The 54,789-nt window shown below is 65.0% G+C and carries 60 protein-coding genes and 3 pseudogenes (2 of these 63 running past the window's edge); 29 read left to right on the top strand and 34 right to left on the bottom strand.

What is annotated here, in order from left to right; translation table 11 throughout:
* On the top strand, window positions 1–829 hold the 3' portion of the coding sequence (locus AC5FRW_RS05040; RefSeq protein WP_493567333.1) for a potassium channel family protein. It extends 806 nt beyond the left edge of the window; the window shows 829 of its 1,635 coding nt (coding positions 807–1,635); its start codon lies off the left edge, out of view; it ends in the stop codon at window positions 827–829.
* 20 nt (window positions 830–849) lie between these two features.
* Here AC5FRW_RS05040 and AC5FRW_RS05035 read toward each other — a convergent pair whose 3' ends face one another.
* Window positions 850–2,586 (bottom strand): hypothetical protein, encoded by a 1,737-nt coding sequence (locus AC5FRW_RS05035; RefSeq protein ID WP_493567332.1) that lies wholly within the window; start codon window positions 2,584–2,586, stop codon window positions 850–852.
* 695 nt (window positions 2,587–3,281) lie between these two features.
* Entirely contained in the window at window positions 3,282–4,418 is a 1,137-nt protein-coding gene (citZ, locus tag AC5FRW_RS05030) for a citrate synthase (protein ID WP_493567331.1), read from the bottom strand.
* 251 nt (window positions 4,419–4,669) lie between these two features.
* Between citZ and AC5FRW_RS05025 the strand changes: the two genes are divergently transcribed.
* Window positions 4,670–5,890, top strand: coding sequence for a potassium channel family protein (locus AC5FRW_RS05025; RefSeq protein ID WP_493567330.1), 1,221 nt, complete (start codon window positions 4,670–4,672; stop codon window positions 5,888–5,890).
* Here the strand turns inward: AC5FRW_RS05025 and AC5FRW_RS05020 are convergent.
* Complete coding sequence (locus AC5FRW_RS05020) at window positions 5,881–6,138, bottom strand: DUF7536 family protein (RefSeq protein ID WP_493567329.1); 258 nt, start codon at window positions 6,136–6,138, stop codon at window positions 5,881–5,883. The two genes, AC5FRW_RS05025 and AC5FRW_RS05020, sit on opposite strands and share 10 nt — an antisense overlap.
* Before the next feature lie 135 nt (window positions 6,139–6,273).
* Between AC5FRW_RS05020 and AC5FRW_RS05015 the strand changes: the two genes are divergently transcribed.
* The gene (locus AC5FRW_RS05015) at window positions 6,274–7,230 is read left to right on the top strand and encodes a succinylglutamate desuccinylase/aspartoacylase family protein (RefSeq protein ID WP_493567328.1); all 957 of its coding nucleotides are present in this window, start codon (window positions 6,274–6,276) and stop codon (window positions 7,228–7,230) included.
* A gap of 126 nt (window positions 7,231–7,356) precedes the next feature.
* Window positions 7,357–8,433 carry a threonine synthase gene (locus AC5FRW_RS05010; protein WP_493567327.1) on the top strand — a complete coding sequence of 359 codons (1,077 nt, stop codon included), beginning with the start codon at window positions 7,357–7,359 and terminating at the stop codon, window positions 8,431–8,433.
* 17 nt (window positions 8,434–8,450) lie between these two features.
* Here the strand turns inward: AC5FRW_RS05010 and AC5FRW_RS05005 are convergent, their stop codons facing one another.
* Window positions 8,451–8,666 carry a DUF7511 domain-containing protein gene (locus tag AC5FRW_RS05005; RefSeq protein ID WP_493567326.1) on the bottom strand — a complete coding sequence of 72 codons (216 nt, stop codon included), beginning with the start codon at window positions 8,664–8,666 and terminating at the stop codon, window positions 8,451–8,453.
* 140 nt (window positions 8,667–8,806) lie between these two features.
* Between AC5FRW_RS05005 and AC5FRW_RS05000 the strand changes: the two genes are divergently transcribed.
* Window positions 8,807–10,492, top strand: coding sequence for a glycoside hydrolase family 9 protein (locus AC5FRW_RS05000; protein WP_493567325.1), 1,686 nt, complete (start codon window positions 8,807–8,809; stop codon window positions 10,490–10,492).
* A gap of 128 nt (window positions 10,493–10,620) precedes the next feature.
* Window positions 10,621–11,388 (top strand): DUF7260 family protein, encoded by a 768-nt coding sequence (locus AC5FRW_RS04995; RefSeq protein ID WP_493567324.1) that lies wholly within the window; start codon window positions 10,621–10,623, stop codon window positions 11,386–11,388.
* A gap of 75 nt (window positions 11,389–11,463) precedes the next feature.
* Here the strand turns inward: AC5FRW_RS04995 and AC5FRW_RS04990 are convergent, their stop codons facing one another.
* A complete protein-coding gene (locus AC5FRW_RS04990; protein WP_493567323.1) occupies window positions 11,464–12,729 on the bottom strand; it encodes a TiaS agmantine-binding domain-containing protein in 1,266 nt (421 codons plus the stop codon).
* Window positions 12,730–12,913: 184 nt separating this feature from the next.
* Between AC5FRW_RS04990 and AC5FRW_RS04985 the strand changes: the two genes are divergently transcribed.
* Window positions 12,914–13,882 carry a transcriptional regulator gene (locus tag AC5FRW_RS04985; RefSeq protein WP_493567322.1) on the top strand — a complete coding sequence of 323 codons (969 nt, stop codon included), beginning with the start codon at window positions 12,914–12,916 and terminating at the stop codon, window positions 13,880–13,882.
* A 366-nt stretch (window positions 13,883–14,248) separates the two neighbouring features.
* Here the strand turns inward: AC5FRW_RS04985 and AC5FRW_RS04980 are convergent, their stop codons facing one another.
* The 8 genes from AC5FRW_RS04980 to AC5FRW_RS04945 form a co-directional block, all read right to left on the bottom strand.
* Complete coding sequence (locus AC5FRW_RS04980; RefSeq protein ID WP_493567321.1) at window positions 14,249–14,497, bottom strand: glutathione S-transferase N-terminal domain-containing protein; 249 nt, start codon at window positions 14,495–14,497, stop codon at window positions 14,249–14,251.
* A 70-nt stretch (window positions 14,498–14,567) separates the two neighbouring features.
* On the bottom strand, window positions 14,568–15,938 hold the full coding sequence (locus tag AC5FRW_RS04975) for an aryl-sulfate sulfotransferase (protein WP_493567320.1): 1,371 nt from the start codon (window positions 15,936–15,938) through the stop codon (window positions 14,568–14,570).
* A gap of 92 nt (window positions 15,939–16,030) precedes the next feature.
* Entirely contained in the window at window positions 16,031–17,467 is a 1,437-nt protein-coding gene (locus tag AC5FRW_RS04970) for an NCS2 family permease (protein ID WP_493567319.1), read from the bottom strand.
* 105 nt (window positions 17,468–17,572) lie between these two features.
* Window positions 17,573–18,115: an orotate phosphoribosyltransferase gene (gene pyrE, locus AC5FRW_RS04965; protein WP_493567318.1), complete on the bottom strand. Its 543-nt coding sequence runs from the start codon at window positions 18,113–18,115 to the stop codon at window positions 17,573–17,575.
* A gap of 96 nt (window positions 18,116–18,211) precedes the next feature.
* Window positions 18,212–18,385: a hypothetical protein gene (locus AC5FRW_RS04960; RefSeq protein ID WP_493567317.1), complete on the bottom strand. Its 174-nt coding sequence runs from the start codon at window positions 18,383–18,385 to the stop codon at window positions 18,212–18,214.
* 28 nt (window positions 18,386–18,413) lie between these two features.
* Window positions 18,414–19,448, bottom strand: a complete 1,035-nt coding sequence (locus AC5FRW_RS04955; RefSeq protein ID WP_493567316.1) for a hypothetical protein — start codon at window positions 19,446–19,448, stop codon at window positions 18,414–18,416.
* 205 nt (window positions 19,449–19,653) lie between these two features.
* Window positions 19,654–20,346, bottom strand: coding sequence for a phosphoribosyltransferase (locus AC5FRW_RS04950; RefSeq protein ID WP_493567315.1), 693 nt, complete (start codon window positions 20,344–20,346; stop codon window positions 19,654–19,656).
* Window positions 20,347–20,378: 32 nt separating this feature from the next.
* Entirely contained in the window at window positions 20,379–21,788 is a 1,410-nt protein-coding gene (locus AC5FRW_RS04945; protein ID WP_493567314.1) for a PAS domain-containing sensor histidine kinase, read from the bottom strand.
* A 210-nt stretch (window positions 21,789–21,998) separates the two neighbouring features.
* Here AC5FRW_RS04945 and glmM point away from each other — a divergent pair, with 210 nt between their 5' ends.
* Window positions 21,999–23,360, top strand: a complete 1,362-nt coding sequence (gene glmM / locus AC5FRW_RS04940) for a phosphoglucosamine mutase (RefSeq protein ID WP_493567313.1) — start codon at window positions 21,999–22,001, stop codon at window positions 23,358–23,360.
* 9 nt (window positions 23,361–23,369) lie between these two features.
* Here glmM and AC5FRW_RS04935 read toward each other — a convergent pair whose 3' ends face one another.
* The 3 genes and pseudogenes from AC5FRW_RS04935 to AC5FRW_RS04925 all read right to left on the bottom strand — a co-directional run.
* Complete coding sequence (locus AC5FRW_RS04935; RefSeq protein WP_493567312.1) at window positions 23,370–24,524, bottom strand: DUF7118 family protein; 1,155 nt, start codon at window positions 24,522–24,524, stop codon at window positions 23,370–23,372.
* Between the two features lies 1 nt (window position 24,525).
* A complete protein-coding gene (hisI, locus tag AC5FRW_RS04930; RefSeq protein ID WP_493567311.1) occupies window positions 24,526–24,891 on the bottom strand; it encodes a phosphoribosyl-AMP cyclohydrolase in 366 nt (121 codons plus the stop codon).
* A 37-nt stretch (window positions 24,892–24,928) separates the two neighbouring features.
* A pseudogene (locus AC5FRW_RS04925) lies at window positions 24,929–25,063 on the bottom strand (A24 family peptidase C-terminal domain-containing protein); the annotation flags it as partial.
* 46 nt (window positions 25,064–25,109) lie between these two features.
* On the opposite strand from AC5FRW_RS04925, the gene AC5FRW_RS04920 reads away from it, so the two are divergent.
* A complete protein-coding gene (locus AC5FRW_RS04920) occupies window positions 25,110–25,937 on the top strand; it encodes a hypothetical protein (RefSeq protein ID WP_493567310.1) in 828 nt (275 codons plus the stop codon).
* Between the two features lie 319 nt (window positions 25,938–26,256).
* Here the strand turns inward: AC5FRW_RS04920 and AC5FRW_RS04915 are convergent, their stop codons facing one another.
* From AC5FRW_RS04915 to AC5FRW_RS04900, 4 genes are all read right to left on the bottom strand, one after another.
* Complete coding sequence (locus tag AC5FRW_RS04915; RefSeq protein ID WP_493567383.1) at window positions 26,257–27,213, bottom strand: prepilin peptidase; 957 nt, start codon at window positions 27,211–27,213, stop codon at window positions 26,257–26,259.
* Between the two features lie 142 nt (window positions 27,214–27,355).
* Window positions 27,356–27,745 (bottom strand): ferredoxin Fer, encoded by a 390-nt coding sequence (fer, locus tag AC5FRW_RS04910; RefSeq protein ID WP_493567309.1) that lies wholly within the window; start codon window positions 27,743–27,745, stop codon window positions 27,356–27,358.
* A gap of 68 nt (window positions 27,746–27,813) precedes the next feature.
* Window positions 27,814–28,974, bottom strand: coding sequence for an inorganic phosphate transporter (locus tag AC5FRW_RS04905; protein WP_493567308.1), 1,161 nt, complete (start codon window positions 28,972–28,974; stop codon window positions 27,814–27,816).
* Window positions 28,975–29,114: 140 nt separating this feature from the next.
* The gene (locus tag AC5FRW_RS04900) at window positions 29,115–29,852 is read right to left on the bottom strand and encodes an alanine-zipper protein (protein WP_493567307.1); all 738 of its coding nucleotides are present in this window, start codon (window positions 29,850–29,852) and stop codon (window positions 29,115–29,117) included.
* 166 nt (window positions 29,853–30,018) lie between these two features.
* Between AC5FRW_RS04900 and hisA the strand changes: the two genes are divergently transcribed.
* A complete protein-coding gene (hisA, locus tag AC5FRW_RS04895; RefSeq protein ID WP_493567306.1) occupies window positions 30,019–30,747 on the top strand; it encodes a 1-(5-phosphoribosyl)-5-[(5-phosphoribosylamino)methylideneamino]imidazole-4-carboxamide isomerase in 729 nt (242 codons plus the stop codon).
* A 37-nt stretch (window positions 30,748–30,784) separates the two neighbouring features.
* Here the strand turns inward: hisA and AC5FRW_RS04890 are convergent, their stop codons facing one another.
* On the bottom strand, window positions 30,785–31,858 hold the full coding sequence (locus AC5FRW_RS04890; RefSeq protein WP_493567305.1) for a TrmB family transcriptional regulator: 1,074 nt from the start codon (window positions 31,856–31,858) through the stop codon (window positions 30,785–30,787).
* A 119-nt stretch (window positions 31,859–31,977) separates the two neighbouring features.
* Between AC5FRW_RS04890 and AC5FRW_RS04885 the strand changes: the two genes are divergently transcribed.
* Window positions 31,978–33,189, top strand: a complete 1,212-nt coding sequence (locus AC5FRW_RS04885) for an MFS transporter (RefSeq protein WP_493567304.1) — start codon at window positions 31,978–31,980, stop codon at window positions 33,187–33,189.
* A pseudogene (locus AC5FRW_RS04880) lies at window positions 33,146–33,517 on the top strand (restriction endonuclease); the annotation flags it as partial. The gene AC5FRW_RS04885 and the pseudogene AC5FRW_RS04880, both read left to right, overlap by 44 nt.
* Before the next feature lie 58 nt (window positions 33,518–33,575).
* Here AC5FRW_RS04880 and AC5FRW_RS04875 read toward each other — a convergent pair.
* The 4 genes and pseudogenes from AC5FRW_RS04875 to AC5FRW_RS04860 form a co-directional block, all read right to left on the bottom strand.
* Window positions 33,576–34,967 carry an ATP-binding protein gene (locus AC5FRW_RS04875; protein WP_493567303.1) on the bottom strand — a complete coding sequence of 464 codons (1,392 nt, stop codon included), beginning with the start codon at window positions 34,965–34,967 and terminating at the stop codon, window positions 33,576–33,578.
* Between the two features lie 300 nt (window positions 34,968–35,267).
* Window positions 35,268–35,453 (bottom strand): annotated as a pseudogene (locus AC5FRW_RS04870) (IS1595 family transposase); the annotation flags it as partial.
* Between the two features lie 122 nt (window positions 35,454–35,575).
* Complete coding sequence (locus AC5FRW_RS04865; RefSeq protein WP_493567302.1) at window positions 35,576–36,037, bottom strand: hypothetical protein; 462 nt, start codon at window positions 36,035–36,037, stop codon at window positions 35,576–35,578.
* A 139-nt stretch (window positions 36,038–36,176) separates the two neighbouring features.
* Window positions 36,177–36,353, bottom strand: a complete 177-nt coding sequence (locus tag AC5FRW_RS04860; protein WP_493567301.1) for a hypothetical protein — start codon at window positions 36,351–36,353, stop codon at window positions 36,177–36,179.
* A 188-nt stretch (window positions 36,354–36,541) separates the two neighbouring features.
* On the opposite strand from AC5FRW_RS04860, the gene hisB reads away from it, so the two are divergent.
* The 3 genes from hisB to AC5FRW_RS04845 all read left to right on the top strand — a co-directional run bounded on the left by hisB (window position 36,542) and on the right by AC5FRW_RS04845 (window position 39,215).
* Window positions 36,542–37,129 carry an imidazoleglycerol-phosphate dehydratase HisB gene (gene hisB, locus AC5FRW_RS04855; RefSeq protein WP_493567300.1) on the top strand — a complete coding sequence of 196 codons (588 nt, stop codon included), beginning with the start codon at window positions 36,542–36,544 and terminating at the stop codon, window positions 37,127–37,129.
* Between the two features lie 63 nt (window positions 37,130–37,192).
* A complete protein-coding gene (locus AC5FRW_RS04850; RefSeq protein ID WP_493567299.1) occupies window positions 37,193–38,533 on the top strand; it encodes an MFS transporter in 1,341 nt (446 codons plus the stop codon).
* A 163-nt stretch (window positions 38,534–38,696) separates the two neighbouring features.
* Complete coding sequence (locus tag AC5FRW_RS04845; RefSeq protein ID WP_493567298.1) at window positions 38,697–39,215, top strand: CNNM domain-containing protein; 519 nt, start codon at window positions 38,697–38,699, stop codon at window positions 39,213–39,215.
* A gap of 51 nt (window positions 39,216–39,266) precedes the next feature.
* Here the strand turns inward: AC5FRW_RS04845 and AC5FRW_RS04840 are convergent, their stop codons facing one another.
* On the bottom strand, window positions 39,267–39,392 hold the full coding sequence (locus AC5FRW_RS04840) for a hypothetical protein (RefSeq protein ID WP_493567297.1): 126 nt from the start codon (window positions 39,390–39,392) through the stop codon (window positions 39,267–39,269).
* 89 nt (window positions 39,393–39,481) lie between these two features.
* Between AC5FRW_RS04840 and trpY the strand changes: the two genes are divergently transcribed.
* Genes trpY through AC5FRW_RS04815 form a run of 5 tightly spaced genes read left to right on the top strand, consistent with a single transcriptional unit; the run spans window position 39,482 to window position 41,557 of the window.
* Window positions 39,482–39,985, top strand: a complete 504-nt coding sequence (gene trpY, locus AC5FRW_RS04835) for a TrpY family transcription regulator (protein WP_493567296.1) — start codon at window positions 39,482–39,484, stop codon at window positions 39,983–39,985.
* A 42-nt stretch (window positions 39,986–40,027) separates the two neighbouring features.
* Window positions 40,028–40,381, top strand: coding sequence for a DUF4260 family protein (locus tag AC5FRW_RS04830; RefSeq protein WP_493567295.1), 354 nt, complete (start codon window positions 40,028–40,030; stop codon window positions 40,379–40,381).
* 31 nt (window positions 40,382–40,412) lie between these two features.
* Window positions 40,413–40,574: a hypothetical protein gene (locus tag AC5FRW_RS04825; protein WP_493567294.1), complete on the top strand. Its 162-nt coding sequence runs from the start codon at window positions 40,413–40,415 to the stop codon at window positions 40,572–40,574.
* Window positions 40,571–40,885 (top strand): 2Fe-2S iron-sulfur cluster-binding protein, encoded by a 315-nt coding sequence (locus tag AC5FRW_RS04820; protein ID WP_493567293.1) that lies wholly within the window; start codon window positions 40,571–40,573, stop codon window positions 40,883–40,885. Before AC5FRW_RS04825 ends, AC5FRW_RS04820 begins: the two co-directional genes overlap by 4 nt.
* 57 nt (window positions 40,886–40,942) lie before the next feature.
* Window positions 40,943–41,557 carry an IMPACT family protein gene (locus tag AC5FRW_RS04815; protein ID WP_493567292.1) on the top strand — a complete coding sequence of 205 codons (615 nt, stop codon included), beginning with the start codon at window positions 40,943–40,945 and terminating at the stop codon, window positions 41,555–41,557.
* Window positions 41,558–41,737: 180 nt separating this feature from the next.
* On the opposite strand, the gene AC5FRW_RS04810 is transcribed toward AC5FRW_RS04815, so the two are convergent.
* The 5 genes from AC5FRW_RS04810 to AC5FRW_RS04790 all read right to left on the bottom strand — a co-directional run bounded on the left by AC5FRW_RS04810 (window position 41,738) and on the right by AC5FRW_RS04790 (window position 43,921).
* A complete protein-coding gene (locus tag AC5FRW_RS04810) occupies window positions 41,738–42,160 on the bottom strand; it encodes a hypothetical protein (RefSeq protein ID WP_493567291.1) in 423 nt (140 codons plus the stop codon).
* Window positions 42,157–42,555: a hypothetical protein gene (locus AC5FRW_RS04805; protein ID WP_493567290.1), complete on the bottom strand. Its 399-nt coding sequence runs from the start codon at window positions 42,553–42,555 to the stop codon at window positions 42,157–42,159. Before AC5FRW_RS04805 ends, AC5FRW_RS04810 begins: the two co-directional genes overlap by 4 nt.
* Window positions 42,552–42,950 (bottom strand): hypothetical protein, encoded by a 399-nt coding sequence (locus AC5FRW_RS04800; protein ID WP_493567289.1) that lies wholly within the window; start codon window positions 42,948–42,950, stop codon window positions 42,552–42,554. Before AC5FRW_RS04800 ends, AC5FRW_RS04805 begins: the two co-directional genes overlap by 4 nt.
* Entirely contained in the window at window positions 42,947–43,630 is a 684-nt protein-coding gene (gene upp, locus AC5FRW_RS04795) for a uracil phosphoribosyltransferase (protein ID WP_493567288.1), read from the bottom strand. The genes AC5FRW_RS04800 and upp overlap by 4 nt, the downstream gene beginning before the upstream one ends.
* Window positions 43,631–43,723: 93 nt before the next feature.
* Entirely contained in the window at window positions 43,724–43,921 is a 198-nt protein-coding gene (locus AC5FRW_RS04790) for a copper-binding protein (protein WP_493567287.1), read from the bottom strand.
* Between the two features lie 203 nt (window positions 43,922–44,124).
* On the opposite strand from AC5FRW_RS04790, the gene AC5FRW_RS04785 reads away from it, so the two are divergent.
* The 4 genes from AC5FRW_RS04785 (at window position 44,125) to AC5FRW_RS04770 (ending at window position 50,174) form a co-directional block, all read left to right on the top strand.
* Complete coding sequence (locus AC5FRW_RS04785; RefSeq protein ID WP_493567286.1) at window positions 44,125–45,609, top strand: aldehyde dehydrogenase family protein; 1,485 nt, start codon at window positions 44,125–44,127, stop codon at window positions 45,607–45,609.
* A gap of 214 nt (window positions 45,610–45,823) precedes the next feature.
* Entirely contained in the window at window positions 45,824–46,543 is a 720-nt protein-coding gene (locus tag AC5FRW_RS04780) for a DUF5828 family protein (protein WP_493567285.1), read from the top strand.
* Window positions 46,544–47,153: 610 nt separating this feature from the next.
* Window positions 47,154–48,938: a glycosyl hydrolase family 18 protein gene (locus AC5FRW_RS04775; protein ID WP_493567284.1), complete on the top strand. Its 1,785-nt coding sequence runs from the start codon at window positions 47,154–47,156 to the stop codon at window positions 48,936–48,938.
* A 51-nt stretch (window positions 48,939–48,989) separates the two neighbouring features.
* Entirely contained in the window at window positions 48,990–50,174 is a 1,185-nt protein-coding gene (locus AC5FRW_RS04770; protein ID WP_493567283.1) for an inorganic phosphate transporter, read from the top strand.
* A 24-nt stretch (window positions 50,175–50,198) separates the two neighbouring features.
* Here AC5FRW_RS04770 and AC5FRW_RS04765 read toward each other — a convergent pair whose 3' ends face one another.
* Both AC5FRW_RS04765 and AC5FRW_RS04760 read right to left on the bottom strand, forming a co-directional pair.
* Window positions 50,199–50,342, bottom strand: a complete 144-nt coding sequence (locus tag AC5FRW_RS04765) for a hypothetical protein (RefSeq protein ID WP_493567282.1) — start codon at window positions 50,340–50,342, stop codon at window positions 50,199–50,201.
* Window positions 50,343–50,498: 156 nt separating this feature from the next.
* On the bottom strand, window positions 50,499–51,893 hold the full coding sequence (locus tag AC5FRW_RS04760; RefSeq protein WP_493567281.1) for a hemolysin family protein: 1,395 nt from the start codon (window positions 51,891–51,893) through the stop codon (window positions 50,499–50,501).
* A gap of 114 nt (window positions 51,894–52,007) precedes the next feature.
* On the opposite strand from AC5FRW_RS04760, the gene AC5FRW_RS04755 reads away from it, so the two are divergent.
* Genes AC5FRW_RS04755 through AC5FRW_RS04745 form a run of 3 tightly spaced genes read left to right on the top strand, consistent with a single transcriptional unit; the run spans window position 52,008 to window position 53,413 of the window.
* A complete protein-coding gene (locus AC5FRW_RS04755; RefSeq protein WP_493567280.1) occupies window positions 52,008–52,277 on the top strand; it encodes a glutathione S-transferase N-terminal domain-containing protein in 270 nt (89 codons plus the stop codon).
* Window positions 52,277–52,792 (top strand): redoxin domain-containing protein, encoded by a 516-nt coding sequence (locus AC5FRW_RS04750; protein ID WP_493567279.1) that lies wholly within the window; start codon window positions 52,277–52,279, stop codon window positions 52,790–52,792. Before AC5FRW_RS04755 ends, AC5FRW_RS04750 begins: the two co-directional genes overlap by 1 nt.
* Before the next feature lie 39 nt (window positions 52,793–52,831).
* Window positions 52,832–53,413 (top strand): L-threonylcarbamoyladenylate synthase, encoded by a 582-nt coding sequence (locus tag AC5FRW_RS04745; RefSeq protein ID WP_493567278.1) that lies wholly within the window; start codon window positions 52,832–52,834, stop codon window positions 53,411–53,413.
* Between the two features lie 15 nt (window positions 53,414–53,428).
* On the opposite strand, the gene AC5FRW_RS04740 is transcribed toward AC5FRW_RS04745, so the two are convergent.
* Window positions 53,429–54,082, bottom strand: coding sequence for a CRISPR-associated protein Cas4 (locus AC5FRW_RS04740; protein WP_493567277.1), 654 nt, complete (start codon window positions 54,080–54,082; stop codon window positions 53,429–53,431).
* An 80-nt stretch (window positions 54,083–54,162) separates the two neighbouring features.
* Between AC5FRW_RS04740 and AC5FRW_RS04735 the strand changes: the two genes are divergently transcribed.
* Entirely contained in the window at window positions 54,163–54,627 is a 465-nt protein-coding gene (locus tag AC5FRW_RS04735) for a nucleoside deaminase (protein ID WP_493567276.1), read from the top strand.
* Window positions 54,628–54,744: 117 nt separating this feature from the next.
* Window positions 54,745–54,789, top strand: the 5' end (the start) of a protein-coding gene (locus AC5FRW_RS04730) for a hypothetical protein (RefSeq protein ID WP_493567275.1). The gene runs 225 nt beyond the window's last position; the window shows 45 of its 270 coding nt (coding positions 1–45); it begins with the start codon at window positions 54,745–54,747; its stop codon lies off the right edge, out of view.

Here is a 54,789-nt window from a genome sequence, read left to right as displayed (position 1 = left end):
CGAACTGGTCGGCCGAACGCTGGCCGACAGTGACATCCGCGAGCGGGCGGGCGTCAACGTCATCGGCGCGTGGTTTCAGGGTGAGTTCGAGAGTCCGCCCTCGCCCGACGCGACGCTCGACAACGGCACTGTCCTGCTCGTCGCCGGCCGCGAGGACCAGCTCCAGCGGCTCAAAGACATGACGCTGTCAGACGTTCGCCAGTTCGGCCACGGCGAGACCATCGTCGTCGGCTACGGCGAAGTCGGCGAGACCATCGGCGACGCGCTCCAGGCGGCCGGACTGGACCACACTGTCATCGACCAAGACGAGAAGCCCGGCGTCGACATCGTCGGCGACGCCACCGAACCCGAGGAACTGCGCGCGGCCGGCGTCGAGAACGCCCGGACGGTCATCCTCGCGCTGTCTGACGACACCAACGCCGAGTTCGCGACGCTCGTGGTCCGCGATCTCAACACCGACGTGGAGATCGTCGCCCGCGCCGAACAGACCGAGAACGTCCAGAAGATGTATCGAGCGGGAGCCGACTACGTCCTCTCGCTGGCGACGATTACCGGCCGGATGCTCGCCTCGACGATCCTCACGGACGAACAGGTGATCTCGATGGACGAACAGGTCGAGATCGTCCGCACCGAAGCCAGCGAACTGGCCGGCAGGACACTCGGTGAAGGGCGTGTTCGGGCCCGCACCGGCTGTACGGTCCTCGCGGTCGAACGCAACGGCGACGTGCTCACCGACGTAGGACCGGACGTGCAGATCGACGCGGGCGACGAACTCGTCGTCGCCGGCACCGACGAAGCCGTCGATCGGTTCCGTGCCGTGTTTCAGTAGCGCCGTGAGGACACAGGTCGTTACTGCTCCCAGCGTGCAACCGTGCTGACATCCGACCCGAAACCGGCGCTTTCCTCGAAGTGGACGGCCAGATCGGCGGCCGCGTACTCTGCGGGGACCTCGTAGAAGTCCCAGCCGGCGATCTCGGGCTGGTCTTCGAGGTCACCCTCGATGGGGGTGTAGAAGTCCTCGCGGATATCCTCGGCGTCCGCGACGTAGGTACTGTCACCGACATCGTTCCCGTCGGCAGTGAGCCAGAAGTCGCTGGTGTCGGGTGTCGACGCGTAGTCGTCGCTCTCGTCACGCTTCGAGAAGCGGAACTGGACAGCGACGAACTGATTCCCGTCGTCCGGTTCGGCCTCGTACTCCTCGCCGTCGAAGTTGTCGTAGGCGGTGACGGTGTCGAGTGTTCGAAGGCCCTCGACGACGATGTCGGCGTTGCCACTCGACTGGAGTCGGTCGCCAAAGTCAAGCACGGCCTCCTCGAACTCGACCTGCCACTCCTCGCCGAACGGTGCGAGCCGGTAGGTGTACTGTCTGTTGTAGACCGAGACACTGGAGAGCGTGACCTCCGTGGACGCCCCGGCTTCGATTTCCCTGCTGATCACGCCGCCGGTCGGGCGGTCGATGTCGAGAGTCGCGTGGCTCGTCGCCGCGGTAAGCTGCGCCCAGCCCCTGTCGGCGTCCCACTGGACGACACTCCTGAGAGTGCCGGCAGCCTCGCCCTCGTTGGCGACGGTGACAGTGATCTCGTAGCTCCGGCCCAGCGGCGTGGTCTCGGGGGCGTCGATGGACTCGACAGTCAGGTTCGACAGCCCGCGTTCCTCGCCGGCTGGAGCGGCCGTCCAGACGCGCTCGGGCAGCGTGCCGGTCGTGTCGACCTGCCCGGTGATCTCGACGGTTCCCCGGGCCGTCTCGCGAGGGACTTTTGCGAGGAAGTAGCCCGTCACCGAGTCGCTTGGGTCGATCTCCGGCAAGCCACCGTCGGTAAAGCGACTGTCAGAGCGACCGAGGATCGATCCCGGGACCCCGTCGCCGCTGCCGTACCACTCGCCGTCGCGAACGTCGATCGTCCCGCTGGCGGCCGATGCCGTCTCCGTGCCGGTGTTCTCTGCCGTGACGGTGACGACCGCGAGCACGTGCCCCGAGGGAGCGCCAAAGGCCGCGACCTCGTCGTAGGTCGACAGCCCACTCGACCTGATAGTCCCGTAGAAGACGGACTCCTGAATCGACACGTCGTCGACCGTCACCGTGAGGTCGTCACCGATCGACAGCGTCTCGCCGACAGCAGCGGTCGTCGGCTCTGGCCGGACCGTCACCGACGCGTCGGTGTCGACCACGGCGAACTCGTAGTCGTCGACCACGTCGAACGCTGGCCCCGTGATCTCGGTCTCGCCCGTCTCGCCGGGTGCGACCGAGTCGATGGTGACCGACTCTTCGAACGAGGGCGCTCCCTCACCGTCGGCGGCGAGCCTGACGATACCTTCGTAGGTGCCGGTCTCGCCGCCGGTGTTCGTCGCCGCAACTGTCAGCGTCGGTTCCGAGCCGACCGTCACGCCCTCAGAGGCCGACAGCGAGACTTCGTCGAACGCCGCCGGTCCCGTTGGCGTCTCGGTCGCCGTCCCGGTCGCAGTGTCGTCATCCGCTCCGTCGCCGCCCGACGAGCCATCGCTGTCGCCACCGGAGAGGAAGCCACAGCCTGCAAACGCGCTGGTCAGTCCGATCGATCCGGTCGCGAGCAACTCACGTCGTTTCATCGATTGGAATCATTTGCGCACAGCAATTATATCGAACGGTTACAGTCTCATATCTGAATACAGGCCAGTACATAGCATTTTTAATTACTGTTTGTGAGCGTGTATCCACCATCGACTGACGGACTATGATAATTTTTCAGAATCGATAGCGAACACAGCAATGGCTCGCTACGCTCACCACCACTCCTTGAAAAACGTGGTATTGCTGAGCAAAGCATGGCTCGGAAGTCGAGCGGGGCGAGTCTTCCGGTGGCGAAAAAGCCGAACCGCACTCCGTTCACGGGTCACTCCGTTCCCCGTTCACATCGAGGCCCGCCTGACTCACGGCTTCACCGTTCGTCTTGACGAGATTCTACCGGAATCTCACCCTCGGCGCGCCTCGCACCGTTCGGTTCAGTGAATCGGCGACGCGGTCGCCGAATGCGCTCTTACCGCTCGTCGATCGGCACGAACCGTCCTCCACCTTTTTCCGCGTCGGGTGTCCTCGCTTCCTGCGGACACCCTTGCGCAAAAACGTGGGTGAAAAGGCTGAACCTCACTTCGTTCACGGGTCACTCCGTTCCCCGTTCACATCGAGGCCCGCCTGACTCACGGCTTCACCGTTCGTCTTGACGAGATTCTACCGGAATCTCGCCCTCGGCGCGCCTCGCACCGTTCGGTTCAGTGAATCGGCGACGCGGTCGCCGAATGCGCTCTTACCGCTCGTCGATCGGCACGAACTCCTGATCGGTCGGGCCGACGTAACGAGCGCGCGGCCGGATCAGGCGATTGTCGTCGTACTGTTCGAGGACGTGAGCCGTCCAGCCGCCGACGCGGGACATGGCGAAGATTGGGGTGTAGATGTCGATGGGGATGCCCATCTGGTAGTACGTCGAGGCCGAGTAGAAGTCGACGTTCGGGGCCAGCCCTTTCTCTTCGGCGAGGTACTCTTCGATGGTCGTGGACATCTCGTACCACTTGAGCGAGCCGGCAGCCTCGCCCAGCTCCTTCGAGCGCTCGCTGAGGATCTTGGCACGCGGGTCCTTGACGTTGTAGACGCGGTGGCCGAAACCGGAGACGCGCCGCCCTTCGTCGAGAGCCTGCTTGACCCAGTCAAGCGGGTCCTGCTGGGCGTCGTCGACCTCTTTGAGCATCTCCATGACATCCTGATTCGCGCCGCCGTGGAGCGACCCCTTGAGGGTGCCGATGGCGGAGGTGATCGCACTGTGGAGATCCGACAGGGTCGAGGTGGTGACCATCGCCGAGAACGTCGAGGCGTTGATGCCGTGGTCGGCGTGCAGCACCAAGGCCATGTCGAACGTCTCGGCGAGTACCTCGTCGGGTTCCTCGCCGTTGAGCATATAGAGGAAGTTCGCGGCGTGAGAGAGGTCGTCACGAGGCGCAACAGCGTCTTGGCCGTCGCGGAAGCGAGTGAAGGCCGCGAGGACGGTCGGAATCTTGGCGGTGATCCGGCGACCCTTGCGGAGGTTCGCGTCGAGATCGACCGGGTCGCTCTCTGCGTCGGGATCGTGCGACGAGAGCATCGAGACGGCGGTCCGCAGCGCAGCCATCGGGTTCTCGTCGGCGACAGCCATCTGCTCGACGGTCTGCATGATGGCGTCGTCGACGTGGCGTTCGTCGACCATCGCGTCGGTGAAGTCGTCGAGTTCCGCCTGGTTCGGGAGGTGGCCGTGCCAGAGGAGATACAGGACCTCCTCGAAGCTTGCACCGGTCGCCAGGTCCTCGATCGTGTAGCCACGATAGACGAGTTTGCCCGCGTCACCGTCGATTTTACTGAGCTCCGACTCGGTAACGAGGACACCCTCCAGACCTTTCTTGAGGTCGTCGGACATACGCAGTGAGTTTTCTACCTGCCGGGAAAAACATTGTCTTTCTGTGCGTCCGCTGGCAGTGAACAGCTCCGGATTTTCTGAACGATCGGGCAGGCAGGCCACCGACAGTGGACGATCGTCACGACGTTCGTCCAGAGTTCGACAGAACCACCGGCCGGGGCGGGACCGACCGTGTCGAGTCTGGCCGGGACGACCGTACGAGCGCGTGCCACGGCGAATGGCTTTTGCCCGACGGCCGCGCAGGTGCGAGTATGTCGACCGAGGTCGAGTACGAGCCAGTCAGCGTCAAGGCGGTGCTGGCGGAGATGAAAGACACCGCAGAGCTACTGATCGACCTCTCGTACTCGGCCGTTCTGCTCGGCAGCGACGAGGTCGCCGCCGAGGTGCTGGAACTCGAAGAGCAGATGGACGTGTTGCAGTTGCGCGCCCGCATGAGCCTCTTGCTCGCGGCCCGGAGTACGGAGGACGCCGAGGCGCTCGCACCCGTACTGGGGATGGTCGGGGCTGCAGAGAAGATCTCCGATGCCGCCGGAGACATCGCGAAGGTGGTACTGGAGGACATCGGCCTGCCCGAAGCGATGCGGGCGACCCTGCCCGAGGCCGTCGAGACTATCGTTCGGGCGACCGTGGCCCCCGACTCGCCACTGGCAGGTGAGACGCTTGGCACGCTCAATCTGGAGACCGAGACCGGTGTCCGCGCTATCGCGATCCGTCGCGCGGGTGACTGGCTGCTGAACCCCGACGCCGAGACCAGTCTCGATGCGGACGACGTGGTCCTCTTTCGCGGCCCGGACGACGGGATCACCACGGTGTATCGCGACGCGACGGGCGAGACCTACGAACCACCGTCACCGCCGGAGAGCGAGATCGAGGACCTCGAACGCGCCGTCGACTCGATCGTGTTGATGAAGGACATGGGCGAACTCGCCGTCGATCTGGCCTACGGCGCGGTGTTGCTCGACAGCCCGGAGGTGGCCGAGGAGGTCGTCGAACTCGAAGCCGAGGTCGACGCCCTCCAGTCGCGCTTCGAGGCGTGGACGCTACAGGCCGCCGGCCGCTACGACGACCCCATCGCGCTCCGGGGACTGGTCCACCTCGCGCGGGCGACCGAAGTCATCTCCGACGCCGCACTGGAGATCAGCGAGGGTGTCCTCCGGGGCCTGTCGACCCACCCAGTCGTCGCCGAGGCAGTCCGGGAGTCCGACGAAGTGATCGTCAGCGTCCCGGTCGCGGCCGGCAGCGCGCTCGACGGGACGACTATCGGCGGCCAGCAGGTCAAGACCGAGACCGGGATGGGAATCATCGCAGTGCGCCACCCGGATGCGAGCGATCGTACTGGCCGCAAAGACAGCGACTGGGAAGTCTCACCCGGTCCGGCGACGACGCTGTCTGCGGGTGACGTACTGGTCGCGAAGGGGACCCGAAGCGGGGCCGAACGGTTCCGCGCGCTCGCCGGCAGCGATCAGAGCTGACGAAGCTGACGGACGAGCGAGCCCGCAGTGAACACGGCCGTGATGAGACCGCCAAGCGAGACGAACAGGACGAAACCAAGCGCGACGTACAACAGCGGCGAGCGCTGTGCACCCGGCACGACGACGAAGAACACGAAGATAGTGATCGTCAACAGCGCGGCGAGAACGAAGCCACGCTTCGCGTGGGTCGGGACGTTCAGCGCGTCGACGAGTGCCCCCGGTCCAGAATCCGGCTGACTTGCTGACACGGGATCGACTTGGGACGGCATCGGTAAGGAGCCGTCGGTTCCGAGCGAACCGAACGGTGTGCCCGTCGTCCGCCCCACGTTCGGTACAGCGAGAATCCGAACCAGTAAAAGTGGAGGCCACCCTAGCACGTTCCAATGGTAACCCTCGGGACGGCGACGGCCTCGCCGGGCGAGCGAGACACGGGACGACTGGTCGTCGGTGAAACGCGAGACGGCAGCGATGTCGGACTACCGGTCGCCGTCGTCAACGGTGCCGGCGACGGCAAGACGCTGTACATACAGGCCGCAAGCGACGGCGACGAACTCAACGGCGTCGGCGTCATCCAGCGTGTCGTCCCACGACTCGACCCCGCAGAACTGTCAGGCACCATCCTCATCGTCGGCATCGTCAACTACCACGCGTTTCAGGTCGCCGAACACCGCAATCCCATCGACGACACGAAGATGAACCGGGCCTATCCCGGCAACGCGGAAGGGACCTCCTCGGAACGGATCGCCGCCGCGACGTTCGACGCCGCCACGCGGGCCGATCTGGTGCTGGATCTCCATCAGGGATCGACCTCCCAGATGATCGACGAGTGCCGCGTGCGCTGTGGCACTCGCCACCGGATGCACGACGAGTGTCTCGAACTGGCGAAGGTCTTTGGCTGTGGCTATATCCTCGATCAGAAGGGACCGGACGGCCAGCTCGCTCGGGCCGCCCCGGACGAGGGCGTCCCCACCATCGACCCCGAACTCGGCGGCTGTGTCGGCTGGGACGAGCAGTCGATCCGGCTGGGTGCCGAAGGCGTGTTCAACGTCCTGCGGTACTACGGCTTCCTCGACGAGGACCACATCGACGAGACCCAGACCCGGGCCAAGAGCTTCGATCAGTACGGCTCGCCCAAGGGCGGACTCGTCTCCTTCCAGAAGGAACTGGGCGAACGGGTCACCCGCGGTGAGACGCTGTACACCATCACCGACGTGTTCGGGCAGGAGAAAGCCGAAGTGACCGCCGACTCCTCGGGCATCTTCTGGCGCGCCCGACGACTCCCGCAGGTCGCGACCGGCGAGTACGTCTGTTCTGTGGGAACGGATATCGACTCCGTCTGAGACGGAACGTTGTAGCCGTGTAGGCGGTCGACCGCGCGACGTTGTGCGGTCGACCGGGGACAGACCTACAACTGTCCGTCTGAATCCACACCGAGACTTTTGCGGGTGCCGACCGAGTGACTGGGTATGTACCACTGCGAGTCCTGTGGCCGCGAGTACGACGCCGATGGACCGTGGCGCTGTGCCTGCGGGCACGCACTCGACTACGCCGAGCGCCCGCTGCCGGGTACGAGGGACCCACCCGATCCCCAGTCTCTCGACCGCGACCGAGGCCTCTGGGCGTTCGACCAGTTTCTCCCAGTCGAACGGCGCGTCTCGCTGGGCGAGGGGTGGACACCGCTCGTGGACGCCCCGACGTTCGACGCCCAGATCAAGCTCGACTCCGTGTTTCCGACGGGGAGTTTCAAGGATCGCGGTGCGACGGTGACGCTCTCGCAAGCGGCCGTACTGGGTGTCGAACGGGTCGTCGAGGACTCGTCGGGCAACGCCGGCCTCGCCATCGCCACCTACGCCGCGCGGGCGGGGATCGACGCCGAGATCTACGTGCCGGCGGGTGCGAAGGCGTCGAAACTGCGGAAGATCGAGCGGACCGGCGCGGACGTGGTCCGGGTCGAGGGAAGCCGTGACGACGTGACCGCGGCCTGCCACGACGCGCTGGACGGTGACGCGTGGTACGCCAGTCACGCCTGGCAGCCCGCCTTCTTCGCCGGGACGATGACGTGGGCGCTGGAGGTCGCCGCCCAGCGCGACTGGTCCGTGCCCGACGCCGTCGTCGTGCCGGTCGGGCACGGAACGCTGTTACGCGGGGCTTACCTCGGCTTCTCGGCCCTGCGAGCGGCGGGCTGGACCGACAACGTGCCGCGGCTGCTCGGGGCACAGGCGAGTGGGTACGCACCGATCGCAGCGGGCGAAACGGCCACCGGAGCGGCGGCAGCTGGGGCGAACGATCTGGCCGACGGCATCCAGATCACCGCGCCGGCCCGGGGCCAGCAGCTCCTCGACGCCATCGAGGCGACCGACGGGAATGCCATCGCCGTCGACACGGCGGCGACCGAGCGGGCACACGAGCGCCTCTCACGGGCGGGGTTTCAGGTGGAACCGACCTGTGCGACAGCGGTGGCGGCGCTGACACAGTACCGCGAACAGGGGACGATCACGCCAGCGGAGGACGTTGTGGTCGTCCTCTCGGGGCAGAACGGGTAAGAACAGGAACGACCGTGCTATCGACAGTCGGAGACGTCGACGGCGTGTTCGGCGTCGAGCGCGAGCCAGTGTGTCTCGGCGTCGGCCGGGTCGATGTCTTCGGGATAGAGGATGAAGCGCTCGGAGTTGTCCGCGCGCTCTTCGACGACCGCCGAGAGCTGTTCGTCGGGGAACTCCTCCTGTGGAAGGGGTTCGGGGGCGAGCGCGGTGTCGCCGTCCTCCTGCTGGCTCATGGCAGACGGTTTGCTATCTGTGCATATTGTTAGACGGACGCTACTGGCGTTTCACGACGAGAGAAACGCCGGAAAGAGTCGCCTTCGGCCGGCAACCGCTCGGCCGTAGAATTAAACGTATGCATGTCGAGACACGAACGATGGAGCTGCTGGTCAATCAACTCGGATACGAGACCGAGGGACCGAAACGTGCAGTCTGTCGTGCGACCGAACGCCACGAGTTCGACCGGTTCGAACTCCGCGACGGTGCGGACACTGTCTTCGAGGGGCGACCGGAGTTCGTCGGATCGGTCGCCGACTGGGGAGACGGCGAGTGGGTGTTCTGGACGCTCGATTTCTCGACCGTCGAGACCCCCGGCGAGTATAGCCTGCACATGGGAGACACCGTTTCGCGACGATTCGCCATCGGCGACGACTGTCACGCCGAGACGATGCTGTCGGATATCCTGTACTACTGCAAGACCCAGCGCAGTGCCGGCCGGTACGACCGGGCCGACCACGAGGTGCCGTTCGTCGGCGACCGCGAGGGGACCGTCGACGTCCACGGCGGCTGGTACGACGCCTCCGGCGACATGAGCAAGTACCTCAGCCACCTCAGCTACGCGAACTACTTCAATCCCCAGCAGGTCCCGATCGTCGCCTGGGGGCTGGCCGACGCCCGCGACCGCCTCCACGAGGCCGACCACACGCTGGGCGCGGAACTCGACGAGCGCCTGCGTGAGGAGATTCACCACGGCGCGGACTTCCTCTGTCGGATGCAGGACGACGCAGGCTACTTCTACATGACCGTCTTCGACCAGTGGTCCAAGGACGTGGACCGCCGGGAGATCTGTGCGTACGAGACCGACGAGGGCCACAAGACCGACGACTACGAGGCGGGGTATCGACAGGGCGGGGGCGTCGCCATCGCCGCACTCGCCCGGGCCAGTCAGGTCGACGGCCCCGGCGAGTTCGACTGCGAAACGTATCTCGACGCCGCCGTCGACGGCTTCGACCACCTCGAAACCCACAACACGGCGTATCTCGACGACGGCACCGAGAACGTCATCGACGACTACTGTGCGCTGCTGGCGGCGACTGAACTGGCCGACGCGACCGGTGACGAGCGGTTCGTCGAGACCGCCCGCGACCGGGCGCGCTCGCTGCTCGACCGCCAGCGTGACGACGGCGACTACGACGGCTGGTTCGATGCCGACGGCAACGGTCGCCCGTTCTTCCACGCCTCCGACGAGGGGCTGCCGGTCGTCGCACTGCTTCGCCACCACGAGGTCGACGCCGATGGCCCGCTGACCGACGACATCGAGGGGGGAGTCAGGCGGTTCTGGGCCTTCGAGACGGGGATCACCGACGAGGTGACCAATCCCTTCGGCTACCCGCGCCAGTACGTGCAGGCCGTCGACGAGGACGACCCCAGATCGTCGTTTTTCGTCCCCCACGAGAACGAGACGGGCTACTGGTGGCAAGGCGAGAACGCCCGCATCGCCTCGCTCGCGACCGCAGCAGCCCGGTCGCGCGATGTCGTCGACGACGACCAGCGCGAGCGACTGGATCGGTTCGCACAGGACCAACTGGACTGGATCCTCGGCGCGAACCCCTTCGGCGTCTCCATGATGCACGGCATCGGCGCACCGGAGCCGACCTACCACCGTTCGTTCCGCAACGTCCCCGGCGGCATCCAGAACGGGATCACCGCCGGCTTCGAGAACGAGGCCGACATCGCGTACCTCCCCGAGGGCGTCGGCGACGACCACGCGCACCGCTGGCGCTGGGCCGAACAGTGGCTCCCCCACGCCGCGTGGGCGTTCCTCGCGGTCAGTTCGCTGTAAGGCGACGGGGTATCTCGACGGAGTGCTATATAGAATTCATAGCAATTGCCTATAGCCACCGCGGCGGATGGGGCGATACGGACGGTGTCACACGGTCTCACCCCGAGGACCGGCCGTCCACTGGACCCATGCCCGAGACACACCAGCCCCGAACCGAGCAGGCGCTCGACCTCCTCGACCGAGAGTTTCGGTACGTGACCGACGAACGCGAGGCGTTCCGCCAGTTCAGAGCACGGATCGAGAATCTCGACCCGTCGACTGCGACGCCCACGCGGCCGGGCGCAGGCGGTGACGCAGTCGCCTGTGTCGGCACTGCATCCCGCCCGGACCCGGCCGCCCAGACGCTTCGAACGGCCTACGAGGAGACGGTCCTCGCGGTCCCGCATTATGCCGCTGAGTACGGCGAGCCGGCACGGACGAACTTCGCGGCGGAACTGGGTGCCGAAGTGGCGGTGCAGGTGTTCCAGACCGGACGAGTGACGCCGCCGGTGTACGACACCATCCTGAACGCAGTCGGGCAGGCAATCGAGGACCGGACGGCGTTCCGCGAGACACTCCAGACTGAACGCCAGTCACTGTGTACGGTCCGGGACCACCTCGACGACTGCGAGAGTCGCGCGGCCGAACTCGGCGCGGCCATCGACGACCACACGACGAGCACGCGCTGTGAAGCGATCGACGACGAACTGGCGACGCTGGAAGCGACCTGTACCGACCTCGTGGCCCAACGACAGGAGCTGCTCCACGGCCGGACGACGGCCAGCCTCGTCGGCATCTCCGGCGAGAATCTCGTTCGGTACCTCTACGAGGAGTGTTCGGCCACCTGTCCCGCGCTGGCCGACATCGCCGACTGTATCGAGACGATTCGCCGCCAGCGCGAGCGCTGTTTACGGTAGGCCGTTGAAAACCGCGCCCGCGGGCGGACGCCGGGTGTCTCTCTGCGTCGCGACCGCTCGAAACGCTCGGCGTCGTTACCGCTCCGGATGAATCGTGCCGTCGAAGCCACCGCGGACTAACGGTTTGGCGATGTGTCGCCGCGCCACCGGCGGCACCTCGTACCAGCCCCGTTCGAGGTCGCGCTCGATTGGCTGTTCGACCTTGCCATCGCGGGCGGTCCCACAGTCCCGGCAGCGATACCCCTGTTTCCGGCCGGCGCTTTCCATCGAGCGCCCGCAGTCGGGACAGTCGGGCGTGACCAGTTCGGTCTCGACACGCTCGCGCAGGGCGAACTTCTCCAGTTTCAGCGTGCCGTTACTCACTTCGCCACAGACCGTCAGTCGATCACCCACGCGGAGCGCGCGCACCCGGTCGCGAAAGCGCTTCGTGGGTTCGAACGCGGCACACTCGACGGTCACCTCGCCGTCGCCGATGGTGAAAAAGACGTGCCCGCCCTCGCGGGTCTCGGGTGCTGCGGCGACCCGGCCCTCGGTTCGGTAGGCGCTGTCGTCGGTGACTGTGGCGAGGGGCGCGGGCTGGAGGTGGGCGTCGGTGCCCTGATTCGTCACGAACGTTCTCGCGCGGTCGATCGGCTCACTTTCGATTGCATCGGCAACCGCGCGGCACGACCGGGCGTCGTCGCCGCGGATGCCATAGAGGATCGGACAGGGGGTGCGCGGGACCGAGACCGGGTAGCCGGAAGCGCAGTCGACGGTGTCCCAGACGGCCGGATAGTGGCGATCGGCGGCGGCCCGAACCGACTCGGCGTCGACCGACCGCTCGGTCCCCCAGCACTCGCGCTCGCGGTAGGCGATGTGTTCGACGGTCCAGTCCTCGAAGGCGCGCCACGCTCCGACCGCCGCGAGCGCGCCGATCAGACCACGACCGTTGCCGACCGATTCGGCGGCGAAGCCCGCTGCGTCGATCCGCTGGCGGGCAGTCTCGGTGTCGATCAGTGAGCGAACGGCCGCGGTGGCGTGTGCGGCGACGGCGTCGGGCACGGCGTCGGGATCGCAGTCGGCGACGACGACGCCGGGATTGGTCATCGGATCGTCGGTCGCGGCCAGATCGAACGTCTCGCTGGCGAGCGCGAGCGCACGCTCGGCGGCGAGGTCACAGTGGACGGCGAGTGCGGCGTTCCCGCGAGTCTTGTACTCGACGGCGGGGTTGAGTCGCACCAGCAGCGTCCGAGAGACCGCACCGTCAGCGGCCTCGATGCGCTCTGCCAGCCGCGTCGCAGCGTAGGTCGTACACATCCCTTCGGTCCGGGAGTCGGTGTCGTCCAGTCCGATGACCGTCACGGCCCGACCTAAGCGAGTGGCTGGCTTCGGCGTTTCGTCTCGTGAGCGCCAGCGATTCGGACGGGTCGGAGACGGTATATGAACGTGTCGGTGAACGGACGTGAAACGGCGAAACAGCGCCCGTACCCCGTCACAACGCATATATGCAGTGAATTACTTGTACAACATAGAGGTACGTACCACAATGTCACGGTCGGCACTGGTCGAGAACGTCACGGCGATGCTGGAGGATGCTGGCTTCCTCGTCAGCGACCGGTGTGCGATTCGGCCCAAGAGCTTCGACGTGGCGGCGCGGCGTGGGGAGGACGTGTTGCTGGTGAAGATTCTGGGGAACATCGACTCGTTCGACGGCGTCACCGGCGCGGAGATGCGACGGCTGGGGACCTACCTGAACGCCACGCCGATGGTCGTCGGCCTGCGAACCCGGGACGAGGAACTGAAACCCGGCGTCGTCTACTTCAGACACGGCGTCCCGGTGCTGTCGCCGGACACGGCGATGGACCTGTTCCTCGAAGCGGTGCCGCCGCTGATCTACGCCGCACCGGGGGGACTGTACGTCAACATCGACAGCGAAGTGCTGGCGGACGCCCGCGAGGACCGAGAGTGGTCGCTGGGTCGTCTCGCCAAGGAACTGGGCGTCTCCCGGCGCACCGTCTCGAAGTACGAGGACGGCATGGACGCCTCCGTCGACGTGGCCGCCGAACTCGAAGAACTGTTCGACGCACCGCTTACATCGCCGGTCAGCGTCCTCGATGGGGCCGAGGAGGTCCGCGACAACGAAGACGCCCCCGAGGACCCCGAGGTCGCCCCCGAGGATCAGCCACTCGTGACGGTCTTTACCCGCATCGGCTTCGAGGTCCACCCGACTGATCGTGCGCCGTTCAAGACCGTCTCCGAGAACGAACAGCAGCGCCAGCAGGTGCTGACGGGCCGCTCGGCCTTTACCAAGACCGCCGAGAAACGCGCCCGCATCATGTCCTCGGTCGGTGAAGTGACCCGGACCCGTTCGATCTACGTCGTCGACGACCTCAAACGGGAGTCAGTCGATGGCACCGCCATCATCGAGGAGTCTGAGATGGAGGCCATCGACGACGCCGACGACCTGCGGGACCTGATCATGGAACGGGGCGAAGAACCCGAAGAAGTGGCCTAGCAGCGAACGTCGACTGTTCTGGCTTTTGCACGATGACTGTGAACTCGACAGTGAACACACCGAAAGCCCTCGGCTCGCTGGCGGTCGCTGATCGGCATATCCGTGCTCGCTTCGCTCGCCCGGATAGTGGCCGATCAGACGACTCCACGAGCGCCAGCGCGCCTCGCCCTTTCATCCGCCAGGCTCGTGGACGGTGTCGATAGCAACATCCTGGCGGATGAAAGGGCGAGTGCAGTTCCGGGAACCCCGGCGACGTAAGCACGCGAACGGAGTGAGCGCGCGCAACGAGTCGCGGGAACGGAACTGCACGAGGGCTTTCGAAATCTCGTTGGGAGAAGCGATGGGATCGCCGAAGATCGGCGTGTTCTAGTTCCCGTACGTCTCGTCGAGATACTCGACGATGTCGTCGGATTCGGGCATCCCATCGACGCCGTGTTCCGTGTCGACGAGGACGGGCACACCGGTCTGGCCCGAGATTTCCTGTACCTCGGTCCGCTCGTCGTGCGAGCGGGGGACCATGTGTGACTCGTAGTCGAGTCCGAGCTCGTCGAGTTTGTCGATCACTTTCGCGCAGTAGGGACAGCCCTCTAGTTCGTACAGTTCGAGGTTCGTCATCGACGAGAGCTAACGGCTGGACACATATCAGCGTCACGGCGCTGTGCGCGCGAGGCGCACGGATTTTGACTTACAGGCGCTCGCGGACGCGTCCCAACAGCGTACCGAATCGGTGAGCGACGGCCCGGCGGCGGACGAGGAGTTCGCCAGCGCCCCAGCAGCAGGCGATGGTCCCGCCCAGCGCGAACGCGGCGAAGGCCCACCGAGAGAGCCAGACCGGGCGCAGCCACGGCGTGACGTGCGCCCAGGCTCTGGCGAGCCACGACGTGATCCCGTCGAGTGGCGTCCCCTCGCCAGCGGCCCCGATCACGTCCGCGGGCGTGGTCGCGCCGGCGGGACCGTCGGTCTCGGTCCCGTTGACCGCGACAGTACCGGTAGTGTCGTGTTCGCGCATGGTCGGGCCGTTCGAGCCGTCGCCGGTGCCCAGTCGCTCGGCGTCGTAAGGTGCCCACGGCGCGGCGAACTCCCAGACGACCTCGCCCGACGGCGTCACCTCGACGACGCGGTGGGCGAGCGTGTCGGTGATCAGCGTGTTGCCGTTGGGGAGGCGGTCGGCGTCGCGGGGCCAGTGGAGACCGGTCACGGCCCACGTCCGCTGCCACTCGCCGTCGATGCGCGCGTACTCGACGACGCGGTCGTTCTCGCTGTCGGCCACGAGGATCGTCAGCGGATCGGTCGCGACCACGTCGGGGTTGTGCTGCTCGAACAGTGTCTCGTGGTCGTCGTCGCTCCCCAGTCGGGCCGTGATCGCCTTCGTCTCGCGGTCGATCAGGAGCACCTGATCGAAGTTGCGCGGGCTGACGAGAAAGGCGTCGTCGCCGACGGGGTCGACGTCGTTGACGTGGGTCCAGTCCTCGCTGAAGCCGCCGTCGGTGCTGTTCGGGAAGTGCTCGTGGAACGTCCACTCCCACGTGATCTGCTCGGACGTGCGATTGTACACGAAGATGCGGTCGCTGCTGACGCCGTCCTCGTACTCGCGCATGTTTGCGACGACCAGCCTGTCCTCGTCCAGCAAGTCGACGTCGTGGGTGTCTGTGATCGGGAGAAACTCCTCCCACACGCGCGTCTCGGTCGCCGGGTCGAACTCGAAGACGACGGTGCCGCGCTCGTTCGTCGACGTTACGAGGAGGTTGCCGTCGGCCAGCGGATCGACGTCGTAGAACCACGTCGTCTCCGGGCTAGATTCGTAGGTCCACTCGACTGCGCCGGTGGCATTGGCGGCGACGAGCCGTGCTGGCTTTTTCTTGTTGTCCTCGCCCTGAAAGTGAAAGCCCTGCACGCTGACGACCGTCGTGCCCTCTGCGGGACCGTCGGCGAAGCCGTCACCGAGTGTAACTGGATCGTGGCCCACAGCGGTGAGGGCACCGGCCAGAAAGCACGCACTGACGACGAGCGCGAGCATCACGCGGAGAGTCCGCCTGCTCGGGATTGGGACGACCATGGAGAGAAGGTCGTGTCACTAACTAAACTAGTTAGTTGCGAGTTCCCTTCGACGGCGAGTGCCTCGCTGGAAACAGCGCCGGACGTGACCGGTCAGAGTGCGCCCTGCAACAGCCCACTCGTACGGACGAAGAAGTAGACGACGAAGGCCCCGGCGAGCACCCACTGGCCGAGGTGGATGTCACGGATTTCGCCCTGTGCGGCCTTGATGATCGGGTAGGAGATGATCCCGGCGGCGATGCCGTATGAGATCGAGTAGGTAAAGGGCATGATGAACATCGTCAGCCCGGCCGGCACAGAGTGCGAGAGGTCCGACCAGTCGATGTCGGTGATGTTCGAGAGCATCAGCACCGCCACCACGACGAGTGCGATGTGAGAGGCGTGCAGTGGCACCGCCGCGGCCAGCGGGACCAGCGCCAGCGACGCGAGGAAGAGGAGCGCGACGACCAGCGCCGTGAGGCCGGTCCGCCCGCCCTCCTCGACGCCGGCCGAGGACTCGATGTAGGTCGTCACCGTCGAGGTGCCGATGATCCCGCCGACGGTCGTCCCGACGGCGTCGGCCATCAGGGGCTTGTCGATGTCGGGGAGGTTGCCGTCCTCGTCGAGGAAACCGGCGATCTGCGAGACGCCGGTCAGCGTTCCGGCAGTATCGAAGAAGTCGACGAAGAAGAACGTGAAGACGATCAGCGAGAAGCCGAGTGCGTCGACGTTGCCAAAGCCCGAGACGAACGCACCCACCAGCGGCGTGATGTCGTAGCCCGCCGCGGAGTACACCACGTCGGTCTGGCCGGTGAGCGAGGCGGGCGTGTAGAGAGCGACCCCCTCCAGAGCCGGCACCGTCGGGTCCGCGGCCGTGTAGCCCAGCGCGTCAGCCGCGTAGGAGGCCAGCGTCGTGAACACGATGCCGATCACGATCGAGCCACGCACGTCGGCCGCGTACAGTCCGAACGTGACGAACAGCCCGATCACCGAGATGATGGCGATCGGATCAGTCGCGAACACGGGATTGAACTGGATGAAGGTCGCGGGGTCGGAGGCGACGACGTGCATCGCTTCGAGACCGATGATCGCCAGAAAGAGCCCGATCCCGGCCCCGACGGCGAACTTCACCGGTTCGGGGAACAGTTTGATGATGTACTCGCGAGCGCCGACGGCCGTCAGGACGATGAACAGGACCCCTTCGACCACGACGGCGGCAAGTGCGGTCTGCCAGGGGACACCCAGACCGATGACGACGGTGAACGCGAAGAAGGCGTTCAATCCGAGGCCTGGCGCTTGCGCGAACGGTCTGTTCGCGTACAGTGCCATGACCAGCGTCGCGACCGCGGCGGTGATGATCGTCACCACGGCGAGCATCTGGATCGTCTGTCCGGTCGTCCGACCTTCGACCGAGATCGCGGCACTCAGAATCGCCGGATTGACCACGACGATGTAGCTCATCGTCAGGAACGTGGTCAGACCGGCGATGATCTCTGTCCGAACGTCGGTATCGTGTTCGTCGAGTGCAAAGAACTGTTCGAGCGCGCCCATGTTACCTGACCCTCTCGCTTACCAGTGTTAAACGTGACGAGAACGGCGAATACTGGTAGCCGAGTCGAGTCGTTCACTGGCGTCTGGCCGTTCGTCGTCCAAGTTTTATCGACCAGCCAACAGATCTGACGCCGTCACGAGCGCGGAGAGTTCGAGGTCGTGTTCGGCGAGGTTCTCGCTTGCGCCCTCCTCTCGGTCGACGACGACGAGGACCCGGGAGACGGTCGCACCTGCCTCACGCAGTGCCTCGGCGGCGTCGATCGCGCTCTGGCCGGTCGTGGCGATGTCTTCGAGGATGACGACCTCCTCGCCTTCGGTCAGGTCGCCCTCGATGAGGTTCGCGGTGCCGTACTCTTTCTGTTGCTTGCGAGCGATGACGTACGGTGTGCCCGTCTCGACGCTGGTGACGGCGACGAGTGGCACCGCACCCAGCGCGACGCCCGCGAGCGTCGTGCCCTCGTCGTACCAGTCGGCGGCCGCGAGTGTCTCGGCGAAGGCCTCGCCGATCAGTTCGAGGCAATCGGGGTTCGTCTCGAAGACGTACTTGTCGACGTAGTAGTCACTCGTCCCGCCATGCGAGAGTTCGAACTCGCCGTACTTGACGGCGTCAGCGTCCCGGAGCGCGGCGATAAGTGCGTCGTTGACCATACCGCCACTCTGCGACCCGAGCGGTAAAAGGCGTTGAAACGGCGTGACGAACCCGGCCGAGTGGACGCGCCGCGTCGGACGAACAGTGACTGGGCGTCAGTCGCGACGACTGGCGACGATTCGCTGGGCCAGCACGAACCCGATGCCGCCGACGAGACCGACGACGAGCGAACTGGCGACGGGCCAATCGAAGAGTCGTCCGATCCCGAGGTACGCGACTGTGAAGATCAGGACCGTGATCGCCGCCGTCGCGAGGTCGCGTCGGTTCATGCGTGGCAGAGTCTCTCAGACACAGTCGTTATATCGGTTGCGTGTCGAGTGGGTTGTCCTCGCAGTAGTCCCCGTAGTAACACGCCGCTTCGATGCCGTAGTCTGCGCCACAGCCTGCGCCGGCGAACCGGTCCTGTGCCGCCGCGAAGATACCACAGAGCGTGCCGACGATCGCACCACACGCGATACCGGGTGCGCCCCCTGCCAGTCCTGCCGCGGCGCAGATCAGGGCAGCGCCGACCGAACACCCCAGCGCACAGACGGAGTTCCCGATCGTCGTACACGCCCAGCAGATGTTCGATTCGGCGGTAGAGATGTCCTCCGTCGACGGAACGGACCCGGCGTCCGAATCCGGATCGAGGGCAACGGCGGCGCTCGCCGATCCCGACCGAACGTCGCCGTCGTCGGTGTAGTACGTCGTCGACGAGACCGTGAAGTCGACGGCGTCTGCCTCCTCGGCTGCCAGTTCTTCGCCACCGTCGTCGCGCTCGGTCACGATCGCGCGTCCCGAGATCGCGGTCCCGTCCTTGATCACGACGGCGATGCTGTCGTGACCCGTCTCGCTGTCGGACCCGTGCTCCGATCCGTCCCCGTCACTCGACTCCGTTCCGTCGCCCGACTCGTCGGTCGCCGACCGGAGGGCGATGCCCACGATCTCGTGGGGGGTCCCGTCCTGATCCTCGACGCGGACGGCCGTCGTGTCGGCGGTGTCCGGGAAGAGGGATTGTTCGGCCCGCACCCGATCACTGAGTTGCTGGTACACGCGCGACGTGAGGGCCGTCGAGACGGCGCTGCGCTCGTCGCTCCCCGAGAGGACTTCGAGGTCGATGGGGTCCTCGGACGACGACGCCGATTCGTCCGCGGACGCCGAACCGATGCCGATCAGCGCGCCGACGCTGCCGCCGACGATCTTGATCGCCGCGCGTCGGTCGACGCTCGTTTGCCCGCCGTTGCGCACGTCGTTCAGCGACGACCACGCTTCGACACAGCCGCCGCCGTCGTCGACTGCGGCGTCGATTTCGTCCCGGTGAGCATCCACTGTCGAGTTTTCGTTTTGACGCATCTTCGTTCTGGACGACATTTTCTGGAGATATAAAATTTATTTCAAGTACTTAATTAATTTACAGCTCAATTAGATAACTAACGGATCGGCGTTCTCCAGACTGTCCGCCGTTGCGACGCGGGGGAGACCCACGCGACAGCGACGCCACTCGCGAGGACAGAGAACGCAGTCTCGCCCCGAGCGTCACGCGGTCACAGCAATCGCGTCAGTCGAGCAGTCGCCACCCATCACCGGCCCACTCGATCACGTCTCGGCGCTCCATCTCAGTGAGCACCTCGTCGAGTCGGTCAGGCTGGGCGATCTCCATCTGGATGCGGTCGACGCCGTGATACGCCCGAAACAGGTGCCGCAGGTCGTCCTCGTGGTGGACCTGCTGGTCGCTTTTCTCCATGAGACCGGCGAGCAGTTCGATCATGTCCTCGACGAAGTTCCAGGGGTAGACGACCCAGGTCCACTCCTCCAGACGCTCCCCGACGAAATCCGGGTCGTGCTCGCTGGTGTCGAGCAACTGCAACGTCGCCGTCCGCACGCTGGCCGCGCCCGACTCGCGGACGTACGCTGCAGCGGTCTGGATCGACTGGCCGGTGTCGGCGATGTCGTCGACGACCAGTACGTCCTTACCCGCCACGGAGTCGTCGGGCATCGGATACTTGATCGTCGCTTCGTCGCCGGACTGGGCCGTCCCGACGTAGTGTTCGACCTTCAGGCTCGTCAGATCGTCCAGCCCGAGGAAGTCACAGAGACAGCGCCCACCGAACCAACCGCCGCGGGCCAGCGCGACGACCACGTCCGGCTCGAAGTCCGCGGTCTTTACGTCGTCTGCGACCTCGCGACACAGGCCGTAGATGTACTCCCAGTCGGTGATGGTACAGGAGAACTCGTCGGGGAGATCACTCATACACGGATAGCGTGGACGAGCGACCGTAACGGTTACTGCTCGACTGGACTGCGTGACAGCGGTACCGACACCGTGATCGTGTTGCCCGCGTCCTCGTTCGTGGCGAAGTCGATACGGCCGTCAGAGAGGTCGACGACCCAGTAGACGAGCCACAGCCCCAGCCCGGTGCTGTGATACACCGCGCTCATCTCGTGGTCACCGGTCAACACCTGATATTCGAAATCGGGCAGGGGCGGGCACTCGTCGGCGATCTCGACAACGACGGACTCGTCACGGATCTCGGCCGACACCCAAACCGTCGGCGCGTCAGCGTCGGCGTGTTTGATCGCGTTCTCGATCAACTCCGAGAACGCCACTTCGATCTCCGGGATGGCAGTCACCGTCAGTGCAGGCGGACAGTCCGTCTCGATGGTCGCATCGGGATATCGTGTCGTGACGATGGCGACCGCGTCCTCGATCGCCCGAGAGAGGTCGATCGGCCGGGACGGGGCGGGCGAAGTGAACAGCTGAATCGTCTCGCGCTGTTTCTCGGTCTTCTGGAGGATCTTCTCGCCGACGCGCTGGATGACGGCGGCGCGTTTCATCGGGTCGGTCTCGGGGTCGTCGAGGATCGTCTGGGCCTGCCCGAGGATCGTCGTCAGATCGTTGCGGAGGTTGTGGCGCAGGAGATTGTCGACGACGGCGAGCTGGCGCTCCCGTCGTCGCTGATCGGAGATGTCGCGGGTGAAACCGACGTACCGGAGCACGCTCCCGTCGTGGACGACCGGTTCGCCCCGCACCCAGACCCAGCGACTGTAGTTCTCCTCGGGATTGACGCGATACTGAAGGTCGACCGATTCACCGTGGGTGAGCGACTGGACGGCCGCTTCGACGGCCGGCCGGTCGTCGGGATGGGTGAGTTCGAGGAACGACGACGGATCGTCTTCGAGGGTCTCGATCGAGTCACCGTAGACCGTCTCGTAGGCGTCGTTGACGAACAGCACCTCCGACCAGTCGGCACTGAACATCCACAGCACGTCGTCAGTGTGAGCCGCGAGCTGCTGGAGGCGCGCTTCGGTTTCGTCGCGGGCGCGCTCGGCAGCGACTCGGGCACTGATGTCTCGGGAACTGACGACGTACCCGCCCAGTTCCGAGTCCGTGAGATTCGACATGCGACTCTCCAGCCAGCACCAGTCCCCGTCTGCCGTGCGGTGGCGGTACTCGACGCTACTCTCGATGAACTCGTCTTCGACACTGATGGTCTCGGCGAACCGCTCGCGAACGCGAGACCGATCCTCCGGGTGGATGTACTCGAACGCGTTCTCCCCGAGGAGCGTGTCCGGGTCGTACCCGAGGATAGATTTCGCCGCTCGGTTGACGTACAGGAACGTTCCCTCCCGGTCGATCACGGCGACTTTGTCCTGGGCGTAGTCGAGTAACGCCGGATCGACTGTTGCGTTCACATCATCGATCTTATACAGGAGCGAGCAAAAGTATGTGGGTCGGTACCATTCTGGGCCGCCGTTGATTTTAAACGTCGTTCGGCAGCCCCGGTCGAAAGATCACTCGCTGGCGAGTGACAGGTGACGACACCGGGGACGGGCGGAGAGCGCACCCGCAACACGACCGGAGGCGGTAGCCCTAAGCCGGTCGGCACACGACACACGACCGAGATGCACGTCTTCGGGTCCAGCGGCGTCAGGGGTGTGGTAAACGAGGAGCTGACGCCGGCCGACGTTCTCCAGATCGCTCAGGCGGCCGGTTCGGTGTTCGACGGACCGGTCGCGGTCGCACGGGACACGCGGACCAGCGGCGAGATGCTCGCCAACGCCGCCGCCAGTGGACTGGCGAGCGTCGGCCACGACGTGGCCCTGCTCGGCGAGGTGCCGACGCCGGCACTACAGGCCGACTGCGCTCGCGAGGGCCGGGCCGGTGTGATGATCACCGCGTCGCACAATCCACCGGCGTACAACGGCGTCAAACTGATCGGTGCCGACGGCGTCGAACTGTCGCGAGCCACACTCGACCGGATCGAAGACCGCCTCGCGGCCGGCGACGCCGACACGGTCGCGTGGGACGAAGTCGGCCAGACCGAGCGGATCGACGGCGCCGCCGAGGACTACGTCGCCGGCGTCCTCGACGCGGTCGACCGCGAGACCATCGCCGCCGCCGACCTGACTGTAGCCGTCGACCCGGGCCACGGCGCCGGCTGTCACACCAGTCCACCCTTGCTCCGGGAACTGGGCTGTACCGTCCACACGGTCAACGCCCAGCCGGACGGGCACTTCCCCGGTCGAGACCCCGAACCCGTCGAGCGACACCTCGGCGACCTGCGAGAGTACGTCCGCTCGACGGACGCCGACGTGGGCATCGCCCACGACGGGGACGCGGATCGGGCCGTCTTCGTCGACGAGACCGGCGCGATGATCAACGGTGACGCCGCACTCGCGGCGCTGGTCGAGGCGGTCGTCGATCCCGGTGACACCGTCGTCTCCGCGGTCAACGCCTCCCAGCGCCTCGTCGACGTGGCCGAAGCCGCCGACGCCGACCTGACGCTGACCCGGATCGGCTCGACGTACCTCATCAGCCGCATTCAGGAGCGCCAGTCCGAGGGCGAGACCGTAAGCGTCGCGGGCGAAGGCAACGGCGGGATCATCTTCCCGGGCTACCGGATCGCCCGCGACGGAGCCTACACGGCCGGGAAGTTCCTCGAACTCGTCGCAGCGCAGCCCGCGAGCCAGATCGCCGCACGCTTCGACGACTACGTCAACGTCCGCCGGACGGTCGAGTACGACGACGAGCGCGAGCGCTCGGCGATGCTCGACGCCATCGAAGACGCCGCCTACGGAGCCGTCGCGGACCTCGATACGACCGACGGCTGGCGGCTGAACTACGGGGACGGCTGGGTGCTGGCCCGGCCATCTGGGACCGAGCCAGTGATTCGGATCTACGCCGAGGCACGCACCGAGGAACGAGCCGAGGAACTCCTTGCCGTGTTCGGCGACGCAGTCCAGCAGGCCGGCGAGACGGTCTGATCGACCGGACTACAGCGGCGGGTACGTCGAAAGCGCCTCGCTGATCGATTCGCGCTCGGCTCGCAGATCGTCACGTTCGTCCGCGACCGCACCCGACCGCAGTCGCTCGCGTTCCACGTCGTGCAACTGCTCGCGAGCGACGGCGCTGGTCTGGAGCCGATCGTAGTCCTCGCGACGGGTCAGTTCCCTGACTGCCCGGAGGTCCTCGACCACGTCGGAGGCGAACCGATCGACCACCGAGAGCCGCTCGTTACACTGAAACCGCAAGGTCTCGGCGGCCGGCGGCGGCCAGCCGACGGTCAACGGCTCGGCGTCGAGGCGCTGGAGGTAGGTCCGCTGGGTCGCCACGTTGCGCTTGAGCGCGTCAGGCGCGTCGACGTAGTGGTCCAGTTTCGACGGCGAGTAGTCGGCGTAGTCGAGCAACTGCGGGATCGGTTCCGTCCCTGCGGGATAGGAGTCGACGTAGTCGAGCAGGTCCTCCGGCGGGTGCTGGAACGCCACCAGCGGGTACAGCGTCGTCGTTTCGACGAGGGCGAGGACCTCGCGGGCGGACTCGCTGGCCCGGTACTCGCGAAACGCCTCGGTGACCGCCTCGTCGTAGCGCTCGATCGGTTCTCGCAGGCGCTCGGTCGGAGCGTCCAGATCAGCGTCGCCGAGTTCGATCAGCCGTTCGCAGTCGGCGATCCGATCCGCGACTTCGTCGAGGCGGCGCGTGGCATCCAATCGCGCCTGTTCGTAGCGCTCACGGGCGTCCTCCCAGTCGTCGAGCGGCGCGAGGGCGTCCGCGGCCACGTCGATGCGCTCACGGACCGCAGCGAAGTCGTCCTCAGTCAGCCGGCGCTGCTGGAGGCGCTCGTCGATGTCCTCGAACGTCTCGCGCTCGGGCAGGTCCTCGTGGAGATCGTTGGTGAAGTGTGCGATCCGGTCCTGAAACTCGATGAACGCGGCGAAGTCGCCGTCGCCGGTCGCCCGGTCCTCGTACTCGACGAGCAGCGAGCGCAGGTCCGAGCACGCGTCCCGAAGGCTCCGCAACAGCGCTTCGCCGGTCGGCCCATCACTCCGGCCGGGGCCGACTGCATCGACCCGCTTGCGGGCCTCTCGCCGGTCGGCATCGGCTCGTTCGAGTCGCGTGACTGGGTGGGTGTCGGTGTCGTGCTGGGCCATCCTACTCGTAGACAGCGTCGGGATCGAACACCTGCTCGCCCACGTCCTCGCCGTCGACCGTGCGATAGAAACAGGAGCGATAGCCCGTGTGACAGGCCCCGCCCGCCTGCTCGACGAGATAGAGAATGGCGTCGCCGTCGCAGTCGACGCGTATCTCCTCGATCTCCTGTGTGTGGCCGCTGGAGCCGCCCTTCTTCCAGAGTTCGTCACGGCTGCGCGAGTAGTAGTGGGCGTAGCCGGTCTCACGGGACTGCTGGAGGGCCGCTTCCGAGACGTAGGCGAGCATGAGGACCTCGCCTGTCTCGGCGTCCTGTGCGACCGCCGGCAGGAGGTCCTGCTCGTCGAACGCGAGTGCCACGTCGGTCATAGATGGGGGGACGCGTGTGGGGCGGATAGGTCTTTGGCTACCCAAGCCCCACCGCCGCGAGTAAGGAGACCAGCACGTCGCCGTAGGTCAGCGAGAGGACGAGACCGGCGAACGTCGGGACGATGAAGGGGATGCCCGGCGAGACCCACACTTCGTCCTCGGTGGCAAGCACACCCGACCATAATTTTTATGTCTGGTCAATTAAAAAGCAAAACTGGATGACAGAAAATAGCAGAAGTAGAAGAGAATTCCTCAAGGATAATGCGACTGGAATGCTTACCGGTATCGCAGCTAGTTCCCTCCTCGCATCAACAGCTGGAACAGCCTCGGCGGATTCAGATAAATATGTGCACGAATGGGAGATACCGTATGAATACGAAAACAAGAATACAGAAAAAATAGAGTACGCCCCAGACGAGCATCCTGATGAAGAAATTGAGATTGGCTACGCTCAGACCATACGCGTGTTGTCCGCAGAGAACGATAATTCACGTTCCGAGTCGTATTATGTAGACATTGTCTCCGGCACTGACGTCCAACATGTTGGTTCTCGACCAGATGGTGTTAGCAAGCCAACACTGCGCACGCATTCCCACGCCATCGAGTACAATAAAGACGAAGAAGAGCAATTCAACTTCGCCGAGATCCCCAATTGGTACTCACAATACGATCCGGACGAGGCGAATGACAATGATTTCGGACAGCTAGCTGAGGCGTCGATTAATCTCGGCATTAGCCTGCTGGACGAGACCGTGGGTACAAGTGTGGGTACTGTAATATCGATAGGTGAATTTGCCACTGCAGTGGCTGATACGTTCAGTAACGGGGGAAGTGAGCGTACTACTGAACACGCAAACTTCTCGGTTCTCGATCAGTCTACAGCTATGTCATTCCAGCGGTTCGAGATCTATCTGTCAGGCGTCAGTGACCTGAATTTTGATATTCGACAGACCCACACGGTGACATGCGATACTATAAGCTGTCTGAACCAAATTAATCCTGAATATTCACACAGTATTACAGTCGGGGATGATCGATGGGTATAGAGGATAATCTTCAGCGATTAATTCTCAGCGATTAATTCTATAGGATAGGTAGCAAGCCAGGCAGTATCTAAATTCGACAGAACTGCTCTGTTGAACGACGGCGACTGGGGCAACGAAGAGCGATACTGGTGTTAATATCACTGGTATCATCCTCTGACAAGCCGACCCAGATTTCGACCGCCTGGGCCAACACCGCCATTCAACAGAGTTGCATCCGCTGGTGCTGCACGTGGTACGGGGCCGTATCAGTATGTACTAGAGTGGTCCCAGGACGATGTGCGGTCGCCCGGGAAAACGAGGATCAGTCACTGGAAATTGATTACCCAAGCCCCACCGCCGCGAGCAGCGACACGAGCACGTCGCCGTAGGTCAGCGAGAGGATGAGACCGGCGAACGTCGGGACGATGAAGGGGATGCCCGGCGAGACCCACACTTCATCTTCCGCGACAAGCACGTCCAGCCCGTCGCGCAGGCCTTCGGGCGTCGTCCCGTAGGCACCCGACTCGATGTCGTCGAGGAACGCCGCGGCCCCCCACGGGTCGTCGTAGTCGGCGGTCTCAGAGACTGCCGTGCCACCGTCGGCTCGTATGTTCCCGTCACCGACCTCGCCGGGGACGGCCGGGAGGCTGTCTGGGTCGCGGAAGCGCTCCGGGTCGGCCACCAGTTCGGCCAGCGAGCACTCGCGCCAGCGCAGGTACATCCGCAGGGCGTCCAGATCCAGCCCTCGACGGGTGAACCCATCTGGCGTCTCCAGCAACATTCCGTACTCCTCGGGCAGGTCGGTGGTGGCGATGGGGCGGCCGATCACCATCGGCAGGCCGACGTGGCCCCGCAGGAGATTCGAGAGGGCGACCCCGACCGGGTACAGCGCGCCGGCGACGACCGTGTTCGAGAGGATGGTCAGCGAGAAGACGCCGACCGTCGTCGGATGCATCGGCAGGGCAAGCCCCGGGAGATAATAGACCGGATAGACCGGGAACAGCAGTGCCAGCACGTAGAACGCCTTCGTGTCGGCTCCGCCGAAACTGCCCATATACCAGAAGGCCGTCACGAGCGGGATGATGAAGCCGACGCTGATGGCGACCTGCAGGAAGAACAGGCGGTCGTCGGCGAGGAAAGCGGTGTAGCCGTCCCACGCCAGCAATGCGAACGCGAGAGCGGTGAGTGGATACCACGCCCGGGTCGGAACCCGGCGGGTCTTGATGTCACGGTAAGCCGCCCAGCCAAAGACCAGCACGGCAGTCAATCGAAGGAAATCCGGGATCGAAGCCGTCAGCGCGAGTCCGGGAACGGTCACGGTCCCTGTAAACACGAACGTCGAGAGAGGCACGCCTGATGGCTATCCGTCCAGCGGGTTAGCACTTACGGGAAAAATGGGGGACACCCCCCACGGCGTTCGTGGCCGAAAAGCCTCGTCCTCAGATAACGCGGTTCTGCAGGTAGTCGAGGTGCTTTGCGTTGTAGACGATCTTGACTTCCTCGGCGTCGGCGCTACCGATACAGGTCAGGCGGACGTTCTTCTCTTCGACTTCCTCGTCGGAGAGAATCTGCTGCATGTCCATGTCGATCTCACCCTCGATGACGATGGCTGCGCAGTTCGCGCAGGCACCGGCACGACACGAGAAGGGCCAGTCGTAGCCCTGTGCCTCGGCGGCTTCGAGGATGTACTCGCCTTCGTTGACTTCCAGCGTCCCGTAGTCCTCGTCGGAGAGACCAGCGTCGGCGGCCTCCTCGAAGATCGGGTCGTCGTACATGTCCCAGCCGTTGTCGTCCACTACTTCGTAGTTAAGGTACTCAACTGTGGGCATCACTCGATCGGTTGGCTCCCCGCACTGTTAGACTTTGCTGTTCCGACCGACTGGTGGATAGAAGATGCTCAGAAAACCGGGACGAATCTGAACACCAGATACGACATGACCGCCGAGATGGTCGGGGTGGCGATCCACAGCATGATGACCCGTCCAGTCGCCGATGGATCGAACAGGTCGGCCGCGGTCACGTCGTCTGGCTCCTCCTCGCCGATCTTGGGGACCGATCCCTCGCCGCCGTCGCTTGCGGCCGGCTCCTCGACCGACTCCTCGGCGATCGCACCGGTCGACATCTCCGTTCCGCTGCCGTCGCCGGGACCGCTCACGGCGGCACCGGCAGCGTCGGCGAGTCGCGTCGTCCGGGTGGCCCGACCCCAGCCGAGTCCGACGACGCACATCGTCGCCGACACCGCCAGACTGGCCGGAATGCCCGCCTGGGAAAGCAGCGTGATGATCGTCGCACTCACCGTCTCGACGATCAGTGCCGCCAGGATCGGCAGCTGCGTCAGGCCGTCGCCGACGGTGTCGAGCGTTCGGCGTGCGATGGTGAACGCGCCGACGCCGACCGCGACCGTCGCCAGTCCGACGCCGGGATAGACCCCGATGTCGTTGCTACCCACGAGCGGTGCGACCGCGTTGGCGGCGTTCGAGGCTCCCGCAGAGAAGGCCATGTAACAGGCGATCACGAGCACCAGCGCCGTCCCGACCCGCTCGCGCATCGTCGTCTCTGGGCCGTCGCTCTCCAGTGCAAACGACGCTTCGAGATACGGGTAGAGATATCGCCCGATCACGGCACAGAGCCAGAAAGCGGTGATCGGTGCGACCAGCCACCACGAGACGATCTCACCCATCACGCTCCAGTCGATCGTGCCCGTCGCGACGCCGAGTCCGGCGATCGCGCCGACGGCCGTCATCGACGTGGAAGCTGGCACCCCAAAGAGGTTCGAGACCAGCAGCGCCGCCCCGATAAAGAAGAGGACGGTGACGCTTGCGGCCAGCGTGAACTGTTCGCTCGGCACGATTCGCCCACCCATCGTTTCGATGACCTCGGTTCCCAGCGTCGCCCCACCGAGCAGGAAAAACAGCGTCATCAACCCCGCAGCGGTGGTCTTCGACAGCGCACCCGCACCGACCGCTGGCCCGAAGGCGACTCCGGTGGAAGAGCCACCGATATTGAAGCCGACGAAAAAAGCGACGGCGAGACCCACGACGAGAAGCGCTTCGACCATACCCCCGGCAACGGCGTGACCGGGTTAAAGAGTACCGACAGCGACGGGCGCTCCCGACTCATACGGTTTATCGTCGTTGCTCACCGGTGATCGTCGCCACGGGGTAGGCGATCACCGGAAAATCGCTACAACAATCCGTATCAGCGACTGGTCGACGCCGTTCCGTCGTCGTCGCTCTCGTCGGTGTCGTCCGCCTTGGGCAGTCCTTCGCGTTCGCGTTCGACGGTCTCTTTGACCTCGTCGGCAGTGTCTTTGGCCGCCTCGGTTCGCTCGCGGGCCTCGTCGGTCTTCTCGGTCGCCTCGCTGACTTTCTCCGTGGCCTCACTGACTTTCTCCGTGGCTTCCTCGACTTGCTCCGTGGCCTCACCGACCTTACTGGACGCGTCTTCGGCCGTGTCAGGGTCGGTCTCCCCGACGGACTCGGCGGCCCCTTCGACCTGCTGAGTCGCCCCCTCGACCTGTTCGGTCGCCTGATCGACGTCTTTGGCGGCGGTTTCGACCTCGGTCGCCGCCTCCTCGACGGTTTCGACGGTCTCGTCGACCTCCTCCGCGGCGGTCTCGACCTCCTCGGCGGCCTGTTCGAGTTGTTCGGCCGTCTGGGCGACTTGCTCGGTGCCGTACTCGTAGGCCCGTGCGATGACGACGAACTGTATCAGCCCCAGCAAGACGAACAGCGCGACGGCCACACCCGCCGCGATCTCGAACGTCGAGACCACCGCCGGACTCAGATCGATGAGACCCAGCGCCAACACGATGTAGGCCAGCACCAGACCGACCGTCGCGACCCCCGCCGCGCGGACGAACTGTCGGTACGACGATGATTCGTCGACGACGGCCGCCTGAAATCGCGCCAGTAGCCCCGGACCGTTCTGTGACATGCCTGTGTCTCGACGGGACGACATAAAAAACGTTCTCCCCACCGGTTGCCAGCAGGGAGTGTTTCTGTGGCGGCCGTTTCGGCGACGGGAACGACAGTCGAAGTGACGATACCCGAAAGAATCAGACACCGACATCCTTTCACGCCCCGCTCGCCCACGAACGGGTATGTTTCCGGCATTTACGGTGATCCCGGCGGTGGACATGCAGGATGGGCAGGTCGTCCAGCTGGTGGGCGGCGAGCGCGGGACCGAGACGACCTACGGCGATCCGGTCGAGGCCGCCAAGCGGTGGGTCGAGGCGGGCGCGGAGACCCTTCATCTGGTCGACCTCGACGGGGCCTTCGAGGGCGAGCGAGTCAACGGCGAGGCCATCGACGCCGTGCTCGACGCCGTCGCCGTGGACGTGCAGCTAGGTGGTGGCATCCGCACGGCCGAGGACGCCATTGCCCTGCTGGATCGGGGCGTCGACCGGGTGATCCTCGGGACCGCGGCGGTCGAGAACCCCGACATCGTCGCCGAGATCAGCAAGGAATACCCTGAGAGCGTCCTCGTCAGCCTCGACGCCAAGGACGGCGAGGTCGTCGTCTCGGGGTGGACCGAGGGAACGGGACTCGATCCGGCCGAGGCCGCGAGTCGCTACGCCGAACTCGGGGCTGGCGGGATTCTCTTCACCGACGTGGACGTGGAGGGCCAGCTAGAGGGCGTCCGAACGGAGCCGGTCGAGCGACTGGTCGAGGCGGTCGACATCCCAGTGATCGCCAGCGGCGGCGTCGCGACCATCGCGGACGTGCAGGCCCTCGAAGCGGCCGGCGCGGCAGCGGTCGTTGTCGGCAGCGCGCTGTACGAGGGGAATTTCACGCTCGACGAAGCGATGGCGGCCGTCGACGGCGACTAACCGACGGCGCGAGCGCCGCCGACATCCCACAGACAGATCAGGCCCGTTTGATCGTCACGCGGCGGGCACCGTACTCCTCGTAGTAGGGACCGAGACCGCTCGGTCGGCCACCGACGCTTGCCAGGCCGTCCTCGGTCTCGACGACCAGCGCGTTCTCGATGGGGAAGGCGTTGGTCGCCGGGGCGACGAGGTTCTGACGGACTTCACGGATCGGTGCGTCCTCGATGGTACGGGCGTCGTCGCCGTCGATGGCGACCACGTCGAGGTCCGCGAGCACGTCGTGGCCGGCCATGGTGTGCAGTGCGGCGGTCGTCACGCCCGAGCGGAACTGCTCGAAGGTTGCGGGCAGTTCGGGCGGTTCGGCGACGAAGCGCTGTTCGCCCATCGGCCAGACGTTGCTGACGTAGTTGCCGAAGAAGCCGCCCGCCACTTCGCGCTGATTGAACGTGATGGCGTAGCCGTCGCCGTGGCGACTGGTGAGGATGCCGTGGGAGGCGAGCACGCCACCGACAGCGTCGCACGCGACGAACAGCGGCGGCCGACCATCCCACGTGCGCACGACGTGAGCGTACTGACCGGGGTTCTCGATGTCGGCGAAGGCAGTGTCGGCGGACTCACCGACGAGCAGGCAGTAGACGAACATCCCACGGTCGAGGGCGTCGGCGAGTGCGTCGGCGACCACCGAGAAGGCCGTGGCCGGGACGATGGCGAACACCTCGTGGTCGGCTTGCGAGAGGTGACGGTCGAGCCGTCGCTCGACGGTCTGGCTGGCGTGGACGATCTCGAAGCCGGTCTCGGTTTCGGGCGGTTCGTTGTACGCTGCCTCGACCGCGGTCTCGAACTCCGAGAGGTGCATCGACAGCGCGTCGACGGCCTCCTCTGGTGGTCGGGCGCGCAGCTTCGTCGGTGTCGCACTCTCGTCGACCGTCACCAGCCCGCGCCGGGCCAGTGCGGTCGCGATCTCGTACACGTAGCTCTGTGAGACACCGGCCGCCTCAGAGACGGTCCGCGTCGTCGCTTCTCCCCGACCGAGGACTGCGGTGTAGGCGTCGATCTCCTTCTCGGAGAGACCGAACGCCGACAGCGTCTCTCTGATCTGGTGTTCCCCCATGCCAAGAAGATTCTTGTACTATTGGAAAAACTTTTCTCGTTGGCTCCGAACAGTTCGACTATGGACGGACGGATAGCCACTGGCACCCCACTGCGCCCACCACGAACGGTGAGTGTCGCGTGAGTAGGTCGAACCGGCGGCTCTGGACCATCGCACTGTTCGCGACGATGACGTTGACCGGCGCCGCGCTGATGGTCCGGGGACCGATCGTCCCCGAACTGGGCCGGGCGTTCGACGCACCAGCGTGGCAACTGGGCCTGATCGCACCGGCGGGAACGGCCGGCTACCTCGTCGCGGTCTCGATCGTCGGCTTCGGGGCCGGCCACCTCGAACCCCACCGGCTGATCGTCGGCGGGCTACTGGGCAGTGCCGTCGTCATGCTCGGCATGGGTGTCGCACCCTTCCTCTCGGTGTTCCTGCTGGGCATGTTGCTGCGTGGGCTGATGAACGGCGTCCTGCGGGGACTGAACCGCCCGGTGCTGAGTCACTTCTATCCCGACAGCCGCGGGCGAATGTACAGCTACTACGATATGATCTGGGCCGTCGGCGCGATGCTCGGCCCCGTCAGCGTCGTCGTCGTCCTCGCCGTGGCCGACTGGCGACTGGTGTACTACGTGCTGGCCGTCGGGATGGGGCTGCTGGCGGTCGTCGTCTGGCGACTCGACGCACCCGCCGTCGAGACCAGCGAGGAACCGTTCGACCGCCGCGAGATCGCGACCCTCCTGCGAAAGCCCGAGATCGCCGCGATGGTGATCGTGATGTTTCTGGGCACCGGCGTCGAAGGGGGCCTGTTCCTCTGGCTGCCGACCTACGTCGGCGGCGTCCTCCCCGACGGCGTCGCCGGGATCGGGCTGTCGCCGGCCGCACTCTCCTCGCTGTCGCTGTCGGTGATGATCGCCGGCTACGTCCCCGGACGCTTCGTCTATGGCCGCCTCTCCGAACGCGTGGGCTACCTGACGATCCTCGTCGGGATTCTCGTCCTGTTGCTCCCGACCTTCGCCGTGACCTTCTTCGTCGCCGAGGGCGTCGAACTCCTGCTGGGCGTCGTCGTCATGGGAGCGCTCATCTCGGGCATCTTCCCGATGCTAGTCTCCTACGCCACCGACGCCGTCCCCCAGCACAGCGGTCCCGTCACTGCCATCTCGGCCATCTCCTCGTCGCTTGGCGTCGGCATCACCCCCGCAATCATGGGGTGGGTCATCAGCGGGTCGGACACCGGCGCGGCCATGCAACTGCTGCTCGTGCCCCTCGTGGTCGCGCTCGTCGTCGTCCTCGTGGCCCGCGTCGCCGAACGAAAACGGGAGCGGGCGGGCGTGTCGGTCGCTGACTGAGGACGGCATCCACCGGTGCGTACACTGCGAGAAAAGCGGTTCGACGAACACGGACACATACTGCGCGAACTGCGGTGCGATCAGCTGTGCAAAGCATACCAAGACTGAGCGACTCGAACAGGAACCAGTGTGTACCGGCTGCGCAGTCACCGAACGGTTCGCGCTGAAAACGAAGTACTTCTACGACGAAGAGAATCTCGACGCGTTCCGCGACGAATACGGTGAGATGGCGATTTACGAGAAGGCCATGGAGAACACACTGCTCACGGGAAGCATCCTGCTACTGGTCATGGCTATTCTCGTGGGTGCTGGTCTGGTCGTGCTTTGACGTTGTTGCCAGGCGAGAGCATTCTACTGGAGATCCTATTAGCGACCGTTCTGGAGCCCTATATCGACGTTCCCGGATCCACAATCTGTGGAAGGTCGAATAACTGGAGATCGTCACGGTCAGTAGCTGCCTCTCGAACAGAGTCCGTGAATCCATTTCTGGCGAACAGCGCATATTCGTGTTCGACATCCCTCCCATCGGGCGACCACCGAATTTCCTCTGTGTGTGCTTCGAGTGAGGCGAGCGCGCTGTAATCGAGTGGTGCAGCGGTGAATTTGCACTCGCCCGTCACCATGGTCCCGTCGACGGTTAGCCCGACGACATCCACTTCGTACTCGTTGTACCACCACCGGCCGATATCGGTGAACGTCTCCTCGGGATAGAGCTCTGGCAGGATATCCTGGCAGTGATTCTCGAATGTCTGGCTCACGAAGTCCGCCAGCTCCGGTTCGATGACCGACTCGTACGCGTCGCTACCCAACCGCTCGTACCGGTCTTCGTTCCCGTAGACGAACCGAAACCAGAATCGGAACAACGAATCGAGGATCCGGTATCGACCTCGTCGTGATTTCGTTTTCTCCTCCGTTATCGGGACCGCCCGTTCGACCAACCGAAGCCGCTCCAGTTTCTGCGTGTACGTCGAAATCTGTTTGCTATCGATCCCGACCGTTTGCGCGATCTCGTTCGACGTCGTATTTCCCGCCGCGATCGCTTTCAGAATAGCGAAGTACCGGTTGGGATCCGTCAGTTCAGTCCGAAGCACGTACTCCGGCTCATCATGGAGGAATCCCTGCCTGGACAGGAGCGACTGCTGGATGACCGTTCCAAGAGCAGCATCCAGATCGATGCCGTCCAGATAGTACGGCGTTCCGCCGAACACTCCCCACGCCAGGAACAGTTGTTCGGGGGTGTACGTCTCGGCGAAGAACGTGCGTGTAGCTGCAAAATCGAGTTGTCGGAGATCAATTATCTCGGTGAACCGGCCGTACAGCGGGCTGTTCCCGAGGAGAGTCGCTTCCTCCATCATGCTAATCGAGGAACCTACGAGAATAAGCGTCACTCCGGTTTCTCGCACCTCTTGATCCCACAATCGCTGGATCACCGACGGGAGGCTCTCGTCGGCGTCAATCAAGTACGGGAATTCGTCCAAGACGATGACTGCGTCCTGCTCAGCGAGGTATCCGAGTAGCGACTCCCACTCGCCCTCGATCCGATCGATCCCTGGAAACGACTCCGCAGCCACATCCACGAATTCGTCCAGTTGGATCTGGCGAGTGGTTTCGGTCGCCTGGTAGAGGACCGCGTCATCGCGGTCGCCAAGTGATTCTCGGACGAGTTCGGTCTTCCCGAGACGGCGACGCCCGAAAATCACGACCATGTCGGCGTCGTCCGACTCGTAACAGTCCCGGAGTCGGCTGAGTTCGTCCGCTCGGTCCACGAATTGCTCCATACCCTAAAGCTGGTGGCCAGTCAGATAAAACGAACGAATAGCCTAACCCAGAATAGTCTAATATAGAATTGGTTAATACACTTGGGAGGATCGCAGAGTGTGGAATGCCTATATCTATCTCTGGCGAATCCGCGAAACGGGTCAACAGTTATTCAGTCAGGCCAGCCAGAGTACAGCTGAGTACGCCGAATCCTGTCGACGGTTCAAGGGATCCGGTCCAGAGGGTGCGGCGCGTGAGAACGAACGCTCACTCTTCAAGTGATGGTATTGGCAGCGCTCATCCGTAGCACATTGTTGATTTCACAACGTTGCTCGAAGAGCGTGTTTGAGAGCGTCTCGGCCGGGTTTCCGAAACAGCTTTCGGCGTAGTTGAAACGCTCTGAGAGACTGTGTGAGCTTGTCTTTGGAGATACCTCGGTGGGGCGAGAGCCACCGTCGCACCCGCGACGCGTGGCTCTCGCAGGCGCTGACGTGTACCTCGTCGTCCTCGTGGCCCGCGTCGCCGAACGAAAACGGGAGCGGACGGGCGTGTCGGTGGCTGACTGAGCGCCGGGTCGGATTATTATCGACGTGTCTGCTATATCGAATTGCCATCGTATTTTTAGGGTCTAGTCTGCCGGAAGCACGCGGAAGTTGACGGCGAGTGGCGGATGCGGAAACACGACGAACCGATACTTTCCAGGTGTGAACGTGACTGGGGCCTGTTCTTCGTCAATAACACTGCTCTCAACTAACGCTGTTGATGACAGTGGGACAGTGATATCGTACGTTTCACCCGGAGGAATCAGCGTCGCACACAGGAGGTACCATTTTCCCTTCGTCCAGACGGTGTGTTTCCACGCTCCGTCCTCGTATTCCTGAATGGCCCACGGCACGTTACATCCCACACTGATAGCGTCTGAGTCGCCAGTATGTTCGAGTGTAAATGTGATCGATTCGCCGCGAGAAACGGCGTCCGTAGGTGCCCGAAGCAAGAGCTGCTCGTGTTCGTACGTGATCGGTTCGCGATCGAGATAGGCGGGGCCTGAGCTTTCCTTCGATGCCAAAGGGCCGACCCCGATGGCTGTCACGGCAGCACCCCCTCCCACGAGCGCTAACGCACCTGCTCCGAGTAGCTCCCTACGTTTCATATGAGAGTTAGATTATATGTGATAAATCACCCCGATAAAAAAGTTCTTTCGTGAAGTGGCATCACTCACACAGCCAGTCCTACCGCGAGGACCGCGTCGCCGGTCCCTCCGGCTGGACGAACTTCGGGAGGATCATCGCGTAGGCCCCGCCGGCGACCAGTAGCGCGCCGACGATGGCCGTCTCCATCGTGTTAAAGAGGAGGAAGCCCGCGAGCATGACCATCATCGCGACCGCCTGAATTTTCGTGTCGACCATACCGTAGGTCGTCGAATATCGGCCATAAACACCCGGCAGACAGCCGTCTGACGGGCGTCGCATCGAAGACGATTCGCTCGCTCGGCCGGATTCTGTCGCGACCGGTCACGGCGTTCGGCAAGAGAGTTGCGCTGATTCGACCGAGAACAGTCACAACGGCCAAATAGCCGGCGCGAATGAGTTCGAGTATGACCGACCGCACCGCAGCCGTCACGCGCGAGACGGCCGAAACCGACATCGAGGTGACCCTCGACATCGATGGGGACGGGGAGTCGACGGTCGACACCGGCGTCGGCTTCTTCGATCACATGCTCGACTCCTTTGCGACCCATGGCCTGTTCGACCTGACCGTCCACTGTGACGGCGACCTGGAGATCGACGACCACCACACCGTAGAGGACGTGGCGATCACGCTTGGCGAGGCCGTCACCGAGGCGCTGGGCGAGAAGCGCGGTATCGTGCGCTTTGCCGACCGAAAAGTGCCGCTGGACGAGGCCGTCGCTGGCGTCGTCGTCGACGTGTCCGGCCGCCCCTACTTCGCGTTCGACGGCGAGTTCTCGCAGGGCCGCGTCGGCGGCATGACCAGTCACATGGCGAAACACTTCTGTCGGTCGCTTGCGACCAACGCCGGCCTGACGCTGCACGTCGAAGTCACGGGCGAGAACGCCCACCACGAGATCGAAGCCATGTTCAAAGGACTCGCGCGAGCGCTCGACGACGCCACCCGGATCGACGAACGGCGCTCGGACGTGGCGAGTACGAAAGGCGAGCTGTAGAGCCGACGAGTCGCGTCCGAATTCGACCACCACGACTATTGCAGAGACGACCGAGCGACGGCTATGAACAAGCATCGCTGGCTCTTCGCGTGGGGACTGGGGTCGATCGCCGCCGGCGCGGCGTCGCTGCTGGTCCCGCTGTACGTCGTCCAACTCGGCGGCGATCCGTTCGAACTCGGTCTGCTCGGCGCAGTCGCCGCGTTCATCGGCGCGCCCGGCGCGATCCTGTGGGGGCGACTCGCCGATAGAACGTCGAATCCCCGAGCCGTGATTCTCTTCAGCCTCGTCGGCGTCGGCGTCCTCCTCGGCGCGGTCCCGCTGGTGTCATCGATCCCGATCCTGATCGTCGTCAACGCGCTGCTGTGGCTCGTGTTCGCGGCCGCCGGGCCGGTGCTGACGTTGCTGGTCGTCGCCGACGTGCCCGAGCGCGAGTGGAACCGCGAGATCGCGCTGCTCAACAAGTATCAGGGCTACGGCTGGGCGGCCGGCCTGCTGCTGGGCATCGTCTGGTCGGTCACCGTCGGCCGGTTCGTCTCGCCGACGCTGACCCAGCAGTCGCTGTTCGTCGCCTGTGGGGTCGCAGCGGCCGTCGCAGCCCTGCTGCTCGCCCGGTGGATGCCGGCCCCCGAGAAACGTCAGCTCGATCGAGTCAATCCTCGACGGGTCGCTCACCTGCTCTCGACCGGCCGCCGGGGTGTGCGGGGCGCGACGTTCGCGTTCAATCCGAACCGGCTCTACTGGACGACGTTGAACGTCCACCCCAGGCGGCTGGCCGATCGCTTCACGCCGACGCTGGCGGCGTACTTCCTCGGGGTCGTTCTCTTTTTCACGGGTTTTTCCGCCTTCTTCGCGCCGCTCCCGCTCTTTCTGAGCGACATCGGCGGTTTCTCCTCGGACCTGGTCTTTGGCCTGTACCTCCTGTCGAGTCTCGGGTCGGCCGCGTTCTACACTGGTGCCGGGCGGCTGAGCAGCCGGATCGACCTCAGAATCCTCCAGACGGGTGCGCTCGGCGTGCGGGCGGTCGCGATGCCGCTGGTCGCGGTCGTCGGGGCCGCGCTTGCGGCGACGCTCGTCGGGACCGTCGCCACTGCCGCGCTCTTTCTCGCCATCGGGGTCTCCTGGGCCGTCATCGCCGTCACGGCGGGCACGATCGTGACACGGGTCGCTCCCGCGGATCTCCGGGGGGAGGCACTGGGCGTCTACGCGGCGCTGTCGGCGCTCGCGGGTGGGATCGGCAGTATACTCGGTGGCGCCGTCGCGACGCGTCTGGGGTTTACGATCGCGTTCGGCGGCGCTGGCGTGGTCATCGTCGCGGGCGCGGGCCTCGTGCTGGCGCTTCGGGGCATCTCGTCGCGCACCCGGGTCGTCCACGAGACCGCGCCACCGGCGACGGGCGAAGACTGATACGGACCCTTGTCGCTGTATCCCGATGATCGTCGATCCGTTCCGGTGACCACCGGGAAGAGACGACACCAGTCCGTGTGAGCGACGGCGCGGCGTCGTACGTTCGAGCGGTGACTGCGCGGAGTCCGGGGGGTTCTTTCCCGTCGCCGGTCGACCGCCCGGTATGGATTCGATCTCGTTTCCCGTCGCGGGTCTGGTCGCCATCGTCGGTCTCGTCGGACTGAGCGCCTTCTTCTCCAGTAGCGAGAGCGCCATCTTCACGCTGCCCGACGAGTGGGCCAGCGACGGAGCCACCGACGACGACCGTCGATCCGCGACGCTGCAGGAACTCACGTCGGACCCACATCGGCTCCTCGTGACGATTCTGGTCGGCAACAACGTCGTCAACATGGCTATTGCCAGCATCACGACCGTGTTGCTGACCGACGTGGTCGCCGCCGGCACGGCCGCCACCGCGGCGACCGTACTGGCCAGTTTCGTGGTGCTGGTGTTCGGTGAGATCGTCCCGAAGTCCTACGGACTGGGCCACGCCAGACAGTGGGCGCTCACCGTCGCTGGCCCGCTCTCGATCGTCGAGCGGGTGCTGTACCCGCTCGTGGTCGTCTTCGATTTCCTCACGCGCCACATCAACACGCTCGTCGGTGGGGACACCGGGATCGAGAAACCGTATCTCGACGACTAGTACGGCAGGCACGTGCGGCCCTCGTGGGTCATGTCGTCGCCGTCGAGGTGTTTACTGGACTTGGAACAGCCCCATGACGAAGAGGGTCGCGACCTCGGAAGGCACCATCATCTCCTTGACACGGGTGCGTTCGAGCAGCACGTTCTCGACGACCGCGTCGCCAGTCACGTCGGCCATGACAGGAGCGACGGCCGCCAGCGGGGGAACGAGCGGTGGCAACGGGGAAGACCAGTAACCCTAACGGGACCGCCCACACACCCAGTGGTATGTTCGACGAGATTATGGAGAAATTCTCGGACTCGCCCGGCCAACAGCAGGTGATCCGCCTGCTGCTCGAACGGGGCTTCTCCGTCAACGACGAGGGTCGGGTCGTCTCCGGTGGGATCGAGATTCCAAACACCGGCATCGCCCGCGAGGTCGGGGTCGACCGCCGCGTCGTCGACGCAACGACGAGCGCGATCCTCGACGACGAACAGCTCACCCGCATCTTCAAGAACATCTCGGCGATCCCCAGCCTGATGGATCTGGCCCCGGTGCTGGACCTGACGGTGCTGACCGTCGCCGTACGGAACGCAGAGGAGAGCGGCATCGTCGCCGACGTGACCCGGCTCATCGCCGACCACGACATCACGATCCGGCAGGTCATCTCCGAGGACCCGGAGTTCACCGACGACCCGCGCCTCTATGTCATCACCGACGAGGCGTTCCCCGGCGACCTGATCAACGAGATCAAAGACCTCCCCCCAGTCCACCGGATCGAGTTGCAGTAGCGGTCTCGCCACGGTTATCGCCACGCGGGTCCATCTATTGGTATGTATCCACAGCTACTCCTCCGAGTGGAAGGACTCGTCGTCGCGCTGGCCGCAGTGGCGCTGTATGTACTCGATGGCGGCTCGCTCGTGCTGTTGGCCGTGCTTGCGCTCGCACCGGACCTCTCGATGGCCGGCTATCTCGTCGATTCGGCCTGGGGGGCGCGGACCTACAACGCTGCTCACACCTACGTCGGGCCGGCGCTCCTGCTCGCGGTCGGCTGGTACACCGCGACAGGACTCGCCGTCGCCGTCGGGCTGATCTGGGTGGCCCACATCGGCTTCGACCGACTGTTCGGCTACGGGCTGAAGTACGGCGACGCCGAGTTTGGGGACACGCACAGCCAGCGCGTGTAGCTTTTTGCCGCTGGTCGCCAAACGACGGACGATGAGTCGCTATCGCGATGTCGGGCGGTTCCTGCGCGCGGTCGACACCGAGCGGATCACGTTCGTGGCCGGGCGTATCGCCTCTCAGGCGTGCATCTCGCTGTTGCCGTTCGTGCTCGTCCTCCGTGGTCGACCTGACCGACAGAGGGAGGGCCAACGGTGACGGCGACGATCACCGTCGAGACGCCCGACGGCGCGACCCACGAACTCGACTGCAAAGCAGGGGCAGTCCTCCGAGACGTGCTGCTGGACGCCGGACTATCTCCCCACAGCCGCCTCGCAGTCACTAACTGCGGCGGCCGCGGGCTGTGTGCGACCTGTGGCGTTCGACTCGAAACGCCGCCCGACGCCGACCACTGGCACGACCGACTGGCCGACCGCTTTGGCTATCCGCGCCTCTCCTGCCAGATTCGAGTCGAAGACGGCATGACGGTCCGAATCCCCGAAAAGCGGATCTGGGGACGCCGGGAGTGACCAGATGGACGTGGCGAGAAAGACAACTCCTATTCCGACCCCGGGCGAAATCGTCGTGTGACAGAGGAGGCGTACGACACCGTCGCGGGCCGAGGTGAAGCGGCCTTCGAAGTGCAGGGCTCCGAGTTCATCGGCCACGTCCGGCCGGCCCACACCGTGGCGGACGCGGAGTCGTTCGTCGACGCAGTACGCACAGAGTACGCCGACGCGACCCACAACGTCCCGGCCTACCGCGTGCGGGCCGACCCACTGCGCGAATACGCCAGCGACGACGCCGAACCCAGCGGGAGCGCCGGTAAGCCAGCCCTGAACGTCCTAAAGCAGCGCAATATCGAGAACGTCGTCGCCGTCGTCACGCGGTACTACGGCGGGACGAACCTCGGTGTCGGCGGACTCGCACGATCGTACTCCCGAGCCGTCAAAGACGCCGTCGACGACGCCGGCGTCGTCACCGAACGCCCACACGAACAGTTCGGGATCACGGTCGCGTACGACGACTCGGGCACCGTCCGGGGCATCGTCGAGAGCGCCGGCGTCGAGTTCGACGCGACTTACGAAGAACGGGTCAGCTTCGACGTACGCGTCCCCGTCGCCGAGGCCGCCGCGCTCCGCGAGCGCATCGCCAGCGCGACCAGCGGCCGGGCGAACATCGACGGTTCGTCAACCGACTAGATTCGGAGGCACGTGGACTGTTTCGAGAGGAACGAAACCCTTCGGGTGGAGATAGCATCACGTCCACGTGCGGCATATTTCCACCCGAAGCGAAGGGGTTCGTGGATCGTCGAAAAGACTGCGTGGTGTTCCTTCGTGAACGGGCGCGCCACTTAGGCGTTGCGAGAGCGGCACAGCCGATTAGGTGTCGAGTGCGCGGCCCGAACTGCCGAGCAGGGTTCGGAGTCGGTCGACGGCAGCGTCGTCGTGATCGTACCACGCTGTGCGTGTACGGAACTGTTCGCGAAGCGACCGGTCGACGACGAAGTCGACGCCGCTCCACTCGCCGATGGACGCATCGGGGTCGGGACTCGGTTCGTGGACGTACATGACCCGGATGTTCTCCTCGGGCGAGAAGTCGTGTGCCAGGTATCGGTAGGAGAAGACCTGATCGGCGAAGGGGCCGTCCTCGGGGTACGTGTCGGCGTCGTAGGTCGTGATCAGGAGCGGGTCGTCGTGGATGTGGTCCCGGCCCACATCGATGGCGGTGACCGTTCCCGACTGCTCGACGTGACCGGTAATGTAGTCGAGACCACCGCGAAGCGAGTCGCTCGGGACCGTCATGCCAGCACCTCCGGGACTCGGTCGACGCCCGCGTCGTCGTGGTCGTACCACTCGACGGTCTCCCGAAGTCGGGTACGGAGCGACCGGTCGACGACGAACTCGACGCCCTTCCAGTCGCCAAGCGACGCGTCGGGCGTCGGTGTCGGCTCGTGGAGGTACGTCACCCGAACGTTCTCCTCGGGCGTGTACCGCCGGGCCATGTGTTCGGGACCGAACACTGCGTGGACGAACGGCCCGTCTTCCGGGGCTGTCTCGGCGTCCCAGGTCGTGACCAGCAACGGCGCGTCGTGGATGTGATCCCGGCCCACATCGACGAGGGTGACGGTGCCCTCGTGATCGAGGTACGCGGTGACGTAGTCCAGTCCCGATCGTAGGGAGCCGTCGGGGACCGTCATGCGAGCAACACCATGAGTTGCTCGACCGCCTCGTCGTCCGGGACGTACCACTCGGCTGTCTCTCGGAGTTGCGCGCGGAGCGACCGGTCGACGACGAACGACGCCCCCCGCCAGTCGCCGACGGTCTCGATGGAGTCGTCGACTGGCTCGTCGAGGAACGTCACACGAACGTTCTCTTCGGGCGTGTAGGTGCGAGCGATGTGTTCCGGTTCGTAGACGGATTGCACGAATGGACCAGCAGGTCCCCACGTATCGCCGTCCCAGGTCGTGATCAGCAGCGGCTCGTCGTGGATGTGGTCCCGGCCCACGTCGACGGCCGCGACCGTCCCCTCGCGGTCGACGTGTCCGCTCGCATAGTCAAGCCCGGCTTCGAGCGATTCGGTCGGAACGCTCACGATTCGGTCGTCCGGAACGCTCGGTCACCGGCGTCACCCAGTCCGGGCACGATGTAGCCGTCCTCGTCGAGTTCGTCGTCGACGGCGACGGTCAGCAGGTCGGCCTCCGGGACCGCCTCGTTGAGTCGAACGAGGCCCGCCGGTGCGGCGACCGCCGAGAGGACGAGCAACTGCTCGGGGCCAGGGTTGTTCGAGAGAATCTCGTCGAGAACGGCTTCCATCGTCGATCCCGTCGCCAGCATCGGATCGGCGACGATGACGGTGTCGCTGGGCGTGATCTCCGGGAGTTTCACGTAGTCGATGGAGATGGGGAACGACCCGTCGTCGGTCATCCCGGCGTCCTCGTCGCGACTCGCCGAGATGACGCCCTGACGGGCCTGCGGGAACGCCTTCAGGAGGCCCTCGACGAAGGGTGTCGCGGCCCGGAGGACGTTGACGATCACCACGTCCTCCAGTCCTTTGACGCGCTCGCCCATCGTGTCGGTCAGCGGGGTCTGGATGGCGACGTACTCGGTCTCCATGCGGCCGTCGATGATCTCGTACCCACAGATCCGCCCGAGACGGACCAGACCCTTGCGAAAGTCGACCTGTTCGGTCTCGACGTCACGGAGTCGAGACAGTTCGTCGCGCGCGAGTGCGTGCGTTACGAGCTGTGCCTTGCCGCGGTCCTCGATGGTCATGCGGGGAGCGAAGGGCGGACGTTGCTTAAGCGTTGGTCGCGCCCACCCGGCCGCGTGCGGCGTCACAGCGACCCGACGCGCGGGACGCCGACACTACGCGCGTGGGTCTCCGAACGACAACTCCTCGGTCGTCTCTGCCTCGTCACCTGCCGCCTCGCCGTCCTCCTCGCCGGTCTCGTTGGTCTCGTTAGGTGCTTCAGCGCCGCCGCCTTCACCGCCACAGCCCGCGAGCGCGCCGATACTTACGAGTGCTGTCGTCCTGACGAATCGTCGTCTTGTGGAATCGTCCATACGAGCGGCTGTGCCGCGGGGAACCATTTCGTTATACGACCCGAATCGTGAACAGTTCAGCAGTACCGGGCGATAAGCTCGGATGAGCGAACAGCGGTCAGGAATATTACAGCTACCGGTCGAACGAGTGTCTATCATTCGCCAGCAAGATTGGGGGCAATCGGCAACCCGATGTTTACGACGAGCGGGGACGTAGGTCGACTATGAACCACCTCCTGCCGGCCGACGCGCGCGGACTGTTCGTCGACGGCGAATTCGGAGCGAGTGAGGCCGGCGAGACGTTCGCAGCCGTCGAGCCGGCGAGTGGGGAGACGATCACGCGGCTCCCCAGCGGCAATCGAGCGGACGCCCGGCGCGCCATCGCGTCGGCGAACGACGCGACCGACGAGTGGGCCGGGAAGACACCGTTCGAGCGGGCAGCGATCTGTCGATCGATCGCTGACGCGATCCGTCGTGAGGCCGACGCGCTGGCCGAACTGCTGACCCGCGATCAGGGAAAGCCGATCGCCGAAGCCGAGGTCGAGATCGAACTCACGGCCAGAGAGTTCGAGCACGCCGCCGAGGGCGTCCGTCACGACCGCACCGACGTGCTCCCCTCGGCAGACCCGGACAAACGCGTCCGAACGATTCGCCAGCCCCACGGCGTGCTGGGAACGATTACGCCGTGGAACTTCCCGGCGAACATCCCCGCGGAGTACATCGCCCCGGGGCTGGCCGTGGGCAACACCGTCGTCTGGACCCCCGCGCCCACCACGTCGGCCATCGCCGTGGGACTGGTCTCGGTCGTCTCACAGGTCGATTCTCTCCCCGACGGCGCGCTGAACCTCGTGACCGGTGAGGGACCGGTCGTGGGCAACGAACTCGTCGTCGCCGACGGCACCGATGCCATCGGCTTCACCGGGAGTCCCGAGACGGGCACAGCCATCGCCCGCGACGCCGGCACCAAGCCGACGCTGCTGGAACTGGGGGGCAACGGGCCGGTGATCGTGCTGGCCGACGCCGACATCGAGACCGCCGTCGACTGCATCGTCGCCGGGGCCTTCGGCAACGCCGGCCAGATCTGCTCGGCCAGCGAGCGCGTGCTGGTCCACGCGGACATCTACGAGCGCGTCAGGGACGGCGTACTCGAACGGGCCGAAGCCGTCACAGTCGGCGACCCACTCGACGAGGACACCGACATGGGACCGCTGAACAACGAGACCGTGGCCGCGAAGATGGACCGCCACGTCGGCGACGCCGTCGAACGCGGGGCGACACTGCACACCGGCGGCGAGCGCGCCCGCGGCTTCCCGACGGATCGGTACTACGAACCGACGGTCCTGGGCGAGGCCACGACCGAGATGGTCGTCGACCGCGAGGAGTCGTTCGGTCCCATCGTCCCGCTGTACCGGATCAGCGACTACGAGCACGCCCTGGAGATCGCGAACGGCATCGACCTCGGACTGGCCGCGAGTGTGTTCACGAGCGACCTCGCGCTGGCGAACGAGGTCGCAGAGCGCATCGAGACCGGCGTCGTCAACGTCAACGCCGCCAGTTCCCACTGGGAGATCCACACGCCCTTCGGCGGCTTCTCGGGCAAGCAAAGCGGGCACGGCCGGGTCGGCGGCCACGCTGCCATCGAGGAACTCTCACAGCGCAAGACCATCTCCGTCGATCACGGGGCCGTCGCGTCGTCACGGCGCGAGTGAACGGACGGCCCGGCGATGCCAGTCAGTGTGGGCCACTGAACGACGATTGCCGGTGTGAGCGTCGGACGCGGCGACAGCAGGGCGGAGCGAGCAGCGTGCAACGATGTGGATCGGTACCACGCGTCCGACGAAAGCTTATGGTGTCGTAGCGATAAGACCTGTCAACACAGATGGCGACGCAACGTACCGAGCGTCCCACCCTTTCTCACCGACCATGGAAAACATAGAAGAGAGTGTCTCAGGATTCAAGCGCCGCGGTGGCTGGGTCGACGTCGTCGAGCACGGCGAGCGGATCGTCCAGGCGCTGCGCGAACTGGCGGCCGACGAGAGTATCGACGAATTGGTCGACGACGAGGTCCTCGAAGAGTTCGACGAGTGGCGACCGAAGAGCCACGAACGCCTCGACGACGACGTCAACGAGAAGACGGCCGAGCAGGCCCGCGTCGACGAAGGCAAGGGCGAACAGGCCGGCAAGGACCCCGACGACGACCTCCGAACGGCCGGCGAGAAACTCGCCGACTCCTACGAACAGATCGACGAACCCGACGAGGCCGTCGAGTCGTGGGGCGAGAGCTTAGACTACGTCGCCCGCGCTGCGGACTCGGCCAGTCGAAAAGCGCTCAGGACGGTCGAAGACACCGTCTACAAGAACGTCATGACACAGATCGCACCGTACTACTTCGACAACGCCCTCGTCAGCGCGAACCTCCAGCGCGTCAACGGCGACGACCGCCCGGAGTACATCTTCGAGATCAACGTCAACGACGACGACCTCAAAGAGCGCGTCTCGAACCGGCTCGCGGACTTCGAACAGTCGGTCGACCGCTGGCACGTCAACACCGAGAAGGAGGTCGACACCGCCGCCGCAGCGGAAGGGCTGGAGATGAGTGACGAAGAGCTTGGCGACGAGGAGACCGACGCAAAGACGAACTGAGCGAGCAACGGCGAGCGAAATTTCGGGTTTGCGTCGGTAGGATGCGAAAGCGAACTGAGCGAGCAACGGCGAGCGAAATTTCGGGTTTGCGTCGGTAGGATGCGAAAGCGAGGGTCGGTCGGGAGACGACCCGGAACGACAGACGGTTAGCATCGCCACCCTCGAAGGCCGAGATTTCGATACTGAGAACGCCGGAACGGCGACGTGACCGGTTCGAAAACGGTCGACTTGCTGGTCTCGACGAGTGGTGGACCCAATTGCAGTTCTTGGCGCAGACACGCGCTTTTAGCCGGGCATTCGTAGCTTCAAATATGCGGAGGTGTCCGTATTTTTTCCTCTTAGGTGGGGCAATTATTATCGAATCGTGACTGTGAAAGTCACCCATGATTATAAATTATAATATCCGCATTACGTGAAACGTGGTCCGCAACGGCATGGGATGGACGAACCACAGTGTGAGTTCAGGTCGGCGGGGACCACACGCACAACGGTGAGAAACTATGTACGGGGAACAAGCGTCCGCTGTGAGCGACAGCAACGGACGACCGGCAGAGACGTATCGAGCGAGCACGACCGAACCGACGCGCCAGACTGCGGGAGGCCAGTGAGCATGGAGAAGTCACGCAGGGAGTTCCTGAAACGGCTGTCGGCGGCGTCGGCAGCCAGTGTCGCACTGACGGGCACAGCGGCCGCAGTGGACTGCAGCGACGTAAGTGACTGGCAAAACGACGTGAGTTACACCGCGGGCGATACGGTCCAGCATCCCGACAGCGACGGTATCGAAAGTCGGTGGGTCGCAGACCTGAATTCGCTGAACGCAGAGCCGTCCCGAAGCAGTGCATACTGGTCACACGACGGCGACTGTGGCGGCTCCAGCGGCTCCGCACCGACGGTCGATTCGCTGTCGGCCAGCGAGGTCGAGACCAGCGACGGTGACGCCGAGTTCGACGTGTCCTGGGACGTGGGCGACAGCGACGGCGACCTCTCGTCGGTGGACCTGTCGCTGACCGACGACAGCGACGGCTCGTCAGAGGACACTGCTTCGGTGAGCGTCAGCGGCAGTGACGCGACCGGAACGACGCGGCTCGTGGCGGCCGGCGACGACGGATCGGGCAACAGCTACACCGTCGACATCACCGTCACCGACTCGAACAGCAACACGACCTCGTCCTCGACGAGCGCCGCCGAGTCCGAGAGCGAGAGTTCGCCAACGGTCGATTCACTGTCGGCCAGCGAGGTCGAGACCAGCGACGGCGACGCCGAGTTCGACGTGTCCTGGGGCGTGGGCGACAGCGACGGCGATCTCAGTTCCGTCGACCTCTCGCTAAACGACGACACCGACAGCGAGAGCGAAGACTCCGCTTCGATCTCAGTCAGTGGGAGCGACGCGACCGGAACGACGCGGCTGGTCGCGGCCGGCGACGACGGGTCGGGCAACAGCTACACCGTCGACATCACCGTCACCGACTCCAATAGCAACACGACCTCGTCCTCGACGAGCGCCGCCGAGTCCGAGAGCAGCAGCACGGACACGATGTTCACGCCATACACGGCGACCTGGGACTCGAACGGCTTGGACAACACCACGCTCGAAGCCAGTACGGACCGCGTGGCGATCGCATTCCTCGGTGATGGGGACAGCAACGTCGACGGCGGCTGGGTCGTGGGCTGTGGCTGTGGCGGCTGTGACAATCAGCGCGACGCGTCGTACTACGACACCGAGATTCAGAAGCTCAAAGACAACGGCATCGAGGTGTCTCTCTCCGTGGGTGGCTGGGAAGACCCCGTCATCGCGGAAGCGTTCACCGGTTCGAGCTACGACTACACGGATCTGGCCGACGAGTACTGGCGAATCCTCGATACGCTGGGCGTGACCCACATCGACATCGACGACGAGAACGCCAGCTGTCGGGACACGCAGGTGTACAAGATGCGCAACAACGCACTCGCGAAACTCCAGTCCGACCATCCCGAGGTGACGGTCTCCTTTACCGTCCCGGCGACCGAGACCAACGGCATCGAGGACACCGGTCACGCGAAGGGCCGCACGTGGACGAAGCACGCGGTCAACACGGCCGGTGTCGAACTGCGATATCTCAACATCATGACGATGGACTGGTCAGACCGGGACACGACGCCCGCTCGTGTCAAGACGGCCTGTGAGAAGACCGTCACCTGGATGGAGAACAACATCTACCCGAACAAATCGACCTCGGAGGTCTGGGCGAAACTGGGCTTCCTGCCCAACGTCGCCGAGTCCGAGTGGGAGCCAAGCGACTCCGACGAAGTCGCCCAGTACGCCCAGGACAAGGGTGTCGGGAACCTCAGTATGTGGGCACTCCACAAGGACACCAGCAACTACGACCACTCGTCGAACATGTACGTCGTCGAGTGAGAGACACCAGCCGACAGTCTCATACGCCAGCCACCGAAACCCGGTGACAGAATGGTCGGTGTGAGTACCCTCGCGACGCTCGTGGTCGCCGCTGGCGCGAGCCTGTTTATGGCGTGGACGATCGGTGCGGGATCGTCGGGATCGACGCCGTTCGCGCCGGCGGTCGGAGCCAACGCCATCTCGGTGATGCGCGCTGGCTTTTTCGTTGGCATCCTCGGTTTGCTCGGCGCCGTATTGCAAGGGGCGAACGTCACCGGTACGATCGGAAGCGGGCTGATCGTCTTCCCCGACGGCGGCGGTCTCTCGGCGATCGCGGCGACGGTCGCGCTCATCACCGCAGCCCTCCTCGTGGCCGCCGGCATCTTCACGGGCTACCCCATCGCGACGGCGTTTACCGTCACCGGCGCGGTCGTCGGCGTCGGGCTGGCGATGGGGGGCCAGCCAGCGTGGCCGAAGTACCGCGAGATCGTCGCCCTCTGGGTCGCCGTCCCGTTCGTTGGCAGTTCGATCGCCTACGCGACGGCGCGCCTGCTGCGGGCCGAGGGCGTCCCCGAACGCGTCTCGATCGCCGGGCTGGCAGGGGTGGTCGGTCTGTTGCTCTCGAACGTCGAGTTCACCGGACTCGGCCCGGACGGTGGTGCCGGCGCGCTGTCGGCGGCCGTCGCGCGGGCTACGGCGACGGGACTGTCCGGCCGCGTCGTCGCCTCGCTCGTCCTCGGGGTGATCGTCGCAACGGCAGTCTGGTACGACGTACGCGAACACGGCGAACGCGCCCAGCGGCGCTTCCTGCTGGTGATGGGCGGTCTCGTGGCCTTCTCTGCGGGCGGCAGTCAGGTCGGGCTGGCGATCGGGCCGCTGCTCCCGCTGCTCGACACCGTCGCAGTGCCACTCGTCGTCGTCCTGCTGGGTGGCGGGATTGGCCTGCTGGCCGGCTCCTGGACCGGCGCGCCGCGGATGATCAAGGCGCTGGCACAGGACTACTCGTCGCTGGGTCCACGCCGGTCGATCGCCGCGCTGATTCCGGCCTTCCTCATCGCACAGTCGGCCGTGTTCTTTGGCTTGCCCGTCTCGTTCAACGAGATCATCGTCTTTTCGATCATCGGCAGCGGGGCGGTCGCCGGCGGGAGCGCGGTCAGCGGCGAGAAGATCGGCAAGACCGTCGCGGCGTGGATCGCGTCGCTGGCGCTCGCGCTCGGACTGGGCTACGGCGGCTTCGCGGTGGTCACGCTCGTCTAACCCAGGAAGCGTCGAGAGACACGCCTATTCTGGCGTCCGGGTCCACGGGACGACCGGATCGTCGCTGGACTGGCTTTCCTCAGCGACAGGAGACACGCGCGTACTCGTGTAGATCGGTGCTGGGTCGAACGGGTCTGGGCCGGCGTCGTCGAAGCTGTCGGCGGACATGACGACTGATCGATCGTCACAGCCACACAAATATCTTTGTTCGAGTGTCCTGAATCCAATTAACACACCTAATATACGTGGAACAGTTTGGAGAATATCGACAGATTCCAAAAGTACGTCATCGAGGATTGCAAGAACCGAAAGAAAGAGTGGGAGTCACTCGGTCGTCGCTTCTTCTTGCACGTCGTCGTCGCTCTCGCCGTCGTCGTCCGTCTCGATGCGGTGGAGGCGGGCTTTCATGATCCGGGTGTTCTCGACCTGCTCGACGAGGATCTCGACGGAGTCGAACTCGATGCGTTCGCCCTCTTCGACGAGTCGACCCGCGCGGTTGAAGATGAAGCCAGCGATGGTCTCGAACTCCTCGCCTTCGGGGAGTTCGACTTCGAGTGCCTCGTTGACCTCCTCGATGTTGACCTCGCCTTTGACGACGACCTCACCGTCGCCGACGAACTCGATCGGCTCTTCTTCCTCGCCTTCGAGAATCTCGCCGACGATCTCCTCGGTGAGGTCCTCCATCGTGACGAGTCCCTCGGTGGTCCCGAACTCGTCGATGACGATGACCATGTGGAGTCGTTCCTTGCGCATCTCGGTCAGCAGATCGTCGACGTTCTTGGACTCGGGAACGTGCAGCGTCGGTTCGATCACGTCGGCGAGATTGACGTTTCGGTCACCGCTGTAATCGCGGTCTCGCACCAGATCCCGGAGGTGGGCAACGCCGATGACGTTGTCCAGACTCCCCTCGTAGACCGGAATCCTGGCGTGGCCGCTCTGGATACACTCCTGGATCGCCTCCTCGACGGTCGAGTCCTTCGAGATGGCGTCCATATCGAGGCGGGGCGTCATCACCTCCTTGGCGATGGTGTTGTTGAACCGGAGGGTGCGCTGGAGCATCTCGCGTTCCTCCTCGTCCAGCACGCCCTCGCGCTCGCCCGTCTCGATGATGTCCTGAATCTCCTCGCGGGTGACGTAGGAGGTCTCGATTGCCGACCGCCCGCCGGTGACTTTGTTGACGATCCGGGTCAGGTAGTCAAAGAGGACGATCAGCGGGATCAGCACCTTCTCGGAGAATTTCAGCGGGCGAGCGATCCGCAACGCCCACGACTCGGTGTTCTCGACGGCGTAGCTCTTGGGCGCGCTCTCGCCAAAGAGCAGGACGATGGCGGTGATTCCGAACGTGGCTGCGACGACTGCCTGCCCCTGCGAGAGGTAGATACCGAACAACCCCGTCGCGATCGAGGACATCGCGATGTTGACGAGGTTGTTACCCACGAGGATCGTCACGAGCAGTCGGTGGGGGTCGCCCTTGAGTTCTTTCAGCGTCCGCGAACCGGGCACACCGTCTTCGAGCAGCGCCTCGACGCGGTGGGCCGGTAGCGAGAACATGGCAATCTCGGAGGAGGAGAAAAAAGCCGAGAGAGCGATCAACACCAGGATGATGAGAACGCCGATGGCAGTGAAGGCGGCGTCCGAAAGTTCGACGATCCCGTAAATATCGACCTGTAGCGGCGAGACTGGCAGCGACTCGGCTCGAACAGGCGGATCAAGGGCCATCAACGTACTGGTTTGCAGGGGGGTCGAATTAAGCGTTATCATAAGGCCAACCAAACGCTCGTCGCTCGAATCCCCCGAAGGGCTTACCCGCAACTCGGCCCAATGGGTGGCTGTATGAGCGACACCGACATCGTCCTCTATCGACTACAGGCCTGTCCGTTCTGCGAGCGGGTCGTCCGTCGGCTCCACGAGTACGACCTCGACTACGAATCCCGCTTCGTCGAACCACGCCACTCCGAACGGGACGCCGTCAAGCGACTCACGGGCAAGCGGACCGTCCCGGCCATCGTCGACGAGACCCACGGCGTCACGATGTCTGAAAGCGCCAACATCGTCGACTACCTCGATCGGACCTACGGCGACGGTGAGGGAGGGGCGGCCTGATGGACCTCGATTTCGACGTCGTCGACCTCGGCCCGGCCGACCATCCCGAGGAAGGCGAGCAGGCCCCAGATTTCACCCGGCCGCTCGTCACCGACGAGTCCTGGTCGGACGTGGCCCTCTCCGATCTGGTCGCCCGCGACGACGATCCCACCGTCCTCCTCTTTCACCCGATGGACGGGGCCTTCCCCGCGACCTACACTTGGAAGGAGGTCCGAAAGCGAGAGTGGCACGCGAACGCGACCGTCGTCGGCGTGTCGATCTCGACGCCCTACGCCCACAAGCGACTGATCGACGAGCGCGAGCTGGGCGACGACTACGCGCTGTATTCTGACCCCGCGAACGGCGTCGCCGAGCGCTACGGCATCGCTCACGACCTGGACGGGATGGCCGGCGTCTCCGAGCCACGCCCGGCCGTCTTCGTCCTCGACGACGAGCGGACGATCGAGTACGCGTGGGTCGCCAAGCAGTGGCCCGACTTCCCCGACTACGACGCCGTCGAGGCGGCGATCCAGTAGACCGGGACGCTTTTTTCGTCCAGCCACGGACCGACAGCCATGAGCGACCTCGACCGCGCGGCCGCCGCCATCGACGACGGGAAGCTGGTGATCTACCCGACCGAGACCGTCTACGGGCTGGCAGCGGACGCCCTCGATCCCGACGCCGTCGAGCGCGTCTTCGACGTGAAAGGTCGGGACCGCTCGAAGCCCGTCTCGCTGGCCGTTCCGAGCGTCGACGCCGCGCTCGACTATACAGAGCCGTCCGAGCGCGAACTGGCCTTCATGCGTGAATTTCTGCCGGGACCGGTGACGGTGCTGGTGGCGCGCCGGGAGATGGTCCCCGACGTGCTGACCGCAGGGAAAGATCGCGTCGGTGTCCGGGTGCCAGATCACGAGCGGTCGCTCGAACTGGCCGAACGGGCCGGCCCGATAACGTCGACGAGTGCCAACGTCAGCGGCGAGCCAAGCGCACTCGAAGTCGACGAGATCGGCGAATCGGTCCGCGACGCCGTCGCCGTGGTCCTCGACGGCGGGCGGACGGCCGGCACCGAGTCGACCGTCGTCGATGTCAGCGCCGGTGAGATCGTCCGCGAGGGTGCCGAGGGTGACGCGATCCGCGCGTGGCTGGCCGAGCACTGACCGCGCCAGCGGCGATCAGTCCCCGAGCATACTCGCCAGCGATCGGGTCCGCGTCCCGCAGTCCTCGCGGTACTCGCAGGGCGAACACTTCGCGTCCGAATCGATCCGTGACGGCGGGCCGTCGACGGTGTCTGCGACCCGGACGGCCGTCCTGTAGGCGGCTTTCCGACGCGTCGTCAGGTCGATCTCGCGGACGACACCGTGGGCGGGGTACTCCGCGACGGCGCGCTCGACGGGCGTCTCGCGCTCCCACGAGAGGGCCTTCGCGGCTGCGACGAGGCGAACGGTCTGGGGTTCCCAGACGCCCTCGTCGGGCGGGTCACCGGCGAAGACGAGCACGGGGAGGAGCGGGTCCTCCAGCACTTTGTGGGCAATCCCGCGACACTCCCGGCCGGTCAGAAGCACGTCCCGCTGTGGTGGCTCGACCAGCGCGTCCCAGTACTCGAACCGACGGGCGAGTCGACCGAGTCGTTCGCGATAGGTCCCCGGCGACACGTCGATGGGCGCGGCGAGCAGGGCGGCGTCGGTCGAACGGAGTTCGTCGTACTCGAAGGCCAGTTCCCGCACGTCGCCGACGCCCGCGGGCACGTCCGGCGGCCCGTCGCGTCGCCGGTAGTAGAGCTTTCGCGGGCAGTACGCCGCCGTCTCGACCTCCCGGAAGGTGTGCATGGTCCCCGCTGGTCCCGTCTTCGCTCAAAAAGGTGTGTCGTGGAGGTGGCTTCTTTGTCTCTCGCACCCGACCGGGACGTATGACCGAGACCGACCTCGACGCGTTCGACGACGAGCGACACGTCCAGCGCGCGATCGAACTGGCCCGCGAGGCGGCCGATCGGGGCGACGAACCCTTCGGGACGGTGCTGGTCCGCAACGACGAGATCGTCGCCGAGGCGTCGAACCGGATCGTCACCGAGGACGACATCCGCCGACACCCGGAACTGGATCTGGCGCTGTGGGCCGTCCGCGAACTCGATCCGAACGAGCGCGCCGAGACGGTGATGTACACGAGCACGGAGCCGTGTCCGATGTGTGCCGGTGGGCTGCGCAACGCTGGGCTTGCTCGCATCGTCTACAGCGTCGGCGGCGACGAGATTGCCGCCCTGACCGGCGGCGAGTCAACGGTCCGGTCGGGCGCGATTCTGGACGGGATCACCGAGGTGACCGGCCCAGTGTGTCACGAGGCGGGCCGGGCAGTCCACGAGGACTACGACTGGTAACGGAGGTCTCATACTACCGGCTGTACATCTGTGAACGATTTCGCCACCCCGGGTGGCGAAGATCTTCACGAAGGTACAGCCGGCAGTATCAACCGTGGTGCAGTCGTAGCGACGAACATGACCGAGCAGGCCTACCGATGTGTCGAGTGTCTCGACGGGACG

The organism is Halomicrobium sp. HArcht3-1 (genome assembly GCF_058933345.1).
Note: the sequence above shows the minus strand (reverse complement) of the source record. Positions and strands in the feature narration are given on the sequence as shown.

Bases quoted from the DNA above. Each gene is read 5' to 3' on its own strand.
- AC5FRW_RS05035 (WP_493567332.1), bottom strand. From the start codon at position 2,586: ATGAAACGACGTGAGTTGCTCGCGACCGGATCGATCGGACTGACCAGC.
- citZ (WP_493567331.1), bottom strand. From the start codon at position 4,418: ATGTCCGACGACCTCAAGAAAGGTCTGGAGGGTGTCCTCGTTACCGAG.
- AC5FRW_RS05025 (WP_493567330.1), top strand. From the start codon at position 4,670: ATGTCGACCGAGGTCGAGTACGAGCCAGTCAGCGTCAAGGCGGTGCTG.
- AC5FRW_RS05015 (WP_493567328.1), top strand. From the start codon at position 6,274: ATGGTAACCCTCGGGACGGCGACGGCCTCGCCGGGCGAGCGAGACACG.
- AC5FRW_RS05010 (WP_493567327.1), top strand. From the start codon at position 7,357: ATGTACCACTGCGAGTCCTGTGGCCGCGAGTACGACGCCGATGGACCG.
- AC5FRW_RS05005 (WP_493567326.1), bottom strand. From the start codon at position 8,666: ATGAGCCAGCAGGAGGACGGCGACACCGCGCTCGCCCCCGAACCCCTT.
- AC5FRW_RS05000 (WP_493567325.1), top strand. From the start codon at position 8,807: ATGGAGCTGCTGGTCAATCAACTCGGATACGAGACCGAGGGACCGAAA.
- AC5FRW_RS04995 (WP_493567324.1), top strand. From the start codon at position 10,621: ATGCCCGAGACACACCAGCCCCGAACCGAGCAGGCGCTCGACCTCCTC.
- AC5FRW_RS04985 (WP_493567322.1), top strand. From the start codon at position 12,914: ATGTCACGGTCGGCACTGGTCGAGAACGTCACGGCGATGCTGGAGGAT.
- AC5FRW_RS04980 (WP_493567321.1), bottom strand. From the start codon at position 14,497: ATGACGAACCTCGAACTGTACGAACTAGAGGGCTGTCCCTACTGCGCG.
- AC5FRW_RS04975 (WP_493567320.1), bottom strand. From the start codon at position 15,938: ATGGTCGTCCCAATCCCGAGCAGGCGGACTCTCCGCGTGATGCTCGCG.
- AC5FRW_RS04970 (WP_493567319.1), bottom strand. From the start codon at position 17,467: ATGGGCGCGCTCGAACAGTTCTTTGCACTCGACGAACACGATACCGAC.
- pyrE (WP_493567318.1), bottom strand. From the start codon at position 18,115: ATGGTCAACGACGCACTTATCGCCGCGCTCCGGGACGCTGACGCCGTC.
- AC5FRW_RS04960 (WP_493567317.1), bottom strand. From the start codon at position 18,385: ATGAACCGACGCGACCTCGCGACGGCGGCGATCACGGTCCTGATCTTC.
- AC5FRW_RS04955 (WP_493567316.1), bottom strand. From the start codon at position 19,448: ATGCGTCAAAACGAAAACTCGACAGTGGATGCTCACCGGGACGAAATC.
- AC5FRW_RS04950 (WP_493567315.1), bottom strand. From the start codon at position 20,346: ATGAGTGATCTCCCCGACGAGTTCTCCTGTACCATCACCGACTGGGAG.
- glmM (WP_493567313.1), top strand. From the start codon at position 21,999: ATGCACGTCTTCGGGTCCAGCGGCGTCAGGGGTGTGGTAAACGAGGAG.
- AC5FRW_RS04935 (WP_493567312.1), bottom strand. From the start codon at position 24,524: ATGGCCCAGCACGACACCGACACCCACCCAGTCACGCGACTCGAACGA.
- hisI (WP_493567311.1), bottom strand. From the start codon at position 24,891: ATGACCGACGTGGCACTCGCGTTCGACGAGCAGGACCTCCTGCCGGCG.
- AC5FRW_RS04920 (WP_493567310.1), top strand. From the start codon at position 25,110: ATGACAGAAAATAGCAGAAGTAGAAGAGAATTCCTCAAGGATAATGCG.
- fer (WP_493567309.1), bottom strand. From the start codon at position 27,745: ATGCCCACAGTTGAGTACCTTAACTACGAAGTAGTGGACGACAACGGC.
- AC5FRW_RS04905 (WP_493567308.1), bottom strand. From the start codon at position 28,974: ATGGTCGAAGCGCTTCTCGTCGTGGGTCTCGCCGTCGCTTTTTTCGTC.
- AC5FRW_RS04900 (WP_493567307.1), bottom strand. From the start codon at position 29,852: ATGTCACAGAACGGTCCGGGGCTACTGGCGCGATTTCAGGCGGCCGTC.
- hisA (WP_493567306.1), top strand. From the start codon at position 30,019: ATGTTTCCGGCATTTACGGTGATCCCGGCGGTGGACATGCAGGATGGG.
- AC5FRW_RS04890 (WP_493567305.1), bottom strand. From the start codon at position 31,858: ATGGGGGAACACCAGATCAGAGAGACGCTGTCGGCGTTCGGTCTCTCC.
- AC5FRW_RS04875 (WP_493567303.1), bottom strand. From the start codon at position 34,967: ATGGAGCAATTCGTGGACCGAGCGGACGAACTCAGCCGACTCCGGGAC.
- AC5FRW_RS04860 (WP_493567301.1), bottom strand. From the start codon at position 36,353: ATGGTCGACACGAAAATTCAGGCGGTCGCGATGATGGTCATGCTCGCG.
- hisB (WP_493567300.1), top strand. From the start codon at position 36,542: ATGACCGACCGCACCGCAGCCGTCACGCGCGAGACGGCCGAAACCGAC.
- AC5FRW_RS04850 (WP_493567299.1), top strand. From the start codon at position 37,193: ATGAACAAGCATCGCTGGCTCTTCGCGTGGGGACTGGGGTCGATCGCC.
- AC5FRW_RS04845 (WP_493567298.1), top strand. From the start codon at position 38,697: ATGGATTCGATCTCGTTTCCCGTCGCGGGTCTGGTCGCCATCGTCGGT.
- AC5FRW_RS04840 (WP_493567297.1), bottom strand. From the start codon at position 39,392: ATGGCCGACGTGACTGGCGACGCGGTCGTCGAGAACGTGCTGCTCGAA.
- trpY (WP_493567296.1), top strand. From the start codon at position 39,482: ATGTTCGACGAGATTATGGAGAAATTCTCGGACTCGCCCGGCCAACAG.
- AC5FRW_RS04830 (WP_493567295.1), top strand. From the start codon at position 40,028: ATGTATCCACAGCTACTCCTCCGAGTGGAAGGACTCGTCGTCGCGCTG.
- AC5FRW_RS04825 (WP_493567294.1), top strand. From the start codon at position 40,413: ATGAGTCGCTATCGCGATGTCGGGCGGTTCCTGCGCGCGGTCGACACC.
- AC5FRW_RS04810 (WP_493567291.1), bottom strand. From the start codon at position 42,160: ATGACGGTCCCGAGCGACTCGCTTCGCGGTGGTCTCGACTACATTACC.
- AC5FRW_RS04805 (WP_493567290.1), bottom strand. From the start codon at position 42,555: ATGACGGTCCCCGACGGCTCCCTACGATCGGGACTGGACTACGTCACC.
- upp (WP_493567288.1), bottom strand. From the start codon at position 43,630: ATGACCATCGAGGACCGCGGCAAGGCACAGCTCGTAACGCACGCACTC.
- AC5FRW_RS04790 (WP_493567287.1), bottom strand. From the start codon at position 43,921: ATGGACGATTCCACAAGACGACGATTCGTCAGGACGACAGCACTCGTA.
- AC5FRW_RS04785 (WP_493567286.1), top strand. From the start codon at position 44,125: ATGAACCACCTCCTGCCGGCCGACGCGCGCGGACTGTTCGTCGACGGC.
- AC5FRW_RS04780 (WP_493567285.1), top strand. From the start codon at position 45,824: ATGGAAAACATAGAAGAGAGTGTCTCAGGATTCAAGCGCCGCGGTGGC.
- AC5FRW_RS04775 (WP_493567284.1), top strand. From the start codon at position 47,154: ATGGAGAAGTCACGCAGGGAGTTCCTGAAACGGCTGTCGGCGGCGTCG.
- AC5FRW_RS04770 (WP_493567283.1), top strand. From the start codon at position 48,990: ATGGTCGGTGTGAGTACCCTCGCGACGCTCGTGGTCGCCGCTGGCGCG.
- AC5FRW_RS04765 (WP_493567282.1), bottom strand. From the start codon at position 50,342: ATGTCCGCCGACAGCTTCGACGACGCCGGCCCAGACCCGTTCGACCCA.
- AC5FRW_RS04760 (WP_493567281.1), bottom strand. From the start codon at position 51,893: ATGGCCCTTGATCCGCCTGTTCGAGCCGAGTCGCTGCCAGTCTCGCCG.
- AC5FRW_RS04755 (WP_493567280.1), top strand. From the start codon at position 52,008: ATGAGCGACACCGACATCGTCCTCTATCGACTACAGGCCTGTCCGTTC.
- AC5FRW_RS04750 (WP_493567279.1), top strand. From the start codon at position 52,277: ATGGACCTCGATTTCGACGTCGTCGACCTCGGCCCGGCCGACCATCCC.
- AC5FRW_RS04745 (WP_493567278.1), top strand. From the start codon at position 52,832: ATGAGCGACCTCGACCGCGCGGCCGCCGCCATCGACGACGGGAAGCTG.
- AC5FRW_RS04740 (WP_493567277.1), bottom strand. From the start codon at position 54,082: ATGCACACCTTCCGGGAGGTCGAGACGGCGGCGTACTGCCCGCGAAAG.
- AC5FRW_RS04735 (WP_493567276.1), top strand. From the start codon at position 54,163: ATGACCGAGACCGACCTCGACGCGTTCGACGACGAGCGACACGTCCAG.